Origin of the sequence: Psychrobacter sp. 1044, from assembly GCF_904846525.1 — a bacterium.
GTDB lineage: Bacteria > Pseudomonadota > Gammaproteobacteria > Pseudomonadales > Moraxellaceae > Psychrobacter.
In genome coordinates this window covers 1-57,671 of the sequence record NZ_CAJHAZ010000016.1, presented here as the reverse complement: position 1 = coordinate 57,671, position 57,671 = coordinate 1, and the positions used below count along the sequence as shown (strand labels likewise).

Below are 57,671 nucleotides of genomic sequence, written 5' to 3'. Positions count from 1 at the left end.
GCCCGCCAAAATACCATCCGTCAGTTATTTGCCAATCCTGTCCGCCTACTGGCACCAATGGAAGGCTTGACCGATCCGTTGATGCGGCAAATACTTACGCAGATTGCGGCAGATTTAGGTCGCCCCTATGACTGGTCGGTGAGTGAGTTTATTCGGGTGACTCAGCACGTTTTACCAGCGCATGTATTTTATAAATACGTGCCAGAATTACGTCATGAAGCTAAGACAGCCTGTGGCACACCGATACATTTGCAACTTTTGGGCAGCGAAGCGCAACTCATGGCAGACAATGCTGCTTATGCTGCCGAGCTTGGTGCACCTGCTATTGATATCAATTTTGGTTGCCCTGCCAAGACAGTAAATAGCCATCGTGGTGGTTCAGTATTGTTGGATGAACCCGAAACCCTGTATCAAATTATCAGTGCTGTGCGTCAAGCAGTACCTGCCGACATACCAGTCTCAGCCAAGATTCGTTTGGGCTATACCGATACCAGCCGCATGGATGATATTCGTGGTGCGATTAACGACAGTGGTACTGATTGGCTGACCATTCATGCACGGACCAAAACCCAAGGCTATAAGCCACCAGCCTATTGGGACAAGATTCAAAGTTTTAATGCGCTCGATATTCCAGTCATTGCCAACGGTGAAATATGGAATGCTGAGCACGCGCAAAACTGTATGACTCAAGCTGGTACAGAACATTTGATGTTAGGTCGCGGCGCGGTTACCCGTCCAGATTTGGTTGCTCGTGTGGATTGTGGTTCAGATGATGTCATGCTAAGTGCCGCGACGTTGTCGTGGGAAGCGATGGTCACCCATCAGATAAGGTTTTTGGAAGGTAAGGCCAAAACTGAGGTGATATTGGTGGGTCGCTATAAGCAATGGCTCGCAATGCTCATCAAAGGCTATAGCGAAGCAAAAGTTCTATGGGACAGTATCAAACGAGAAAAAAACAAAGCGGTGATTATCAATGCGCTACAATCTAGCATACAACAATAATCACCTGCTAATATTTGATTGATCTAGACGCTATGAAAGTTAACGCTCAAGAATTATACACTTACTCGAATCGCTAAATAGAACAGCATTAAAGAACAAGCCATCGATAACGCCCAAAGTATGGAGCGAAAAGCCGATAAATTAGTGATGTAAGCCACACAAAAACCAATACGAATCAGTACGTATAGCCAAGCCAATACATTAATAATCGCCTGCGGAACAAAGAATAACATCGCCGTTAAGACAGCTGCCAAAAATACTGGCAAGGTCTCATAGCTGTTTTGCTGCGCGGCATTGGCTCTTGCCGCCATTCCGGTGGCATGCTGAAAAAAATCACGAGGATGTGCGTTATTTCTGATTTTAAAACCGCCAGACGCTTTGGCAACGATTGATACCAACCATGGTAGTAAGCTTGCTACTACCATTGCCGAAATGGCAGATGCTGCGGTATTAGAGACCAACTCCAAAAGTGCATTCATTAATATATTCGCCCCTACCCTGCTATAACTTCAAAATCATGAGTGACGTTCACGCCGCCCTGTACCAACATTCTGCTGGCTGAGCAGTATTTTTCTGCTGATAAATGAATGGCTTTTTCGACTTGTTTTTCTTTGACATCTTGACCCGTCACTACGAAGTGCATATGAATATCGGTATATACCGCTGGTACGCTCTCAGCACGCTGAGCAATCAATTCACAACGCACATCTGTCACTGCTTGGCGCGATTTCTGTAAAATCTCTACCACATCATAGCTAGCGCAACCACCAAGCCCCAATAGAATCAGCTCCATTGGACTGGCGCCTTTTTCTTTATCAGCATCGATCTGTACATTATGCCCTGATGGTGACACGCCCATAAATGCTTTATTTTCTTGCCACGTTACACTTGCTTTTGACTCTGACATCTTGACCATTCCTTATTTTAATTAGCTCGTTGCCCGATTTTTATTTTCTGGCAATATGTTTTACTTGGCTAGTGTAGCATAAGCCAATGGCACATTTTATCGAGCCCTTATCATCCAAAATTATTATCATTATGAATAGTTCACCTATTTGTCTTTTGCAGCCTTATTTTCAATTAAACATTTTTACTAAAATTCTCTTAGTAGTGAATTAACATTCATACACCGCCTACTGTTTATTATTCAAACCTATCCTCTTATAGTTCGAACCTCTCTTTGCAGTAAGATTCCCCAAAAAACATTACAAAAGTTTAATTATAACTGGTTGATTTTAAACAGTTAAGCTCGTGAAACATTTTATAGCAAAATACTGTTACACATTTTGCTTGTTTCTTGGTTTAATAACGGTAATGAATCTTATTTTGACCTAATATCGACAACCATCACCTTATAATAATTATGATTGCTGTCACGGTTCTAGCTCAAAATAAGCTATTTTAAATAAATTAAAAAGGTTTAATCATGATAGATGCAGACGGCTTTCGCGCCAATGTCGGCATCATCTTGGCAAATACACAAGGGCAGGTTCTGTGGGCAAAACGTATTGGTCACAACGCTTGGCAGTTCCCACAAGGCGGTATCGACCGTGGGGAGACGCCGATGGATGCGATGTATCGCGAGCTCTGGGAAGAGGTCGGCCTGCATCCGCGTCATGTAGACTTATTGGCAGTGACGCAAGATTGGTTGCGTTATCGTCTGCCAAAACGCTATGTGCGGCATGGACAGCACCCTTTATGTATTGGGCAAAAACAGAAATGGTTTTTGCTACGCTTAGATGAGACGAACACTCAACATATCCGCTTTGATGAGGGCAAACCAGAATTTGATCATTGGCAATGGGTCAGTTACTGGTATCCACTTGGACAAGTGATTCATTTTAAACGAGGCGTTTATCGTCGTGCCTTGCAGGAGCTAGTGCCTGAGCTACCTCTAAGACAAGAGCTGATTATTCCTGAACAAGACAATCACTTGTTGATAGGATGAACTGACATTTTGATTAAAAGTAACACGTAATAGAAGAGCCTGTATCCTTTAGATGCAGGCTTTTTTATTATATAGCGATTATATCTTGCGGAATAATTATGGCTTGATAGCAATTTTTAGTACGCCGTCACGCTGATGCATGAACAAGTCATAGGCCTCTACAATATCATCCAAGGCATAGGTATGCGTCACCATCTCTGATAAATCCACTCGACCGGACTCGATGACATTCATCAATCGGCGCATACGCTCTTTACCTCCTGGGCAGAGAGCCGTTCTTATCGTATGATCGCCAAGACCAGAGGCGAAATGAGCCATTGGAATGACTAAATCTTCAGAATACACACCCAAGCTTGAGAGTGTACCGCCTGGTTTTAATATTTTGAGGCATTGCTCAAACGTAGACTGTAAACCTAACGCCTCGATACTGCTATCCACCCCACGACCACCAGTGATTTTCATGATCTCATCAACCACGTCAACTTCTGTGAAGTTTAGAGTAATATCTGCTCCCAGTTTCTTTGCCATGGCCAAACGGTCATTATTGCCATCGACAGCGATAATCAGTGACGCGCCTTTAATCCTTGCACCAGCTGTCGCGCACAAGCCAATCGGTCCTTGTGCAAATATAGCAACCACATCACCGATCTGAATATTGGCGTTTTCTGCGCCTTTGAAGCCTGTCGACATAATGTCAGGACACATCAACACTTGCTCATCCGTCAGTCCATCTGGCACTGGACATAGATTGGCCTGCGCATCTGGCACTAGCACATACTCTGCTTGCGTGCCATCAATGTGATTACCAAAACGCCAGCCGCCTGTGGCTTTATAACCGTGACAAGAACATCTACCATCTGCATCAAGATAACCACCGTCTTGTGACGGGAAACCATCTTGACTGGCATAGGAGGTAAACGTTGGGCAAATGGCGCCAGCAATGACTCGCTGCCCTTCTTCATAGCCCATGACTGCGCTACCAAGCTTTTCAATGATACCTACTGGCTCGTGACCAATGGTTAAGCCTTTTGCAACGGCATACTCACCTTTAAAGATGTGAATGTCAGTACCACAAATGGTCGTGGTCGTAATTTTTATCAAGGCATCATTAGGGCCGACATCAGGGATTTTTTTATCTACAATTTCGATTTTACCTGGTTCAATAAATATCAGTGACTTCATCATGCTCATTTCACACTCCTTGTTTTATAATCATTTACTCAGCTGGTATGAACTTTAGTGATATCTATATTTATCTTACGCCATATAAATAGTAATTTAAAGTGAAATCCATTCTTTAATAAAGGGATTGGTGATTCTCTATTGTTAGATATTAAAACTGTAGTATCAAACTTCTCATAGAAATTGTACGTGAGCCTCATTAAGAGTAGATGAAAAAGCTAATAGATTAGAAAGCTAATAGATGAAAAGCCTATAGGCTACTTATGACTATCATGCCGACATTCTTTATAATTGTCATGCTGACACTCTCGGCTTACTAATCTAGCAATCTCATCCACTGCTGAATCTGCCAACTGAGAATGACATTTCAGGGTTAAAATGCTTTGGGTACGTGTGGCATAAGTGGGCAAATTATTTTGCGTATGATTAAAAGCGACAGGCTCTATATAAATAGAAGACAGAATCTGCTCAATCTCAACAGCCACTCCAGTCTCCGGCAGCTTATCCACTGGGGCTTGCGTATTATCAGACAATACCGCAAAGGCAGCTTCTTGCCAGTACTCAGGTTCGCTATTCTCAGCGATTAGTGGCAATACTTCTTGGCGCAGCCTACCTCGCAGCTTTTCAGTTTTAAACCAGCTGTCCTCAGGCTGACCATTGGAAATGATATGCAGTCCTGCATATAGTGGCATAGGAGCATGACCACGATTATTGACAATAACGGCTTGTGTCATATCACCAATAATGAGATTGAACCCAGCATAGTTTTGCAAACTAATCTGCCGTGCAAACTCCATCGGACTTATATCACTGGTTAAGAAATCCGTGACTAGCGCCCCGCGTGAGCACTCATCAGAGCTTGCCTGCACGCCATCGCGAAAATTCAATACCGCAGCCCAACGTCCATTTTGCTGATAATATTCTTCAGGCGCTTGATGACTGTATTGATGACTGTATTGATGACTGTATTGATGACTGTATTGATGACTGTATTGATGATTGGCTTGATGATTGGCTTGATGGGGCTGTTGATGAATACCTAGCCAAGTACCGCCACTTTGTACATCGCGTCCTGCAAAAACAGGCTTATCTTCCCATTGATGTAGCAGTTCTGTCGGACGCTGCAAAAACTCATCGCGATTGGACAATAACACCAAAGGCAGCTCATCAAACAGTTGCCAAGCAATGGCGACAATACACATAAGACTCCTAATTTTGCTAAAAATATGCCTAGCAAACAGCCAAGCTTGATTTAAGTGTGAACTTAGTTCACTGACAAATTAGTTCACTGATAAGTTTTTGCTAGCAGGATAACTAATCTGAGAGGTCGACTGTATGACTTTCGATTGTTTACTTGGTAAATCGAACTCCCACGCAACCATACCTTTATTGTCATTCCAGTCACGCTCAGTCACTGGCGGTTTATGAGTGATGGTTACTTTAAGACTATCGTCACGGCTAATCGGCTCACTGCCCAATACTTGTAAATGCATAGATCGGTTGTGCTGATTGGTAAATTGATAAGCTTGTGTTTTAGTCAAGGTTTGCGTGCGATTAAATGCGCCTTTATCACCCTGCTTATCTTCATCAGCTATCTGCTTTACGATAGTATTAGGGTCAATACCAAAACCGATACCTTGCTCTTTGAGCGCTTGATAATTATAGCGCGCCTGCCCGACATAATTATCATCACGGTATAGCTGTAGCGAACCATCTACCCAAGCTGGTGTCAAGAACGGTGCGGATGCATACCAATAGCCAGCTGCCTCCACGCTCGGCGTACTACGAATCCATAGCTTGCTACTGCCCGACTGCTCATCAATGACCGTCCGTACGCGCCTGCCATCGCTTGGAATACTAATACGCTGCGGTAAGCGATATTCGGTAATGCCGTTTTTATTCTGACTGCTAACGGTAAAGCTTGGCAGCGGTGCCATGTTAGGTGTCGAGGCACCGCCATAGCTGTCTCTTGCAGATACCACAACAGGCATGTTTTCCGCCATAGGTGGTACAGATATAGTCCGATTTTCTCTATCTTCTTCATATAAAGAAAAGCGCTCAACTCGTGGTAATTGGCTGGTGGTGTTTTGATTGGGATTGACAGAGCTTAGCATCAAAGGGACATCGAGCCAGTTTTCTCCTGTCTGCTGGGCAATAACCGCAGAGGCAATGATATTTAATTGCTTGGTTTCAGTATTCAGCCTTGCTTGATACGTTGGCTCCCAACCCGCGCCGCGTACTTGATAGTGCAGTTTTACACTGCTTGGTACTCGACTGGCAGTACGTACACTCACTTGAGTTACACTATTTTGAGTGGAAGTCGCGCTGCCCGCCATTAGTTGGTTGAGCGCATCTTGTACACGGGCTTGGCGCTGCTGAATTTCTAGTATCCGTTTATTGATACTGACCGCTTGTGTTTCCAGATCGCGCGCATTATTGGCAAGCGTGCCATCTGTACTGATTTGCGTGACCTTGGTTAAATTCTGCAAGTAAGCTTTAGCTAAGCGTGCCGCTTCTAACTCAGCATTGATAACTGCCAAATTATCTTGCTGTGTCTGCACTCTCGCCTCACCTTGATACTGACACTGCGCTGCTTGCTCATCGCTTAAAGTCTCGATACTGACTTCACCAATATTGATGCCATTTGCTGCTTGTACGCTCACACTGTCTTTATCGATATAAGGGGACAAACAAGAAAAAACCAGTGTCTGCTCACCGCTACCATTGATTGGTAACGCACGAGTCACGCTCGCTAAGCCCTGATAAATGGTCACTTGCTCAATACTACTGTTCGCTGCCTGAGCAGGAGTCAAAGCTAAAGCCGCTAAGCCAAATAAACCCAGTGGCGTCAACTGTTTTTTAGAGGGTAAAAAATTAGGTAGTATTGCTACTTTTGATAACTTAGCTTGCATAATCATTCCTTAAAAATACGGTTAATCCATTAATACGGTGCATTAGCACAAGCGCGCAGTATCTAACGCTTCATTAAATATGATGATGCAATATTTATGATGGCATTTATTTTCAGCAGCTTTTTTATATCTTAGCGGTTTTCTGGCTTTCTTTCTAGATGTTACCCGTAGCAGATAAGTTGTTACCATGAGATGAGCCTCACCGTAATTTGGTATGCCTCACTGGCTATTTTTGCTATTATGAGCAGCATTCTATTACCAAATTTATGATGCCTTTATGATGATACATCCTCAGTACGATCCTGTAGCGCTGTCTTTGGGTCCAGTAGAAGTGCACTGGTATGGCCTAATGTATTTGTTGGCATTTGCCGCCGCCTTTGGTCTGGCTTGGTATCGCAGCACCAAACGTGAAAATTGGAACACTGACATGGTGTCCGACTTGGTCTTTTTTGGTGCACTTGGTGTCATTTTGGGCGGTCGTGTCGGCTATGTGTTGTTTTATCAATTCGGTGAATTTTTACAAAACCCCGCTTACCTTTTCAAAGTCTGGGAAGGTGGCATGTCTTTCCATGGCGGCATGATTGGTGTCTTACTGGGCATGTTATATTTTGCCCGCAAGTATAAAAAGACCCCGTTTCAGGTGCTGGACTTTATCGTTCCTTGCGTGCCAACGGGCTTGTTATTTGGTCGTATTGGCAATTACATCAATGGCGAGCTATGGGGCCGCGTCTCTAACGGTGGCTACAACTGGCTTACCTACTTCCCGCAAGCGGCTGCTACTGATATGCAGCAATTGCAAACCAACCCTGAGCTACAAGAGTTAATGCTTGAAGTAAATGGGCAGTATTTGCTACCTCGCCACCCCTCACAGCTGTATGAGGCACTTGCTGAAGGGTTATTATTATTCCTATTCCTATGGTGGTATTCATCAAAACCACGCCCACGTATGGCAGCATCGGCAGTATTTTTATTGGGCTATGGCATTAGCCGCTTCATCATTGAGTTTTTCCGCCAACCCGATGCTGACCAAGGATTTGTATTACTAGGTTGGATGACCAAAGGGCAAATACTCAGCGCTCCCATGATTATTATTGGTTTCATTATGCTGGTATACGCTTACAAACGCGGTATCTATGACTGGGGTAAGCAGTCGGCTTATTAAGCACTAATTCACATCCAGTAGCCTGTTAAAAAACAATACAACTATGCGTTTTAATAGCGTAGAAGAGCAATTTTATGACCATGAGCAACTCCATTATTAGTAACAACAAGCAGCGTAAAAATGAGCAAGCCTATCTAGATTTGCTGCATCTTGTCCTCACTGAAGGCACTGAAAAAGGCGATCGTACTGGCACTGGTACGCTGAGCCACTTTGGCGCGCAGCTCCGTTTTAATTTAGCCGACGGTTTCCCATTATTAACCACAAAAAAAGTCCACTTTAAATCTATCGTCTATGAGCTATTTTGGTTTTTAAGTGGCAGCACCCATGTTGATTATCTACAAGCCAATGGCGTACGCATTTGGAATGAGTGGTCAACGGCTGAACAGACGGCACGCTTTAATCGCCCTGCTGGTGATTTAGGCCCTGTCTATGGTCATCAGTGGCGCAATTATGGCGCAAGCCAGCGTGAAGATGGGAGCTACAATAATGATGGTGTCGATCAAATCACCCAAGTCATTGAGCAAATAAAAACCAATCCCAATTCAAGACGTTTGATTGTGTCTGGTTGGAATCCCGGTGAAGCAGATCAAGTTGCGCTGCCGCCTTGCCATACGCTATTTCAGTTCTTTGTGGCGGATAATAAACTGTCATGCCAGCTCTATCAGCGTTCAGCAGATTTATTCCTAGGCGTGCCATTTAATATTGCCAGTTATGCCTTGCTGACCCATATGGTCGCGCAAGTATGCGGATTAGAAGTGGGCGAATTTATCTGGACGGGTGGCGATTGTCATATTTATCAAAACCACCGCGAGCAAGTTGAGCTGCAACTGACGCGTGAGCTTTATAAGCTACCAACGCTGACGCTTAACTCTAATGTGAATGATATCTTTGCTTTCAAATACGAAGACATTAGCGTTGATGGTTACGAGTCGCATCCTGCGATTAAGGCAAAGGTTGCAGTCTAGCCTTTGTCTGATTGGAAGTTTCAAATAAATGCAGCAAATGAAAGTAGCATGTTAAAGACAATAAAAAGGATACGTTATGAGTTATGCCCACACCGAAGTTGCCCAAATCGCAGCTATCAGTAGCAACCGCTGTATCGGCAAAGATAATGAGCTACCGTGGCATATCTCAGCAGATTTGCAGCATTTTAAAAGCATGACGACCAAACAGAATGACGGTGCGATCCAAGGTATCGTCATTATGGGTCGTAAGACATTTGAATCCATGGGCAGCAAGCCTTTGCCAAAACGTGTGAGCTTCATCATCAGCAGCCAGCTAGATTATGCCGAACAAAAAGGTTTGGTCGGTAAAAGCAATGCTTATGTGGTGCACAATTTAGATGATGCATTAACACAAGCAGCAAGTCTCGCACATGGTGCACATCTTGATACGATTTGGGTGATTGGCGGTGAGCGCGTCTTTAGCGATGCCTTGATGTATACCGACCGTATTGAACTGACTCACGTAGATACCGAAATTACCGATGGTGATGCCTTTTATCCTGAGTTGCCAAGTGAATTTGAAGTGGCAGAAGAGTCTGAGCAAATACACGATGAAAAAAGTGAATTGGATTTTAGGTTTGTAACTTATAAAAGAAAAAGCGCTGAATAGTAGTAAGTTTTCGAACAAAATGTAAAAGAGGCTGTCCTAGATAATTCTAAGACAGCCTCTTTTTTCTTTTCAGGTGCTATTGCCAAAAAATAAATTTGGTACATATCGCCTAAATTATTCATGCAAAACCTTATAAACCGTTTTAGCCAAAATGGGACCAATCCCTTGCACGCCTGCCAATTCTTGCTGCGATGCACCGAGCAATTGTTGCAATCCGCCAAAATGATTGAGTAAATCACGGCGGCGCTTTTCACCGAGCCCCGGTATGACTTCTAACACTGACGATGAACGGCGCTTGTCACGTTTCTTACGGTGTGCTGTGATAGCAAATCGATGCGCCTCATCACGGATATGCATCAATAAATGCAGCGCTTTGCTATCCATGGGTAAATCAAGCGGCTCATGATCGATAAAATGCAGCACTTCAAGACCAGCCTTACGTCCTTCGCCTTTTGCCACGCTAATCAGCAAAGTATCACCAAGAATACCTAACTCAGTCAGCACTTCTTTAGCGATGCCAAGCTGCCCTTTACCACCATCAATCAGCAACAAATCAGGCAATGGCTGCTTTTTATAGCGCCGTGTCAGCACTTGTTTCATTGCGGCATAATCATCACCACCGACAATGTCATGAATCGCATATTGGCGATAATCACGGCGACGCGAACCACCTTGGTCAAAGACTACGCAGCTACCAATGGTCGCCTCGCCCATCGTATGGGAGATATCAAAACACTCTATGCGATCAATGGTCCTATCAGTGACGTCCGCTAAGACATCTTTTAAGGCACCAAAGCGCGCATGCAACTCTAAATAGTCGCCCAGCTTGGTTTTTAGGGCATTATTGGTATTGAGTTTGGCTAAATCTAACCATTCAGCACGGTGTTCACGGACACTGGTTTTGATCACGACTTTACTGCCAAAATGGCTCGCCAATGCTTCACTGACCGCCACCTGATCCGGCAACTCATGACTCAACATGATTTCTGCGGGCAAGTCATCCGTCACCTGAAAATAAAATGAGGTAATAAATGCTGATAAATTATCAGCAAGAGGCTCGCTACTATCAACGTCAGGGAAGTAATTCTTACCGCCAAGAACACGCCCGCCACGTACGGTCAAGACGTTGACACAAGTCATGCCTGCTTGACTGGCAATAGCAATCACATCCGCCTCACCTTGCACAGTATAAACAGCTTGCTTGGCTTGTACTTCGCGCAGCATAGACAGCTGATCGCGATAAAACACGGCCTTTTCAAAGTCTAATTCTTCAGCAGAAGCTTCCATTTTTTCAATCAAAGCGCTATGAATATCGCTAGAGTCGCCTTTTAGGAAACGAATGGTATTATTGACATCTTCTGCATATTCTTCGGCCGATACCAAGCCCACGCAGGGCGCACGGCAGCGCTTAATCTGATACTCAAGACAAGGACGCTTACGTTGCTTAAAAAAGGTATTGGTACATTGGCGCATCTGAAACATTTTTTGCATCAATACCAGTGTCTCTTTGGCGGCATGAGCAGAGGGGAAAGGACCGAAAAAGCGACCTTTTTGGTGATTGCCTTTACCGCGACCATAAGCCAATCGCGGGTAAGGCTTATCTGCTGAAATAAACACATAGAGATAGGATTTGTCATCGCGCAACAGTACGTTATAAGGCGGACGATATTCTTTAATCAAGTTTTGCTCGAGCAATAACGCTTCGGTCTCACTACGGGTAATAATGGTTTCAATATTATGTATCCGTGCCACCAGCGCCCGTGTTTTTGGATGGTCAATGGTTTTAGCAAAGTAGCTGTTCACACGGCTCTTGAGTGACTTGGCTTTACCGACATATAAGATATCGCCATTTTTACCCAGCATTTTATAGACCCCTGGCAAATTTGGCAGGCGCTGAATTAAATGCTTAAGACGGGCTTTTTTATCATCGATAGGGCTCGATTCTGAGACATTGACCATAGAATTCATTGCTCTTAAAAGTCTTATAATACTGCTAGTTATGGGGCGGGAGTCATTGTTTTACAAGCCAATTATTAGCCATAGCATCACCCATAAAAAAGCCAGCACTAAGGCTGACTTTTTATAGGTAAGCAAGATGCTATTAATGGCGGAAGTTTGCCATCAGTGCTGGAATACCCGGTAGCATACCAACAATAGCCATCACACCTGTCAACACCACAAACATAATACCCGGTATGATCCAGCGGCTCATTTTAGTCAAATTGGCACTGCGTTCTTTCGAGCCAATCAAGCCTAAGTTATCAAGCAACAACGTGAGTGACCAGCCAAAGGCAGGATTCACGAGTGCAGAAGCAAAGACTACAATCGCAGCAGACTGAGTGGTTTTTCCTTCGCGCGTCATTTCCATACCAGCTTCAAGCAGTGGAATAAACACACCAACGATCAATGCCACACACATCACTGGCTGCCAGATAGCCAAATCCATTGGATAGCCCCAAACCCCTGCGATAATGCAGAACAATGCCGTCAGTAAAGCACCGGCAGGAATCGGACGTTTGGCAATCGCTGCTGGGACAATATAGGTGCCCCACGATGACGCAAAGTTAGCACCACCCAATACAGAACCGACGACCTGGCGAAACGATGCGCTGGTCATTGTGTCATCGATATCCATGAGTACCTTTTCAGTACGTTTAGGATAGCTGATTTTTTGAAAGACCTGATGGCCTAAAAAATCTGGTGACCACATAGCAACGGCCAAAATAGCAAACGGCAGTACGACAATGAAGCTTTCAACCGTCGGTAATCCTAGCATCCAACCGGTATTTTCACCCCACCAATACATCGGGTTCATGTTTGGTAAGCCTGGTGCAGTTTTGAACTCAAAGGGTGCACCCAATGCAAATGCAAGTCCGCCACCTAGTACACAGCTTAGCGGAACCGCAAGCCAGCGTTTTTGCCAATGCTCAAGCAATGCATACAACAAAATCGTTGCCAAAATAATGAAAAAGGCAATATGCGACATGCCAATACCTTCTGCCCAAGCAAAGAGGTTTTTGACCTGTGAGGTGGTACCGATAAACCCTAAGTAAATCAAGAGGCCACCGCACACGCCTTTACTGGTCAAGTTTGCCAGCAGACTGCCCCCTTTACTGATTGCCAATAGCAAACCGAAGGCACCGATGAGCAGACCAAAGGCCATCGGGTGACCACCAGCAGCAACAACGATAGGAATAAGCGGAATAAGGGGGCCGTGAGTACCTGCAAGGTTGGCTGTCGGGAGTAGAAATCCTGAAAATAAGATGATAAAGAATGAAACGATTAATAGCTCATAACGAACGTTTTCTAAAACGAACGCATCACCCAAACCAAGTGGACCTGCAAATGTTGCAGCAATCGCACCCACCATAACCACTTTACCAATCGTTGCCGCCATTGCAGGAATAGTATCTTCATACTCAAAGCGATAATCACGAAATGGCAAATTGGGACGCCAGCGTTTTGGCTGCATGATTTGTAATTCATGATTTAGATAAGCGTCACGACTGTCAAAGTTTGCGCTTGGTTTGTGTAAATCAAGGTAGCTACCTGATGGCTCGCTGTCGTAATTAGATGGATTTGATGACTGCTGATTAGACCCTGAAGAAGGGATCTGAGTGTTACTCATCACATTTCCTTATGTCGACTGAGGCTTTATTTAACTGATAATTTGATAGTGAAATTTAATGTGACTAAAGCGTCCATTAAAAATTGCAAGCCATTGTATGACATAAGAACTCGAAATGCGAACTTAGAATCACTCAAAAAGTCCATACACTATTATAATATATAAATTAAAGTTTCCATTTAATGCAAAATTGAACTTAATAGAAAACCATGGGGAAAAAACATACTTAATATAAACTTTAAATTAGAATAAATGACCTTTTTCTTAATAATTATCTGTATATAGATATTTGTTATCACATAACTAAATATTAAAGATAGTTATAATAAATAGTTTATTATAGCTTTTAAGTAACTATAGAAAATCCATGTCAGTTACGCTTTAAGCCTAGCGGTTTTGATATTTTTTACTTATGATAAATGCCCTTTCGTGACTGCTCTTTGATAGAAGTACACTAAAAAATTTGACTCAAACGGTATCACTAAAAAATATAAAAGAAGCAATAGGACGAATTTATGAGTTTGCTACCTACCAATTTTGAGACGCTAAAACGCAGAGCCAAACAAAGTATCATGCCGTTATTGACACCTCACCTACTGAAGCTGCGTATCAATACTTATGCACCATACGTAGGCGCTGGTATCAGAATCGATCACCTCAATCTCGATCAAGGTTTGTGCGTGGTAAGTATGGGGCTGAATACGCTGAACAAAAACATCGTAGGCACTCAGTTTGGCGGCAGCCTGTATTCGATGGTGGATCCATTCTATATGATAATACTGATGCACCAACTGGGCAGCAGTTACGTGGTCTGGGACAAAAGCTCACATATTGAGTTTATTGCCCCTAGTAATAGCAAAGTCACTGCGCGCCTAAAAATTCCTAGCAATGAAATCACCACGATTCAGGAATTAGCAAAAGACGGCGAGCCAGTATTTCGGGAATACCAAGCAGATATCGTCGATGATCAACAAAAAATTATCGCTACCGTCACTAAGACGCTCTATATACGCTTGCGTAAGTACAGCAAATCTAAAGACCAAAATAGCCGTATCGAAAATCTCGATGGTTAGAACTTTAAAGGCAATTTTTAAAACGTTTCTCTAGATTTGTGATTTAAAGCATATTAATTAAAGCGCATTAATTAAAACGACAGAAACAAAAACCCCAATCTGGCATACGCACAGATTGGGGTTTTGTCTTTTTTGGTACTACCCGCTTATTTATATGATAAACCTATGAATAAGGGCTTGTATCTGGCTTTTCGCTATTGCCGAATCGCATAATAGACGGTTCAGCAATAAAGCGATATTAAGCACAATGCTTAAAAGCAGATACTGGATATAATCTAAGCGTTAGCTTTTGGCTTAACAGCTTTAGGTGCACGCGGAGCAAGCTTCTCGCGGATACGTGCTGATTTACCAGAGCGCTCACGTAAGTAGTATAGTTTCGCACGGCGAACAGCGCCACGGCGTTTCACTTCGATGCTATCGATGATTGGTGAATGCAATTGGAATGCACGCTCAACGCCAACACCGCTTGAGATTTTACGTACGGTAAACGCTGAGTTTAAACCGCGGTTACGTTTAGCAATTACAACGCCTTCAAAAGCCTGTAAACGCTCACGCTCACCTTCACGTACTTTTACTTGAACCACAACGGTATCGCCGGGTGCAAAGCTTGGGCGCTCAATCAATTGAGCATTTTCGATGACCTGAACCAATGGATGCTTGTTGCTCATGAGAGTTATCTCCTCACATTAGATAATAGAGGCTTGACGCATATCACCTGTTTGTAATAATGGATCGTATCTTTTTAATGAGACACAACGTAAGTGGGTTATGACAAACGGCCATCATGCTATGACTCGTTTTGTTGTTGCTCAAAATCCTGTTGCTTAACTGTTTATCTTTTTAGCCGCTATCAACGCTGTTTTTTATCTGCTTTTGCCAATGCTTTTAGCCACTTTGCTTGCTCTACCGTTGGCGTAAACGCTTGCCATAAGTCTGGACGACGCGCTTGCGTACGTTCGACTTGCTGGCTAAAGCGCCACTTCGCGATATTGGCATGGTGACCTGAAAGTAACACTTCAGGCACTGCCATACCCGCAAACTCATGCGGCTTAGTATAATGTGGACAATCAAGCAAGCCATCGACGAACGAGTCTTGCTCAGCTGATTTATCATCACCCATAATATCAGGCAGACGACGTATCACACTATCCATCAGCACCATTGCTGGTAGCTCACCACCAGTAAGTACGTAATCACCAAGCGATATTTCCATGTCAACATATTGCGACAGTAGGCGCTCATCAATGCCTTCGTAACGACCACATAATATAATCATGCCGTCATACTCAGTCATCTCGACCACGCTACTCTCACTCAGCGTCTGTCCTTGTGGCGACATATAAATCACCGGACAGTGCGCTTTGTCGACACGGCAGCCGTGCTGAATCGCTCGTAGGCGCGCATCCTCAATCGCTTGGGATAATGGCTCAGCCATCATAACCATGCCAGGACCGCCACCATACGGACGTTCATCAATACGGCGATAATTATCACTGGTAAAATCACGCGGATTAATGCATTCAATCGTCACTTGCTTCTGAGTGACTGCTCGACCCGTGATTCCAAACTCACGAATCGTGGCAAACATCTCAGGGAAAATACTAATAACGGCAAAATACATTAGGTATCTACTTGCGCAGTGGCTAATATTGGCTAAATAAATCGGTGTTATTACTGATAAAGCTTAACCGCAAAGTTAAAATTATTATCAATAATCACTCGGCCATGCCACCAGCACTGTTTTTTCAGTCAGACTGACCTGTACTACAGTTTGCTTGTGCCATGGAATCAGGCGCTCATCGGCATCTAAGCTGTCTGAGTTTGCCGCAACTCGCATAATAGCGTGAGCGCCAGTCTCAAACATCTCAGTAATGTCGCCTAGATACTCATCCTGCTCATTTACAACGCGCAAGCTGACCAAGTCCGACCAGTAATATTCATCTTCAGCGGGTTCTGGCAAGATGTCTTGCTCGACCCAAAGAGTTACCCCGTTCATAGTCTCAGCAACATTGCGATCAGGAATCTGCTCAAACTGAGCCACAATTCCTGTGCCTTGCTCACGCCAAGCCTTAACGGTTAAAGGTTTCATGCCGGTAGCGGTTTTCATCCACCAAGGTTTAATGTCAAATATCGCCGTACGATCATCTGTCTCACTAAATACCCAAAGCCAACCTTTGATGCCATAAGGCTTTTTGAGCTGACCAATTTTCATAAGGGCACTAGCGTTTGGAGCAGAAGACATAACGGCTAACCTAACAATGATGAACACAGCGAAGATAAATAAAAAGCAATTAAAAACGATAAACGCAGTTAAAAGCAATAAACAGTTAATGGCGTACCTAGTTAGACCAGTTACGCTATGTTTTTTACTAAAGTCTATCGAGACTGCTTATAGACGAGCTATCAGCGTCTCAGTGACCACAAAACTTAAGCAGTTGCTTCAGTTTGCGCGACAGACTTGTTGAAAGCTTTTACCAATGAAGCAACGCGATCTGAAGGTTGTGCACCTTTTGCGATCCACGCATTGTACGCTTCCATATTTAGGCGTACTGCTTCTTCAGACTCTTTAGCGAGTGGGTTAAAAAAGCCGATGTTTTCAATATAGCGACCGTCACGCGCGCGGCGTTGATCAGCAACAACTACTTGATAAAATGGGCGTTTCTTGGCACCGCCCCGTGCTAAACGAATAACAACCATGTGAATTCTCTCTTTCGCAGGTATACCAAAAAGGGCACAATTATATCACAGTCTTGATTTATTGAAAACATAAACTGCGCTTATTTAATTATTTATTAACAATAGCTTAAATGCCCGTCGATGTAAAATACAATTGATCATCACCACTAATTTTTAACTGAAGATACTGCCTCTACATCATGTCCAAGTGGCTCGTTGCTGTGTTATTCGGTGCTATATTACTCAGTACTATATTAGTGCAAATTTGAGTATTCAATTGTTGCCTACTGTTTTAAAGCCATCCGTGTCATTCATTGATTATGCTACTCTATGACATAGTCAGCGAGTGAATGATGCTATCGCCTAACGAATTGCTCAATTTCTCAAGAATCGCAACCATTATGCTATTCATAAGTATCGCACGTTATTCTTGAACGACATAAAAAAGCACCATTTTTACACTAAACTCAATAAAGCATCTTTTAATATGTTGGATCCATATGACCACACCAAAATCGCAACCACGTCGCAAAGGGCGGTTCACGCGCTCTTACTCCAACACTTGGCTGACAACCTTGATGGTCTCTTTCATTGTTCTTATCAGTGTCAGCTTGTCGATTCTGTTTTTTTGGCGCAGTCTATATTTACCCGAGCTTAAAAACCATGCGCGTTACTTGACGAGCGAGCTGCAGTTGATGAATAGTGTCAACAAAGACTGGAAAAATCGTCCTGAAGTACGCCAATGGATTTATCAACACTCGCATGTCGTGGTAGTGAATAACCCTAATGACTTTCCAGCAGTGTCTGATAAAGCCTTTGTCGGCGTCTTCACTGATGTATTACAACGCGAAATCGGTGCGCAATTGGGTCGACCTGTCGAGGTTTATTTTAAATTCAAACCGACACCGCAGCTTTGGGTGCAAGACAGCCGTGATGACAGCTTTTGGATTCGTGAACCCGTGGTTTATTATTCACAATATAGTCCAGCATTGTTGGTGCTGTTTCTCATTGGATTACCTATTTTATCGCTGCTGACCATTATTCTACTGGCGCGGCAATTAAATCGTCCGCTACGATATTTGCAGCGTGCCGCGACCAACTATATTCGCCTCGGTCATGCCACTACGTTGCCAACACAAAAAGGACCTACGGAGATACGTCAGGTCAACATGGCATTCAATCGTCTATTCACGACGTTAAATCAAGCACAAAAAGAGCGTACGATTATGCTTGCTGGTATCTCGCATGATCTGCGAACGCCCTTAACTCGTATGCGTTTGACTGCTGAGATGCTACCTGATGACTTTTTTCGAGAGGGATTAATTTATGATATTGAAGACATGGATGCCATTTTAGAGCAGTTTATCTCGTTTATGAAAGATGGCTCCGATGAGCCAGTCAGCCTAACCAATTTGGATACCATCTTTAATGAGATCATGGTGCAATTTGCACCAATGGAGTTCATCTATCAATCAGAGTGTCACAAAGTGGTTCCTGTGCGCCCCATGTCTATCAAACGCCTTGTGATCAATCTGGTCAATAATGCCAAGCGTTATGGCAAACCGCCCATTTACCTGTCAGCGACTGTTGTGCCAACTTTTATAGAAACCATTGAAGAGGAGGATAGCGATGTCGTCAGTGAAAATGTCGTCAATAGAGAAGCGCAAGAACAATTGCTGATATGTGTGCGTGACTGTGGTGATGGCGTTGCAGAAGATCAGTTAGAACGTATTATGCAGCCTTTTGAACGCGGAGAGACAGCACGTACCACACAAGGCAGTGGTTTAGGTCTAGCGATTGTCGATCGTATCGCCAGATTGCATCATGGGACGGTAGAAGCCATTAACCATCCCGACGGAGGTTTACAAGTGTGTGTGCGTATTCCCCTACTTTCCAAGGTTGCTGGAGATACGACCATGGCAGCCGATACAGAAAAAACGCCCGTCTCTAATCACAAGACATGGAACAAAGAAGACTGATAGCCGCTGAAATGTTCATCACTAAAGCTAATAAATGCTCAAAACGATTCGCTGCGACTATTTAGTTGTATAGGTATAGCATCTAGTCTTTGTTTCCAATGATAGGTGGAATATATTTGGCGCTATTCGTAAACGCTAATGGCTGAGTAATATTTTCTTGCGCTGCTGTTAACGTTTGCGTCGTCGATGGCTGCTGCAAAAATAAGTAGTAGCCCAACGTTATTGCATTTAATACCACCAAACCACCAAATAAATATGGCATCCTTTGCCCTCCTCTAATTTAAAGCTATCTTTAAACCGTTAATAATAAAAATTAACCGACAATTCTATCTAAGGTGTGTATTCATTCTAAACATGAAATTGAGAACACTCCTTAGAAATTGAGCCAGTTTATTTGTCACACACTGCTTAATTGATGCCGCTATTTTTATACTAAAAAATAATGACAATCTGGTGCAATGGCATTATTTATCTTCAAAACCACGCTCGCTTTTTTCTTGCGTCAGTTCATCAGCAGCCAAAATTTGTGTCAGTGGCTTGATAGGCCATGTCATGACAAATCGTGCACCGCCAAGCTCTCGGCTCTCATCTACTTTCATACTGCCATTAAACCAAAAGGCAATGCGCGATACAATAGACAAGCCTAAACCATAGCCGCCTGAAGCGCGTGTACGACTGTCATCTAAGCGTGAAAATGGAATAAAGACCTTTTCACGATCTGCTTCTGGAATACCATGACCATCATCCTCAACACTAACAAAAGCATTGCCCTTTCTGACGCCAGCACTAATGATAATCGTGGTCTCTGCATAACGTAAGGCATTGCCCGCCAAATTTTGAATCACACGGTGTAAATAACGCCTATCTGCGACAGCGGTTACTTTAGCATTCGGCAGCTTGGTTACTATTTTGATAGGCTTACCCAAGGCATTGGTTTCACGCTCAATCTGCTCCAATAACTCTCTAAGATTGACTGGTTCTAAATCCAGCTTTGGTGAGCCTTCTTCGAGCTTAGCATAAGTCAAAATCTCATCAATCAAGCCATTAAGCGCTTCGATATCTTCATCAATAAAATCACGCTGCATAAAACGCGAGTCTTCGTCATCCGTATCAGCCAGCATATCAACGGCAAAACGAATACGAGCTACCGGTGTACGCAGCTCATGTGATACCGCTCGCGTTAATTCTCGCTGCGACTCAATAAGGCGCTTGATATGCGAGGTCATGGCATTAAAAGTCGCAGCTAAACGGGCAATTTCATCCTGCCCAATGACTTGAACTTGACTTTCAAGATTACCTTTACTCACCTCATTGACGCCAACCTGAATCAACTGCAATTTGCGTTCAAGTGGAAAAATCAACGCATACACGCCTAAGCTGATTAAAAACATGCTGATAAGAATCATACTAATAATCAGATTAAGTGGGAACCAATTGAATAATGGAACCGGACCAATCAATATCGCCATATCATTGATTTCAGAAGGCACCACTACTCTAATAGCCGAATTACTTTTGCTGCTATTGGTATCTTGTAAGGAGATAACCACTTCATCTCGGCGTAATCGTGCAAGCTGATCGGTATCCAAATCCAGTGTATTGACGGCTTTAAACTCTAAAGGAAAGGAAAACTTTTTTTCCAGTTCAGCCAAACGGGCACGCTTGTCAGATAACGTCACATAGTAAGACAAATCATCCAATAAAAATACAGCGATTGCCCGTACTTGCTGCTCAGTCACTTGCGATATTCTAGCGGTTAAAACACTTTGATTGTCCGGTAGACGATAATACACATCGGCATAGACAGGTTGCTCGGTATAACGAACGACCGTATTGCCATTTTCAAAACGCCGCAGTTCACTGGCATTAAAGTCCACTTCATCAATAGGCAAAACTTTGAATTCTGAGCCAAATAAACTACTGGCATCAGACAACCAATATTCACGCTGCTCTTCACTTTCTTGATGAGCGATACCTTCACTCACCAGATGAAAAGCCCCTGTTGCCATGTTTTCACGGTAGGATTGGACGCGCTCTTTGTTGATGGTATCCATCAACAGTTGAGCAAACAATGCCACACACAAACAGACTATGAGTAGCCCAGCATAAATACGAACAAAGATACTGTGTTTTAAAGAAGAGACTAATGACATACGTGCCGTAACCAACTTAATGAATAAAAACTGTCGACATCATTCAGCAAACAAGCGCTGCGTGATAAATGATATCAAACACTGTTGAATAAGAAACCATTCTGGCTGCTGTATTTTAATTTATAACTGAGCATCACCTAAAATCCATTTACCTCATGTATATTTAGGCAGCACCCACAATAATTGCTTAATTAAACCACATAACGCTGTATTTAAGTTCAAAAATTAAAATTTAGCCACAAAAAAACCAGCCTAGTTGCTGGTTTCTTTGGTCACGCTAATGAGCAATAAGCCATTGCCGGAGCAAAATTAACTTAGTTGCCTTCTTTAACGAACAAATACCCTTTACTACGAACGGTTTTGATACGTTTTGGATTTTCTGGATCATCACCGATTTTTGGACGAATGCGTGAGATACGAACGTCAATTGAACGATCTTGACCGTCATATTCGATACCACGTAGACGCTCAAAGATATCTTCACGCGAAAGAATTCGACCCGCATTAGAAGCAAGCAACCATAATAAGTCATATTCAGCGCTGGTGAAATCAACCAACTCATCACCTAAATTCACTGAACGACCGCCATTGTCGATGACCAGTTCACCAAATTCTAGGCGCTGTGGTACATCTTCTGATGGGGCATTTTCTGAGCGACGTAATAACGCACGAATACGTGCTAGCAAGACACGTGGCTGAGCAGGCTTAGCGACATAATCATCCGCACCCATCTCAAGACCCAGTACCTGATCCATATCTTCAGTACGCGCAGTCAGCATCAAAATAGGATTCTGATAGTGCGGGCGTACTTCACGACATACCGTCAGTCCATCGCTACCAGGAAGCATGACATCAAGTACGACCAAATCTGGTTGTTCACTGACGATGCGACGAATAGCACGATTGCCATCGGTTTCGATAGCGACTTCTAAACCATTTTTGACCAAGTAATCTTGAGTCAACATGGCCAGACGCTCATCATCCTCAACAATCAAAATTCGGGGGGTGTTGTCTTCTTCATTCGTTGTCATTGTTATATCCTCTAATACATCTCATTTAAAAGCAGTAAAAGTAAGAGCGGTAAAATTAATAGCACCATTAAGTGGCACAATTGATGTTGGTATAGCTGTTACAAACTTGGTAGCACAGTATACTATTAAACATACAGCTTCCTATACTATAGCTTATAGTCGTTAACAAAACCTATAAACTACACCCATTAAAACTTTAGTTTACGTCCAAAAATTATGAGCTTTATACAAATAATAGCAAGTGAAATGTTTTTTTACGACCCTTTCCTCACCTGAATTTCTATAAGCAGCCAATCTTAATGCAGCGCACAGTGATAGGATACTTGATTGATACCGATACTTGTATTCCTGTTACGTCTAATATAGCGACATATCACCTTTGCTGCCAGTGACTTTTTCATCTACTATTCCCGTACTGCTTATTATCATTCGATACATAATTAGTAAATGAATAGTTCATATATGCATAGTTAGTTAACATTCATATTTAAAAAACTGGCTGTTGAGCTCAAAATTGCATCATAAATCGTATATTTATCCTCGATCAACAAGCATAGAATATTAAATAATAAACATAAAAAAACAGCCCATGATGGACTGTTTTTTTATATCTGTGGTAAGAGTCAAAAGGAAACTCTAAAATTTTCCACAAAAAATTAAGCGCGGTTTTTGTACTTACGGATAGTCTGTAGCTGTGCCACAGACTCTGCTAATGATGCTAAAGCTGCATTAGTTTGTACAGTATCCGATTGATTAACCAGCATCTGCTCAGCCTTTTTACGTGCTTCGACAATTTTGCTTTCATCAAGGTTATGTGCACGCATCGCTGTATCAGCCAATACGGTAACCATCTTCGGCTGTACTTCTAAAACACCGCCTGATACATAAATCACTTCTTCTTCACCGTTTGGTGTTTGCACTCGCATCGCACCCGGTTTTAACAAAGTAATAAGCGGTGTGTGACCTGGCAATACACCAATCTCGCCTTCGGTACCAGTAGCTATTAACATGCTAATTTCGCCTGAATACAACTCTTCACGAGCACTTACGACGCGACATTGTAACGTTGCCATACTTAACTCCTTACGATCAAAACACAATCAAAACTGCGAGGCGTTACTAACTGGCAAATAGACTTTTTATGGTCTATCTGCCCTTTAGCAAATGCTAACACAACTTACGCTGCAGTAGATTTCATTTTTTCTGCTTTAGCAACAACTTCGTCGATGCCACCAGCCATATAGAACGCTTGCTCTGGTAGGTCATCGTATTCACCAGCGATGATTGCTTTAAAGCTAGCAATGGTATCGCGTAGTGGTACATATTTACCAGGTGCGCCAGTAAAGACTTCAGCAACGTGGAATGGCTGTGACAAGAAGCGCTGAATCTTACGCGAACGATAAACGACTAGTTTATCTTCTTCTGACAACTCATCCATACCCAAGATAGCGATGATGTCTTTTAGCTCACGATAGCGCTGCAAAATCTCTTGCACGCCACGAGCAACGTTATAATGCTCTTCGCCAATGACTAATGGATCTAGCTGACGCGAGGTTGAATCTAGCGGATCAACCGCAGGATAGATACCTTGTGAAGCAATATCACGACTCAATACAACCGTTGCATCCAAATGCGCAAACGTCGTTGCTGGTGATGGATCCGTCAAATCATCCGCAGGGACATATACTGCTTGCACAGAAGTAATAGAACCTGACTGCGTTGAGGTAATACGCTCTTGCAGCATACCCATCTCTTCAGCAAGTGTTGGCTGATAACCAACCGCAGATGGCATACGACCAAGTAGTGCTGATACTTCAGTACCGGCTAGTGTATAACGGTAGATGTTATCAACAAACAGCAATACGTCACGACCTTTGCCAGTGGCAGGATCTTTCGTATCACGGAAGTATTCAGCCATGGTCAAACCAGACAACGCAACACGCAAGCGGTTACCCGGTGGCTCATTCATCTGACCGTATACCATCGCAACTTTAGATTTGCTAAAGTCTTCAGTGTTTACAACGCCGGCTTCTTGCATTTCGTGATAGAAATCGTTACCTTCACGAGTACGCTCACCAACACCAGCAAATACTGACAAACCTTCATGTTTTAGAGCGATGTTGTTGATCAGCTCCATCATGTTAACGGTTTTACCAACACCAGCACCACCAAACAGACCAACTTTACCACCTTTAGCAAACGGGCAAAGTAGATCGATAACTTTAATACCAGTTTCTAACAGCTCAGTGCTGTTTGACTGATCCGCGTAGCTTGGCGCTTCACGGTGGATAGACCATTTTTCATCAGCTTCTACAGGACCTTCTTCATCGATAGGACGACCAAGAACATCCATGATACGGCCAAGCGTACCAATACCAACAGGCACAGCAATAGGCGCACCAGTGTTAGTGACTGTTAAGTTACGCTTTAGGCCTTCAGTTGAACCCATTGCGATAGTACGGACGATGCCATCACCTAGTTGTTGCTGTACTTCTAGGGTGGTTTCGGTACCATCTACTTGCAAGGCATCATAAATCTGAGGAACTTCACTACGGTTGAACTCAACGTCAAGAACCGCGCCAATAATCTGTACAATACGACCGCTACTCATTGCGTTCTCCTTGAACTTCTGTATATAGTGGGTTTCATAAGGGGTTTCAATTATGAAACAGCAGCAGCACCGCCAACGATTTCCGAGATTTCTCGGGTAATCGCCGCTTGACGCAGCTTGTTATAAACCAACTGTAAATCGTTAATTAGGTCACCAGCATTATCTGTCGCCGCTTTCATTGCAACCATACGTGAGGACTGCTCAGAGGCAATGTTTTCCATTACCGCTTGATACACAATCGACTCAATATAGCGGCCAAGCAACTCATCAATCAATGTTTTGATATCAGGCTCGTAGATATAATCCCAGCTCAGTTCTGTTTGAATGCCGCTCTCTTCTTCACCAAACGCACTGTCTGGTAAAGGTACCAACTGATTGACAGTCGGCTTTTGGGTCATCGCATTAACAAACTTATTATAAACCACATAGATGCGGTCTATTTTACCGTTAGTATAATCGTCAAGCATCGCTTGAACCGGTGCGTTTATCTGCTCAAACGTTGGCTTATCACCATAATCGGTTACTGCCGAGGTCACTTTACCACCAAAGTTTTTGAAAAAACTCACACCTTTAGCGCCAATGACTGCAAACTCAGTTTGTACAGATTGATCTTGATACTGCTGGATACTTTTAGATAAAGCTTTGAATAAGTTAATATTCAAACCACCCGCCAGACCGCGATCAGAGGTAATGACAATATAGCCAACCTTATTGACTGGACGCGAGACCATATACGGATGTTTATAGTCTGATGAGGCATGCACCAAATGTGAAATAACCCGGCGCATACTATCAGCATACGGGCGACCCACTTCCATGCGCTCTTGGGCACGGCGCATTTTACTTGCCGCAACCATTTGCATAGCACGAGTAATTTTCTGGGTGCTTTTAATACTGGTGACTTTGGCACGTATCTCTTTTAAGCTTGCCATAATGATTCCAATATAAGAGGGTTAAAAAGCATTGGCGCATGCGACAATTATTTAGTATATAACATCAATCTAACAAATTAATGTTATATATTTTGTGCATGACGCGATCTAATACCGTCAATGGTTAGAACAGTGGCGCTACTGTCTTAATAAAAAAATACAAGACAATGCGCCACTTTATTAGCCATCAAAGACAGCCATAACCAATTCGGCTTAACCCGTTAAATTAATAACTGTGATTTTGTTTAAAGGTCTCTAAAGATGACTTCAAACGACCTGCGATATCATCATTATAATTCGCAGTATCATCAATCTCACGCATCAATTCACTTTGCTCATCATGCATATAGCGTAAGTAAGCTTCTTCAAAAGAACCGATTTTTTCGACAGGAACGTCCGCTAAAAAGCCTTCATTCGATGCATAGATAACTGCAGCTTGCTCAGAGATTGACATTGGCTGATACTGCTTCTGCTTCATCAATTCAGTCACACGCTCACCATGATCAAGCTGTTCGCGAGTCGCGTCATCAAGATCTGATGCAAACTGAGCAAAGGCGGCCAGTTCACGATACTGAGCCAGTGCAGTACGGATACCACCAGATAGCTTCTTGATGATCTTAGTCTGAGCTGCCCCGCCCACACGAGATACCGAGATACCAGCGTTAACTGCTGGACGGATACCTGAGTTGAATAGGCTTGATTCTAAGAAAATCTGACCATCGGTGATTGAAATCACGTTAGTCGGTACGAATGCAGATACGTCACCAGCTTGGGTTTCAATAATTGGCAGTGCGGTTAAAGAACCGGTTTTACCAACTACTTCACCATTAGTGAACTTTTCTACGTACGCCGCGTTTACGCGTGATGCACGCTCAAGTAAACGTGAATGTAAATAGAATACATCCCCAGGATACGCTTCACGACCTGGCGGACGACGTAGCAATAGTGAAATTTGACGATAAGCAACGGCTTGTTTTGATAAGTCATCAAATACAATCAGTGCATCTTCACCGCGGTCACGGAAGTATTCGCCCATCGTACAACCTGAATACGGTGCGATATACTGTAGTGCGGCAGGCTCTGATGCTGATGCAACCACAACCGTGGTATATGCTAATGCACCAGTTTGCTCAAGCTTGCGTACGACGTTTGCAATGGTAGAACGTTTCTGACCGATTGCGACGTATACACACTTGATACCAGATGATTTCTGCGCGATGATCGCATCGATAGCCATCGCGGTTTTACCCGTCTGACGGTCACCAATGATAAGCTCACGCTGACCACGACCAATTGGAATCATAGTATCAACGGCTTTATAACCCGTCATTACTGGTTGATCTACTGACTGACGATCAATAACGCCTGGGGCGATTTTTTCGACTTTATCAGTCATTTTGGCATCGATAGGACCTTTGCCATCAATAGGATTTCCCAAGGCGTCAACAACACGGCCTAGCAGCTCAGGACCTACTGGTACTTCAAGAATACGACCAGTACAATAGGCTTTTTGACCTTCTTGCAGCTTTAGGTAATCACCAAGTACTACCGCGCCGACAGAATCACGCTCTAAGTTAAGCGCCATTCCATAGATTTCGCCTTCAAACTCAATCATTTCGCCGTACATGGCATCTTCAAGACCATGAATCTGCACGATACCGTCAGATACTTTGACAATCGTGCCTTCATTCTTTGCAGTTGCACCCGCATCAAGGTCTTGAATACGCTGCTTAATCAGGTTACTGATTTCCGCTGGATTCAATTGTTGCATTGCCTTGTTTCCTTTAATTTATGATAACCCGCCCACTGACTTAAATGCTCTTACTTTCACGCAAATCATAGATGACTGCGCTGGTAAATGGCATTAGGCCGTTAGCTGTGTTTTTAACTGTTGTAACTTGCCGCGCATCGAATCATCAATGATTTTGTCACCGACTTTGATGGTAGCGCCTGCCAATAGACTTGGATCGACCGACTCATGAATCACCACACTAGCATTTAATGATGCAGCAAGGCGCGTTTGAAGCATTTCACGCTGAGCGTCAGTCAATGGATAGGCAGAGGTCACGTAAGCATCAAGCTGCTTTAAGCTTATTGCCTTGTGGCGGCGATAATGCTCATAAACTTCAGGAAGCAGCGCTAGACGCTCTTGCTGCGCCAACTGCTTAATAAAATTATTGAGCGCTGGTGACACTTTAGGATAGCTAATACTATTACCATAACGAGAGCCTTTGCTCTCGCCTAGTAGCTGTTTAAAAACAGAGTCGCTATCACCAGCCACTTGTGAGTCATAAAGATCAACCAAAGCAGCTGACTTATGCTCAGCCGTAACGGCTGGATTTTCTAGCCATGTACGGAACGCTTTGTCATTGACAATTGCACTGGCGACAAACAAGAAATTTTCCCACTCGTTTACGGCCCCGTTTTCGTTGGCATAGTCAAACGCGGCTTTAGCGTAGGGTCGTGCTAAGGTTGATAAGTCAGCCATTATATCCTCACAGTTACAGCTTTGCCGCCAGTTGGTCTAACATACTGGCATGTTTTTGCACATCGACTTTGTCTTGCAAAATCTTTTCTGCACCAAGTACAGCCAGTTCAGCAACTTGGGCACGTAATGATTCACGCGCTTGATTGATTTCTTGGTCGATAGACGCTTGCGCTTGTTGACGAATGCGCTCGCCTTCCACTTGGGCCTGCATTTTTGCATCTTCGACAAGCTGGTTGGCACTCTTGTTCGCTTGCTCGATTAAAGCAGCAGCTTTGGTCTTTGCAAGATCAAGCTCCTGCTGGACGTCTTGCTCAGCGGTCGCCAGATCTGCTTTTGCTTTTTCTGCGGCATTCAGGCCTTCAGCAATTTTACGCTGACGCTCATTGATGGCACCAATAAGTGGTGGCCACACGAATTTCATGCAGAACATCACAAAGATTGCAAAAGCAATGGCTTGACCGATGAGGGTAGAATTGATATTCACGTGATCACCTCTTTGTTAATGAAAAATCAGTTTCATTGATCATATTTGATAGCCAAACTTTGGCTATGGTTAAGATACAAACTTTGACTACCAAACATTTACAACTGAGCTTTCTGATTAACCTGCTAGAGGGTTAGCGAACAACAATAGCATAGCAATACCAACACCGATCATCGGAATAGCATCAAGAAGACCTGCTACGATGAACATACGAGTTTGCAGCTGTGAACCAAGTTCTGGCTGACGCGCAACGCCTTCTAGGAATTTACCACCTAGAATAGCAAAACCAATACCTGTACCTAGTGCACCTAAACCGATAAGTAGTGCTACTGCGATAACTGTGTAACCACCTAATACTGGATCCATGGATGTATCCTCATTTACCTATTGAATGTCTAATTAATGTTCAGTTGATGATGCAAGTGACATATAAACTATCGTCAGCATCATAAATACGAACGCTTGAAGTGTAATAATTAAGATGTGGAAAATAGCCCACGGTACTGATAACGCCCATTGAATCCAAAACGGCATTAGAGCAATCAGTATGAAAATCAACTCACCAGCATACATGTTACCGAATAGACGCAGACCTAAAGAGATAGGTTTCGCTATCAAAGTAACAAACTCTAAGATAAAGTTGATGGGTATTAAAATAATTTGTACGATAGGGTTTTTGGCACTAAACGGATGCAGTGTTAGCTCGCCAACAAAGCCGCCTAAACCTTTTTCTTTGATACTATAAAACAGAATCAGTATAAAGACAGAAAAAGACATGCCAAGCGTAATATTAGGATCCGTCGTTGGAACGATCTTAAAGAACACATGATGTGGATCATGTCCCATCATTGCGCCGATTTGGCCAGCAATCATAGGAATAAAATCGACGGGTAGTAAATCCATCAAGTTCATTAAGAATATCCATACAAAGATAGTCAACGCCAAAGGCGCAATCAGCTTTGAGGTACCACTATACGAATCACGAACGTTGTTATCAACGAACTCAACGATCATCTCAACCGCGGCCTGAGTTTTACCCGGCACGCCTGAAGTGACTTTTCTAGCGACCATCCAGAAGATGGCGCAGAAAACAATGCCTAGACCAATTGACCAAAGCATAGAATCAAGGTGGATGGCTTTAAAGCCCATTGCACTAGCTTCTTCAGCAGTATAGGCAACTTTCCAGCCTTCGCCCGGCAGATAGCCGTACGTCCAGTTCGTTAAGTGGTGAGAGATATAGTCTGTTGTTGTTTGCTCGCCTGCCATAATGTCAGCTTCTTATTAATCAACGATTTAATCAACTACCAAAAATATGGTTGTCATCTGATGAGGTTTTAATGATCCTATTTGACCTGCTAGCAAGCCGATGAACCATGCTAAAGCGCTCATGTAATCAATAACATCCAACCCATAGTTCTATTACTAGTGCGCAATTTGATAACTTAAGATAAATTTTAGCTATCAAAAAAGGGCTTATGATGATTCAGTAATAGCCCTTGTATATGTACGCGAAATTATTATATCTGTGTTTACTTACTGCCGCGTTTCCACGATCGACGCTTAATACAGCGTTCATAAGCAAAATATTTAGCTGCCTATATTAATGCAGCGTTGTATTCGTGTAAAGTCAATTATGACTTTTTTATGCACTGTATGAATAAGTTAGCTACTATTAACGTTTACTAACATAGCTTTGCGTGATTAATTAAATTGTAAGAATTTAATTAGAGGCAATACTGATAGCTAATAATTGGCTATCGACTCCATTATCACACGCTATACTCATTTAAACGCTCATATCACAGTCTTTATAATCATTGGCGCTGTCTTTAGACAGTTTTGTATGTTTTGACTTTCTTATGAAATCAGTCATAGAGAAGCTGGACGGCAGGGTGACTTGCCTAGCACTATTAAGCACTCAACTATTGATATAGTCATCGTCTATTAATGCTAGCGTATATGCCACAACATCCAACTGTGACTAATTTGCATTACCATAAAACCGATAAACAGCGCAGGCGCAGATAGGGGTTGTACGGTAATAAAAATTAGTGCGAAACCAAACACAGTCAATAGCCATTTGGCCATTTGACCTCGATATAGCTGGCTAACAATATGTTGGCGCGCGCGATATCCAGTGTACCAAAAGATAAAAAAAGCAAATACAGCTTGGGTTGCAAAACTGAGTAGCGCACCAATAGCGGCGCTTTTTGCGACAGTAAGCTCACTATGTAGCCAACTGGTATCTAAAGCCCAAGTAATAATAATAAGGATAAATAATATCCACGCTTGGCGTTTGATATAGATGCCAATTTTATCTTTTTGTGTGCGTTTGGCAGGCTTGGTCATCGGTAATGCAATCCTATAGCCTTACAGCATTGGGATAAGGTGGCAATATAACATCGTCGCGACACTTTTATCCGTGAACGGCTCACTCTACAGGTGTTACCTTTTAACCAAAATAAAACGCCACTTATTATAAGAGGCATACCACCGTTAAGCAAGAAAAATATACCTTTTATCAGTGACCTAGCTGAATCACTCATAGACGTCATAGTTACTGACCAATGGATAACACCCAAAGTATTACTACATAATGGCTTCTCAAGCGTTGCAAGCCACTATGGTTAATCAGTTATCCTACGATATACATTGATAGATTTGCTGTGCCATCGTCTGCCAACCACTCACAAAGTCTTTACTATTGCTCATATCTTCAGGTTGCACAGTGGTTTTTACAGGCTGTAACTTAGCGAGTAGACCTTTGGCTGGTTGACTTGGGCTAACCAGACACATTTGCTCGGCTGGACGCTTCTCATTTAGCCAGCGTATTTGGCTTGCTCGTGGTGCTAGATGGTGATCAGTGCTTAAACTGCCAACAAGCTTTAGGTTTGTGCTGGATTCGATGTATTGATAAGCATCATGATAGGCCCAATAAGGCTGGGTTTGCTGCTTGCCTTTAGCTTGTTTTACGAAAGATGCCACTCCCCTATCCATTCGCTGAGCAAATTTTTGTGCATTGGCGTGATAAAGTGCTTTATATTGCGGATTAGCATGGCTATGAATCACGGCAAGGGCACGAGTCATGGCTTTGGCATTTTCAGGATCTAACCATATATGTGGATCCAAGGTGCCAGCAATAGGCTTGCCTTGGACGTCACGTAGCGGATGACGATTAAAGGCATCAAATTCAAATAAGGCAATCGCATTGGGTGCGGTATTAAGGCTTGCCGCCAAGTTATTTTCTAATGGCTCACCAAACCACACGACAAATTTACTGTCCTGAATGGCTTTAATATCGCCTGGGCTGATACTGCCATGATGACCTACCTCCCCTGCTTGCAATAACTGCTTGGCAGGCGGTGAACCTTCAGTCACTGCTTGACTCAATAAAAACAGTGGGTAGTTACTCACGCTGACTGTTGCCGCTTGTGCACTCACAGTAAAGACGCCTAATGCAACTATGCCCGTAATGAGCCATCGCTGTAGTATAATAGTTGAGCTTAAAAAATATTTGAAAACTGAGTTCATAATAGATTCTTTAATGTATGAAAGATAAAATATAAGTGGAAACATTTAGACGTTATCGCCGTTGTATCTAAGTGATCATCAAGGTATCAATAAATAAGCCAAGATCACTTATCTGCTCTTATTTTTAGTATGTTATACTATAACATAGTAGATTACTATAATAACAGTGCCATTTTTTTTGTAGGAGCTTGCACCATGTCCACCAGTTTATCAGTCTGCGAACATTTACATGATGTGCAGGACTTTACGCCGCATGACGTGACCGAGCGCCTAATGGCAGCAAAAGAACAATGTCGCCTGAACGGTGCACGCTTTACCCCATTGCGCCAGCAAATATATCAATTGGTATTGGCAGCCAATAAACCTATCGGTGCATATGATTTGATCACGCAATTACAGCAAATGCGCTTATCAGAGCCTGATAACAATGATGACAGCAGCGAAGCGCTTAGCTCGCAACAGCACCCAACGAAAGCGGCATCTAAAGAAATTAGCTCTAAAAAACAAATGCCAAAAAATGTCGCGCCACCCACTGTCTATCGCAGTCTGGAGTTTCTATTGAGTGAAGGCTTGATACATCAATTGACCTCTATCAATGCTTATGTGCCCTGCTGTCACCCACGCGCCCAGCATACCGCAGCATTTTTGATCTGTGGTCAATGTCAGCGTGTACAAGAATGTAGCAGTGTACCCGTACAGGAAATGATGAGTTTTGCTGAGCAAGATGTTGGCTTTATCGTGGAACGCAGTGTGATTGAGCTGAGTGGTCGTTGCCAAGCGTGCCAGTAACACACCCTAACCACTGAAGCCTAAGTCATTGTCCTCCGTTTTTTATTTGTATTACTCATTCACTTATTGGTTGCCATACTATGAGCCTGTCTACCTCACCGTCTAATCAACCGAACTTTTCCACTGTTGATAGTAATACCATTAACACTGCGAGTAAACTGCTGAGCCTAAGCGATGTCAGCTACGACATTGGGCATCAACGCTTACTCTCACATATTGATATCGACATTGCGGTTAATGAAACAGTCAGTCTTATTGGACCCAATGGCGCTGGTAAGTCAACGTTGGTCAAACTTATTTTGGGATTGATTGAGCCAACCAAAGGGCACATTAACTCTCATCAGCAGTTACAGCTTGGCTATGTGCCGCAGCGCTTTGCTGTACCGCCGATATTGCCATTACGAGTCTGCGATTTATTGGCACAAGCGGATAAAAGGCGCTTAACGTCTGAGCAGCGTCAATTTATCTTTGATAACTTGTCATTGACGCACTTATTATCGCGACAAATGCTGCACCTGTCGGGTGGTGAGACACAAAGGGTCTTGCTCGCGCGAGCACTGTTAGACAAACCTAACTTATTGATTTTAGATGAGCCGATGCAAGGACTGGACCCTGATACTGAGGTTTGGCTCTATCAGTTTATTGATGAGCTGCCGGAGTTTTTGCGTTGTGCCATGCTGGTGGTATCGCATGATCTGCATTGGGTCATGAAAGGCAGTCGACGCGTGATTTGTCTTAATAAGCATATTTGCTGTGAGGGACAACCAAGCGAGCTTGCCATTAGTAGTGAGTTTCAAAAGCTATTTGGGCATCATTATGAGCAGCCTTATGTGCATCAACCACATGCCTGTGAGCATCACGCCCCAAGCGAACTATAATCATTAAGGCGCGTTGAACATTCACAAATATAAAATATATTGAAGCTTGATACATCAAACACATATCGAGCGTTGAGCTTTATAAAAACTTTTACGGATATTCATTATGACTGCTTGGTTAGCCATCATTGCCCCCGCTTGGATCGCTGGCAGTATTTTAGCGTTACTATCAGCGCCTTTAGGTTGCTTAGTCTTGTGGCGACGCATGGCTTTTTTTGCTGATGCTTTAGCACATGGTACCTTGCTTGGCGTGGCTTTAGCAGTATGGTGGCAATTACCTATGGGCATTGGCATTGCCTTGGTCAGCGTCATGGTAGTGCTAGGGCTGGTATTAATCGATGATGAGCGCCTGCCTGTCGATGCGGTTTTGGCCGTCGTGGCAGTGTCATTGTTATGCTTAGGCTTATTGGCTTTGACTCAGTTGACTGACCAACAAGCAAACGTACTGGGGTTTTTGTTTGGTAATTTGCTAGAGCTTGATTGGGCAGACTTACCCTTACTTGCTGGTAGTGTGCTGGTAGGGCTCGGTCTACTTATGTATATATGGCCTGCACAAATTAAGCTTGCCACTCATGAAGCACTGGCGCGTATTCAAGGTGTTAATCCGACACGCCAGCGGCTGTTCTTTATGGGCGTATTGGCGGGATTTTGTGCGATTGCCCTGCAAGCGGTTGGTAGTTTACTAATCAGCGGTTTATTGGTATTACCAGCATTGACGGCACGTTTATGGTCATCATCGCCAAAACAAATGGTCGTTATATCGCTACTGATCGCACAGCTTGGCGTGACGCTAGGCGTTTGGGGAAGCATCTGGCTAGATATTCAGACAGGACTTGCTATCGTATTAATATTAGCCATTTTATTTTTTATCGCGCTGATTTTCTCAAAGCTCAGCACTGCAAAAATTTGGTCAGCGCGCCGCTAGACACATTATAGTACACATAAAGTCGCTGGTTTTTTATCCTCTTATCCAACTTTATTTCATCAATATGATAGAGCTTTCATTTACTTTATGTTATAAACTTGCCCTAATACCATCGACATACTAGCGGCGTCAAGCCAAAAAACATATTGGTCAGACCAAAGTTTATTAGTCTACTCGATGCAGGACATCTATTTATCTATCATTCGTTTTAACAGCATCACTTATTTCGATTCGATGAGGGACTGACCTAATGCTAAGCTATCCTGTTAATAACATTAGCACACCAGATGAACAGGTAAACATACTACAAATCACAGATTTGCATTTATCAACGCCTGTTTCTTCTAGTGTTGATGGCGATACTAACAATAGCGAAGCCTCTGTCTGTCAGCAGTGCTTTGAAACAGTACTACAGCAAGCTTTGAGTAGCGACATTCGCTGCGATTTGATTATCGTGACTGGCGACTTAGTCAATGAAGTCAAACCCGCTATTTACGATCATATTTTTGAGGTATTGCAAGCGACCCATATTCCTTTTGCTTGTATCGCAGGCAATCATGATGTAACGGATGAGATAGGCAGTGACTTACCATTCTTTGAGCGCGAACTGATTGCTCAACCTGCCGACCCGCGCTTGCTAAGCCGGCATGTCATTGAGACTGAACGTTGGCAGCTGTTGTTATTAGACTCATCCATCACGGGTAAAGTCGCGGGCGAGATAACGCCTACCGATATTGACTGGTTGTGCGAGAGACTCGATGCTTGTGATAAGCCTGCGCTGATTGCTCTACATCATCATGTCATTCCCGTAGACTCTGACTGGATTGACAAGCATATGGCGGAGAATAGTGAAGCCTTTTGGCAGCATCTGTTAGGATTTGACCATCTCAAGGTCATTATCAGTGGTCATACGCACCAAGAGCAGGTTCGCCATCGTCAAGGAGTCACGGTCTATAGTACGCCATCTACTTGCTACCAGTTCAAGCCTTATGAGAATGATTTTTCCTATGATAAAAGCGTCACGCCCGGTTACCGTTGGTTGCAATTAGCCAACAATGGAAAGGTTGCAAGCTGGGTAGAAAGACTGGATACTTGACGCCCAGATTTATTGGCACCCATACTGATGTGAGCCTTTATATTTCAAGCTATTGACTGATATTTCTGAGTTCAGAATACAATGGCTGGCACGGTAAAAACGACATGATGATGAAAAATGACTTCATTATTGTCAGAAACAATGATACAACGTATAAAACGAAATGAGGACTGCCTAGTATCTGGTATTAGGTAGAATTATAATAGCTAGGATGGCTAAATCGATCACAGCTAAGTCTTCACAGTCAGTGATTTGTCGCATTATTAAGACAACGCTATTTAAATAAAAATATGCATAACCATATACCTGACCATTGATAGATTGCTTTAAGCATATCAAGATAACTGTACTATTAGATCCGCTGTGTTACTTGTGTTACCAAGTGGTAAAACGTTTTATAAAGGGACAAATTATAGCGTTTATGACATTGATAGCGTCTTGTCTTTTGATACGTCGTTTTATTGAATTAATTTGAAAAAAGTAGGATACCCATATGAGCACCCTGACCACGAATCCAAGTGAAGCTAAGTTTACTCCTTATGTGCCTGCCAAAGACGAAGAGTACATGTCTGATGCGCAGTTAGAGCACTTTAAGGCTATATTATTGGATTGGAAGAGCCAACTGATTGGCGAAGCGGATCGCACCAAGACTTATATCCAAGACGAGTCCAGTGCTATGCCAGATATCAATGATCGTGCCACCCAAGAAGAAGAGTTTGCCCTCGCATTGCGTACGCGTGACCGTGAACGTAAGCTCATTCGCAAAATTGATAAATCTATGTCAGAAATTGAAAATGATGATTATGGATTTTGTGAAACTTGTGGCGTAGAGATTGGTTTGCGTCGTCTCGAAGCACGCCCAACAGCTACCCAATGTATCGATTGTAAAACACTGTCTGAGATTAAAGAACGCCAAAATCAAGGCGCTTAAAAGAGTTACGACTCATCTCAATAGTAGAATGTAAGCATAAGCGACCAAAATATGGTCGCTTATTGCGTTTTAGCTGGCTGGTTTTTAGTCAATAAATCATGGCTGATACAGAGCTTTAAGCTTGCTTATATTGATTTGCTAACAAAACAGACTCATTTCACAAATATCTTTTTACGGATATATTTATTATTCTATCTTCTACCTTTTTTACCGATAATTTCCTACTTTGAAAACTAACCTTATTCCTATGCCCACTCCAATCATACCAGTACAGCCGATTGGTCGTTTTGCTCCCTCACCGACTGGTGAACTGCATCTTGGCTCATTGACGACCGCGCTTGCCAGCTTTTGCCATATAAAATCCATTGGTGGTAAATGGCTACTGCGTATTGAAGACACTGATACCGAACGCTGTGATCAGCAATTTACTGAGCAAATTTTGATTGATTTGGAAGCGCTTGGATTGTACTGGGACGGTGATATCATTTATCAATCTGAGCGTATTGATATTTATAATGATTATCTACACTCAGCCCTGCATCCGCTCACTTATGGCTGTCAGTGCTCGCGTAAAGATTTGGAGCAATACTGGGCGCAAGAAGAGCTGAGCCCATCTTATGATGCTAACCCATTGCAACCAAACAGGAAGCGCTATCCACGCTGCTGTGTCAGCGCTGACCTTGATAGAGAGCAACATAAGCTACGCATACAGCTACCGAATTATAAAGTTGGTTTTAACGACGGTATTCAAGGATTGCAGTGGGATAATCCTCAGCAGACATTGGGTGATATGGTGGTGCGTCGCCAAGATGGTATGATCAATTATATTTTGGCTGCCAGCCTTGATGATGGACTGCAACAGGTGACACATATTATGCGCGGTCTAGATATCCTACCCATGACGACAGCGCAAATCAGCATCATGGATGCCGCACGCTTACCTGCCATCGATCACTGGTATCACTTGCCACTGATATGTCATGCTGATGGACAAAAACTCTCCAAGCAAAACCTAGCACAACCCATTGATACAAAAGATCCAAGTAAACTTATCGCCGATGCTTTACAACTATTACAGCAACCAGCCGTCGATAGAGACACACCTACTCGTATGTTAAAGCAAGCCATTGCTCAATGGGACAGTACGCCGCTACAAGGCAAGCAACAGTTAAATATACCCAATGAATAAGAATCAGCTAGCAAAAAGCGCCACTAATTAGCGACGCTTCTTTGGATAATGCCAGTCATGATGCATTGAGCCTATAACTAATGCTCAATCTATCAATAATAACGGCATTGGCTTTTTTCGATTTCAGGGCTTTCTTTATAAATTTTTAGCAATAATGCAACCATCACCAAACTAATCAACATCGAAGAGCCGCCATAACTGAAGAATGGCATGGTCAATCCTTTGGTTGGAATCGCGCCCATATTCATCGCTGCATTGATAATTGTCTGCGCTATGAACACCACACCGATACCAAAGGCGGTATAACTCATACGCATCTGCCGACGTTTGAGCGCGTTATAACTGATACGCATCGCGCTACCGATAATCAGCGCTTCGAGCACCAGTACCATAGTAACCCCAACAAAGCCTAACTCTTCACCTGTAATGGCTAATAGAAAATCAGTATGTGCCTCAGGCAAATGCGACAGTTTTTGTACGCTCTCACCATAACCAACGCCTGTAAATTGTCCACGACCAAAGGCAATCAAACTGCGTGCCAGCTGATAATCCGTGTCTTGCACATCATCAAACGGATCCATAAATGACATCACACGTACCAATCGGTACTGCGCTGTCGTCACCATCAAGACCGCACCACCAATGGCTGCCGCGCCCAGTGCTAAAAAGTGCTTGTAAGGCGCACCAGCGATATAGAAAATCGCAAAGATGGTACCTAAAATAACGACAAAAGAACCAAAATCTGGCTGTGACAATAGCAGCATGGTGATGAGTGCCACCACCAACATAATCCGCAAAAAACCGTCTAAGCCGTTACGAACTTCAAAAGAGCGACGCACCACAAAATCAGAGACAAAGACAATCATCACCAACTTGGCTAACTCTGCCACCTGAAAATTAAATACCCCTAGGTTCAGCCAACGCTTGGAGCCGTTAATAGGCGTACTAAATAGGGTTGCCACTAGCAGCATGCCAGTGATACCCAATAAGATAAATTGGGTTTCAGTCTTATATAGTGTTCGCAAAGACACGCTGTAATAAGAAACCGTAGCGACCGTCAAACCGATCATCATATACAGCAGCTGGTTTTTGAAAAAGTGCAGCTCTGTCATGCCGCGACTGAGCGCAAAAGGAATAGAAGCAGAAGCCACCATCAATAAACTGAGCACCAACATACAGCCAACACTCGATAGGAGAATGGCGCGTGCTGACGGCATAGAAAGAATACCATCTGAGCCAGATACTTGCTTCGATTGGGACGAGGAACGAAAAAGAGAAGAGAGCGCCATAATTTTATATACACTAACGAACGAAAAAACACGGCGTCTATTAAACGCCACCGTTTAAAAAATAGAAAATAGACAGTACCAGACAGATTACTAAGCAAATAAGCTGACCATTCATGTTGCTGACTGGCTATGATTGACAGTAGCAGCAATCTATAAGCAAAACAATCATTTATACAGAAAATGCGCGCGCGTCGTAAAATTCAATTCAGGGCAATCCTATTGCATTGCCCTTATTCTTTATTAAATACTGAGTTCTTTATTAAATGCTGAGATTCGCTAAGCACTTATCATGCAAATGCTTAAATCATCAAACCTTTTATTCCGTAACCATCATATCTGACGACTCAGTTGCTAATTGACCAACCAACTGACTGAAATGCTCACCGCGAGCCGCGTAGCCACTATATTGATCAAAGCTGGCACAAGCAGGTGACAATAGCACCGCTTGCACTTGCGATAGACTGCTTGTCGTGACTTGTTGAATGGTTGTAAAGGCATTTTCTAAAGTTTGGCATTGATGTAACGCAACATCGGCGCTTATCTTAGCTGCGCGCAGATGCTGTTCAATCAGGGGCGCATCTTCACCAATAAACAGTACTTGGCTAACATACTGATTGATAAACGGCGTCAATTCACCAAACTGTTGACCCTTACCTTGTCCACCCAAAATCAATAGTAGTTTACCGTCCTTTGGTGCGTAGACTGCGCCCAGCCCTTCGATAGCTGCCATCGTTGAGCCTATATTGGTGCCTTTTGAATCATTGAAATAATCAATGTCTGCAGCATTTGCCACATACTGGCAACGATGCTCAAGTCCAGTAAATTGCTGTAAGGTATTCAACATACTGCCCAATGGCAAACCAGCAAGTTCGCCTAACGCCAAGGCTGCCTGTGCATTGAGCAGATTATGACGACCTTTAATCAACAGTTTATCTGCCGACAGTAGTTTTTCTGTACCGTGGGCAAGATAAATCTGACCTTCAGGAGTAGTAATAAGACCATATTGACCTTTATCAGGAGCATGTATACCGGTACTCACTCTGGGCAAATTATCAGCCACGAGCGGACGCGTCAATGCGTCTTCGCGATTGATTACCACGGATTTAGCACCCTGAAAGATACGATGCTTGGCTTGATGGTAGCCCAGCATATCACCGTGGCGATCTAGATGGTCAGGTGACATATTCAGAACCGTCGCCACTTGCGCGCCCAAATTGGTCACCGTCTCTAACTGAAAGCTCGACAGCTCAAGTACCGCCAGTTCCATATCAGTATTATCAAGCAAGGTCAGCGCTGGCACGCCAATATTACCGCCGACACCAACATCGACACCAGCATCCGCGGCCATTTGCCCGACCAAGGTGGTCACGGTGCTCTTGGCATTAGAGCCAGTAATTGCCACTATCGGTACGGTACAAGCCTCACAAAATAGCTGAATATCGCTGACCACTGGAATATTCGCTTTGCGAGCAGCGGCGACGGCTTCGGTAGCAAGAGAGATACCGGGGCTTATAACAATACGTGCCGCTTGCTGCAAGAGCTCGGCGTCAATCGCACCAAATTGGCGAATACTAATCTCAGCGGGTAGTTGATCTGCTAAGCTAGGTGTCACCTGAGCATCAGTGACAGCAACCTGATAGCCTTGATTGGCCAAATAGCGCGCAACTGATAATCCAGATTGTCCCAAACCGACCACGACTTGTAGACCACTGCCTTTGTGAAGTAAGGCATCTGTTGCAGTGTTGGTGGTCATATTTATTCCTTCTGTTGGACGAGCAAAATGGCATCAAACAAACCTATATATAAAGAAGCAAAATGATGCCGTCAAGATGAGACGCATCATAACGGTATCGTTCAGATTTCGGTACTGGTTTTTTATGACGATGTGCTATTATGCGCCTGTTTTTATATTAAGTGGCTAATGCTATAATAGTTGCCTTAATCTATAAGTGACTGGGTATTTACCCAAGCATTTTAGTTTAGCATGTTGTCACAGTTAGCACGCTATTGTCACTTCTGTTTGGCAAAGTTACTACTATAGATTGGTCATGTCGAGCGGCTATTTTTATTTGATAGATTATTTATTACCCTCTACCGCAGCATATCATTGCTGACGCTATTCGTTATTGTAGGTGCTCTTATAAACGCCCTGCTTTAAGCACCTTATTTTAACTATTTTTTTTAGGTAGTCTCACTGAATTTATCATCGTATCAATTATTGGTGAGCGTATTAGCGATACCAGTAAGTAAATCAGTAGACCTACTTATTACTGACCTTTAATAATTCAATACTGCAATATGACACAGCACATGTTGCCGTAAAAGAAAGATGAATAGCTACTTTTATAGCGATGCGATCATTTTATGAATGAGTAATGATTACTTTTTTTGCCTCTAACCCTATGCAGTTTACTTATGACATCTTTTATTGATAACTTACGTAACGAGTGGTTTTCCAATGTTCGCGGCGACGTTTTATCCGGTTTGGTTGTTGCACTAGCGCTGATTCCTGAAGCCATTGCCTTTTCTATTATCGCGGGTGTTGATCCAAAAGTCGGCTTGTATGCCTCATTTTGTATCGCGGTCGTGATCAGTTTCGTCGGTGGTCGTCCAGGCATGATTTCGGCAGCAACTGGGGCGATGGCACTGGTGATGGTTGACTTAGTCGCCGAGCATGGTTTGCAGTATTTGCTAGCTGCCACCTTATTGTGCGGTGGGATTCAGATTGTAATGGGTATCCTAAAGCTTGGCAATTTGATGCGCTTTGTGTCGCGCTCGGTAGTCATTGGCTTCGTCAATGCGCTCGCGATATTGATCTTTGCCGCCCAGCTGCCTGAGCTTAACCCAATGACTGAACGCGTTGGCATGACGGTTTATATCATGACAGCGGCGGGCTTAGCGATTATCTACTTGTTTCCGCTGATTCCTAAAATCGGTCGCGTGATTCCGTCACCGCTGATCTGTATCGTTGGTTTGACTGCTGTTGCCATGTATATGAATCTTGATATTCGTAATGTCGGCAGTATGGGCGATTTGCCTGACTCATTACCGATGTTCTTATTACCTGACATTCCATTGAACCTAAATACTTTACTGATCATCGCGCCTTACTCTATCGCACTTGCCATCGTTGGTTTATTAGAATCGATGATGACAGCGACTATCGTCGATGATTTGACAGATACGCCAAGCGATAAAAACCGCGAGTGTCGCGGTCAAGGGATTGCCAACGTCGTATCAGGTTTCTTCGGTGGCATGGCAGGCTGTGCCATGATTGGTCAATCTATGATCAACGTCAAATCTGGCGGACGTACGCGGCTGTCCACTTTGATGGCAGGTATCGTACTGCTCATTATGGTAGTGTTCTTAAGTGAATGGGTCAGTCAAATTCCAATGGCGGCACTGGTCGCTGTGATGATTATGGTCTCTATTGGTACTTTTAACTGGCAGTCTATTCGCGAATTTAAAACGCATCCGATGTCATTTAATATTGTCATGCTAGCGACTGTTTTGACCACAGTATTTACGCACAACCTAGCTTATGGCGTGGGCGTGGGTGTGCTGCTATCGGCGCTGGCGTTTGCCAATAAAATTGGTCAATTCTTAACGGTATTTAGTGAGTATGATGAGAGTACTAATACCCGTTATTATTATGTGCAAGGACAAGTATTCTTTGCTTCTACGACCCAGTTCTTAAACAGCTTCGATACCAAAGAAGCTTTGGACAGTATTCAAATTGATGTCAGTCAAGCGCATTTTTGGGATGTCAGTGCCGTAGACACCTTGGACAAACTGGTCATGCGCTTGCAACGTGAGGGCATTGATGTCAAAGTGGTGGGACTCAATAATGCGAGCCGAACCCTGATTGATCGCTTCTCTATCCACGATCGCCGAGATATTGGCTTATTGGATTAAACAAAGCCACGTCTATTTATTGAGCTAATATTGATTAACCGCTCATAAATAGACAGTTGAATAAACAGCTGCATTGGTGCAAAGGGTTGGGCATAAGCATTATCGCCCCACCCTTGAGCCAAGCAGCTGTCTTTTTATTCTGTCTTTTTAATATTGGAATAATGTGGTGGTCTTATGAGTAATTTGAAACCAGATAGTGTGATTGCCTGCTTGGACTGCCCAGACCACGTGCAAGCAGTGTTAGAAGCCAGCATGTGGGCCGCGACTCGTCTACAAGCACCTGTTGGACTGTTGCACTCAGTACCGAGCTTACAACAAAAAGCTGCTGTGAATTATTCAGGCTGTCTGAATATCGATGATGAAAACATGCTGCTTGAGCAATTCACCACAAAGGAGCACTTGAGTAATTGTGAGCTAAAAGCCCAAGGCAAGCTTTTGCTTCATCAAGCCACCACCTATTGCGAACAGCAGCGACAAAAACTAAAAACCTATACCCTGCATCGCCATGAACACCTCAATGAAAGTATCGATTACGTCGATGACAAAGCACAATTGATCGTTATAGGTCACAATGTCACCTGCAAATCGACATTGAGCCAGTTGATTAGAGTCAGTCACTGCCCCATTTTGGTGACTCATGCACCATTTTTGCCCCCTACGACCGCGTTATTTGCTTTTGACAACAGTCCAACATCTCATAAATTGCTCAATTGGCTCTGCAAAACCTCACTGGTTCGCGCATTAACCGTTCATATCGTGATGGTCGGTAAAGAAAACTCTGAAAATTGCGATGCGCTACGTGAAGCTTATGCGCGGCTCAAACAAGCAGGCATCAAGTCTAAAAAAGCATTGCTGGATTGCCGTGATGTCACTTCGGCTTTGAATTATTATCAAAATGAAAATGATATCGGTATGCTGATGACCGGTGCCTTTGGCCAATCTCGTCTGCGTGAACTTCTAAAAGGTAGCGACACAAAAAAGCTGCTCGGTAGCACCAAAACCCCCTACCTACTCTTCCCAAAGGTATAGGCTTTAGCCGATCTACACAGCCACTCCTCTCTCTTTGAGCGCAGAGCCTATACATCCATGTTAAGCTCTGCCGCTTACCGTATCACACAATTTTCCCTACTTTCTCCTCAAGTGATTCGTTTCATATACCAAACTAGGTTAGCAAATCATCACAGGAAATAGATGGATGGTCTCCCCAAGCACCTAAAAAGTTGGTTATAATAAAGTTTTCGTCAGTTCAACGCTAAAGGTTAATTCGCATTCTCTATGCTCATAACGGTGGTTTATACCATTGCAGCATAACCAGTATTTTTTGCCATAACTATGGCTGTTTTTGAACAAACAAATCCAATCTTACCTATCCCCCTTGAGTAAATTGGCACAGTTCTTGAATGACTAATAGTAAGCATGGCAGCGATACGATGCACCACAATGCTTCGATCAACCTGCGGCATCACACAAATAAGGAATATTTTATGAAGCTAATCACTGCGATCTTAAAACCGTTTAAGCTCGATGATGTACGTGAAGCGCTTTCTGACATCGGTGTTAAAGGTGTCACTGTTACTGAAGTCAAAGGTTTCGGTCGCCAAAAAGGTCACACAGAACTCTATCGCGGCGCAGAATACGTGGTGGACTTCTTACCTAAAGTAAAAGTCGAAGTGGCTGTTATTGATGAGATGGTCGAACCTGCTATCGAAGCCATCACTCGCATCGCTAGCACAGGCAAGATTGGTGACGGCAAAATCTTTGTCACTGCACTTGAGCAAGTTATTCGTATTCGTACGGGCGAGACAGGCCCTGACGCTATCTAACGCGCAAGGCCATATAGACACAGATTTATAGATCATACCGATAGCTGTATTGCATCAATTCAAGGGGGAATTAACATGCAAAATCAAATCTTCGAGCTCCAGTACGCACTTGACACGTTTTACTTTTTAATGTGCGGGGCGCTCGTCATGTGGATGGCAGCAGGCTTCACCATGTTAGAAGCTGGACTCGTCCGCTCAAAAAACACCGTTGAGATTTTAACCAAAAATATCGCACTTTTTGCCACCGCTTGTACCATGTACATGATATGCGGCTATGCCATTATGTATGGTGGCAACCTATTCTTGAGCGGTATCGCGGGTAATGAAACGCTGGTAGCAGATGCCTTAGCAGCCTCCGCTGAAAACGGCTTTGACGGTGATTCTGTTTATTCCGCTGCATCTGATTTTTTCTTCCAAGTGGTGTTTGTTGCAACCTGTATGTCGATCGTTTCAGGAGCGGTGGCTGAGCGCATGAAGCTGTGGTCGTTCTTATTATTTGCTGTGGTGATGACTGGTGTCATTTATCCATTAGAGGGTAGCTGGACGTGGGGTGGCAATGATGTATTTGGTATGTTCAATTTAGGCGACATGGGTTTTTCTGATTTTGCAGGTTCTGGTATCGTCCATATGGCGGGTGCTGCGGCTGCATTAGCAGGGGTATTACTATTAGGTGCACGTAAAGGCAAGTATGGCCCTAATGGTGAAATACGCGCCATTCCAGGTGCTAACTTACCACTGGCAGCGCTTGGAACACTTATTCTCTGGATGGGTTGGTTCGGTTTTAATGGCGGCTCGGTGCTAAAACTGGGTGATATTGCCAGTGCTAACTCGGTTGCTATGGTGTTTTTGAATACCAATGCAGCAGCGGCAGGCGGTGCAATTGGTGCTTTAATAATAGCACGCATCATCTTTGGCAAAGCTGACTTAACCATGCTCTTAAATGGTGCACTCGCAGGATTAGTCGCTATCACAGCAGAACCCTCAACCCCATCTGCATTGCAAGCAACACTGTTTGGTTTGATCGCTGGCGTTATCGTTGTGCTATCTATCTTAGCATTGGATAAAATAAAAATAGATGATCCAGTGGGTGCTATCTCAGTTCATGGTGTAGTCGGTCTGTTCGGTCTACTTATCGTACCAATTACCAACCCAGCAGCATCGTTCGTAGGTCAGATTGCTGGTGCAGCCACTATCTTTACTTGGGTATTCATCGCCAGCTTAATCACTTGGGCAGTTATCAAATTAGTGATTGGTCTGCGTATCTCTGAAGAAGATGAGTATGAAGGTGCGGATATAGCAGAGTGTGGTATGGAAGCATATCCAGAATTTGTGAGATAAGCTCTGAAGCCAATATTAAAATATATGTACTAAAAATCCCGCATTACCAAAAGGTATTGCGGGATTTTTATTTATAAATATTAGGTCTAATGTTAAAAATAAACGATAGGTTTATTTCTTTTTCCACGTTTGACTGCGTGAGAATGGACCGATATAACCTTTTAGATTTAAGGTGTTGCCACTCAAGTTTGCGGTCATACGATAGTCTTTGCCTTTTTCAGGATCAGTGATCGTACCACCACTATATTTGCCACCACCATCAGACTTTAAACCTTTAATAATGGTCGTACCAACGTGCTTTTTGCCTTTGGCTGAGTTAGTAGCGATAAGCGTACCTGTTAGTACACCGTTTGACTCAGTAATCTTTACGGTACCTTTTGGCTTACCCTCATCAAATGTCTGCCACGTGGTATTGGCCAAAGGATCAGCGGCGAATGCCATGCTTGCTAAACTGATACCTGCAACAGCTAGAGTGGTTTTGGTAAATAATTTCATAGACTGATTCCCTTCATACAATGATTACTCGAAACGTTATGTTTCTGATCTCCTAGGCTTATCCTTCGCTAAAATCCCTATTAACAGCTATGCGACTTTCTACTCTTTGGAAGTGATTAGCGCATCTAAAAAAACTGCTCATCAAAATTTTATACGACATAAGCGATGTCTTGACTCATTATAAGCAATTTTAAGCTTTTGCCTAGTAATTTTTTTATAGTTTATTATTTCTATAAAAATTGAACTATATCAAATAGTTACAAAAAAGGATTGTCAATATTTTTATCCAACCGGTCATCTTTTTCTTTTGACTTATGCTGACTATTATTGTAAATAGCATCATTTACAAATGCCTGAAGAATCTTGCTTGTTAGTTCATGTAACTGTTGCGCTTGCTCATATCCAGTAGCATCAAGAGTCAAATCAATATCGCCATAGATAATAATTTTATCTGTTTGGTTTTCGATGATAAGCTCACCGATTTGCATACTTTGGTGGTCATTGGCAAATGGATCAATCATTTGATTCTCCTTTTTATTAACAATATCTTGCGTAATTTTTGGATTTTTTGTACCTTTTATTATATATAGACTCGTGTCATAAAGGCATTATGCTTGCAATTGGGCGATTACCCACTCAAGAATCGCCCAAACAAACAGCATCCAAGCCGGCTCTTCTGTTGGCTCATCGGGCAACTCGGAGCTTTCACCCGCCTTTAATGGCAGATCAAATGCCTGTGTTTTGGTTTTGGCATCCAAGACGGGCAGCACATCGATACCAATTCTGGTCGAGAGTTCATCAACACTAATAACCTCTATGCGTTCTGACTCATCATTGGGTGCATAATAGACCCCTGCTTGATTAATCGCTGGTATGTAGACGGCTTTAAAAAAATGGCTGGGCACCAGTACACGATCTGCCAATTGCTTGGTTGTTTTGCCAGTAAATGCTACCCCTGTAATGCTATAAACCTCTCCATATTGCTGGGTCAAATAGCGAGTGGCTGATTCAATATTACGCCAGATATAGCGATTGTTGCGCGGTGACTGCGGGGCGATATTGGCAAGGCTAAAGCTATCATATTGTTGACTGCGATTCGCCATATCGGCATTGGGTGCTAAGTGCCCGCGATCATAGCCAGAGCCTGAATAGTCGGACAATGAGGCGCGTGCGGATTTTGGTAACCTACTTTCTTCATGAAAGCTGTCTTCACGATCGATTTCTTTTGCTTGTTGTAAACGCTTGCGATCCAAATATTCTGCCGACCAAAGCGGTGTACGCGATACGCCAGAATACATAACGGCAAAACCATCCATGCATAAAGCTTGGGTTTTGTTGCTTAGCTTGGTATTAATAAACTCAGGATAGACACCGCCATAAAAAGACTCGCTACACTGAGTAAAGTCATCAGCATGCGCTGAAGTTATACTTATGATCACCGCCATCACGGTCATTGTAATACTGTTTTTCAAACGGGCATTGAGCCTACCGAAACTTATCATTTAACTTTCAACCATCTATGCTTGTCATTACGTATACGCTATCGTAGCAGGCGTTTGTAAATAAAGAAAGATAAGGTGCAAGTCGTGACATTCTAGACAGTATCCGCTATACTAAGCCGTCTAAAAACGGTGAAGTGGGTGAGTGGCTGAAACCGCACGCCTGGAAAGTGTGTATGCGTTAATAGCGTATCGAGGGTTCGAATCCCTCCTTCACCGCCAATCTTATTCTGCTTAATCAAAGCCTCTAGCTTTTCCCATCTATTCAAACAACTCCGAAATACCTTTTAATTCAAAACACTTTCTGAAATTTTTAATTATAAGCCTCTTTTTGGCTTCATCTATTTGCCTATGTCATTTTGTAACCTTTTATTTATTACATTCCTCTCGCTTACGCTCCTCCCGCACCTTTACTTGATGTTTCGCTATTTTCTACCAACATCGCCGCAGCCATTTTTTTGAGTATCGCCCACTGCTCATCGTCGACATAGATACCTTCTTTCCATGCGCGCTGATGGGTTTCAAATAGCTCATCTGTCGATATTTTATGATTGAAATGCTGTATGTCCTGTTCAATATCAAAATTTTGAGTCGCAATTTCAATAATCATATCATTGGTATTATAATTGGCTTGTGCTTGGTCAAAAAAGTATAAATCAGGATACACAAAACCTTGATTTAACGTAAATAATGTATGCTTGGGCACAGAGCCATTGTCCCATTTAGCCAGACAAGCAAAGCCTTTGGCAGCCAGCTCCACCAGCTCACTATAAGCCAACCAGCGGTTATGACAGTTCTGTAAATAAATATGAAAATGCGCCAAATCACCCATTTTTTCCAGAGCATAGTCAATGATAGTCGGCAAGTGACAAGCCAAGCTGCTACCATGCAAATCTAAACGAATAGCGCCGTCTTCTTGATAGACGATATCGATTGGCGTATCGTGCTCGGTTAAAATATACGGACTGGCATTATTAAAGTGTCTGATACCGTCCAAGCCCGCCATCTGTAGCTCAGCGACCATAGTAGCAATCACATCCGCTTCGCCTACTTCACGGTGCATCCCAGTAAAGGCTTTGTGTACTATCGTCACGATTTCATTATGCGATACGATCATGAGTCAAACCTCCCTGCTCTTTTGATAAATCGGGTAATAAAGGAAACAGCCATTCATCACTATGCACTTCTGTAAACAAAGGCGCACCTTGAAACAAGGTGATCCGCACCCAGCGATCTGATCTGGGATCGAACTTGGTTGCCCCAAACATCGATAACTTACACCGTAACAGGTGCATGGGTAATGCATTTTTATGCAAGACATTCATCTGAATATCGCCCAGTGGCTTATGTCCCATCGTCCAAACGCGGCGCGCAATCGAGCGATATTTTGGCTGATTTAAGATGAACTCTGAAATGAGCTGCTTTGGATCGGTGGGTTTCAACGCGAGATACAGCTTATTTGCTTGCCGTGCGATGTCTAATGCAAGCTCACGATCAGCACCCGGTTCTTGCCCGCGCACACCCATCCTTGGCTCTTCTTTATCCACCGAACGATACCAAAACCAATGGCTATTATCGGGCTGGCTAAAATCAATATTAATCGCCCACTGATAATGTAGCTCTAATACATCGATTAAATCTTGGATCACCTTGCCTTTCGGTAGCGACAGCGTTTCATCGGCATTTATTTTTTCTTGAAACGCATCGACACGCTCAGGATAAAGCTCCATCAAGCAAGAGATAATCACTTCTTGGCTCTCAAGGCTTAGATGATGGTGAGCTTGTAAGAACTCCGCCCATGTACTGTAGTGATTAATGGTTGCCATCAAATTATTTTGTAATACGGCTAATTCTGCAACGACCGCTTCATTGAGTTTGATTTGCGACTCATTGATGGTAACAATCTCGCTAAAATGCTGAATAGCACGTTTGATTAAACTGGCAAAATATGCAGTTTTTTTGGGTTCAATCTGGCAGATCAGTGTCACTTGCAACGCTTCTTCACGGGTAGTTAGCCATTGATCGACGACACAAGGATGGTTGATTAGATACGGTGCCATGCCCAGACCGGTGGCGTTACCAACTCCCAAGTAACGCTTAATCTCTGGATGCAGTGCAGCGGCGTTGCTACCGCCTTTTTGCTTTGCCAAATAATCGACCCAATCTAAGCTAAACTCACGCAGCAAATACACGGCACACATCTGCGCTCGAAAGGATTGATCAAAATCTGCACTGTGATCTAACGGTTTAAAGTCATAAATACCAAACTTACCATTGCCATAGACCGCCGTGGTACGCAATATATAACCCACTTGCGCGAGTATATCCAATTCTGGTTGCTGACCAATGGCGAGTGAGCTAACGATATGATCAAAGACCCGTACGCTCTTATTTGCTCGTGCCAGCACCATCACCATATTAGAGTTGCGACCTGCTTCTTGCAGCGGTACGTTGGCTTGTAGATTACCCAGTAATTCCTCACTTATCTCACCAAAGACCAGACCAAAGGTCACATCCCATTTTTGGGCAATCACCCTATCATTACGCTCTTCATCAGCCAGCTCATTACAAAATACCACCAGATGATACAGATGCTCTGGGGTATTGAGGCGATAAATAACCGTGCCATAGCCTTGCTCATCCAAATCCCACAAATGGGTACTGAGCGTCCATTGCTCTCTATCAATCTTACGCAGTAACGTGCGCACAAAGCTAATGCGAGTTTGGTGCATCGCGCCCAACCTTTCTGCATTCATAATCACGTCACGAGTACGAAATTTAGTGCTAAGTTGAGGCGACTTGACATTAATTCTTTCATTATTTGCATGAATCATATTCATAATTTCACTACCTTACCTAATATATTGAGCCAGCAGCTTTGTTAATAATGCCAATGATGATATCTATTGGTAAATAAGTATTCAGCCGTTTTTAGGATCGTTGTTTTGACCTTGACCGTTTGGTAGTCAATCAGTTTTTTGAGTAAGCTTTTCCTTAGCGAGCTTTTCTTCGCTAATTTTATGTCTTACCTCTACCTGATTAGGTCGATACAAGTCTTGCTCTCGCGCCATTTGCTGGGCAATTTGTGGCCCGTTCCATAGCGATGGCAGCAGGATAAAAGAGACTGGCACAGCGGTAATCACGATAAAAGACTGCAACGCTGTCACGCCACCTGAACCAAGCGAGATTAAAACAATCGCTGTCACCCCCATCATGATGCCCCAAAAGGTACGAATCATGGCATTTGGCTCACGCTCGCCACTGATGACCACACTGATGGTATAGGTCATCGAATCACCTGTCGTGACGATAAAAACGGTGGTTAAAATTAGAAATAATATCGAGGTAATTAAAGGAAAGGGTAATTGCTGGGTAACGGCTAATAGTGCACCAGGTAAGTTAAAGCCTTCAAACGCGCTACTAACACTGCCCGGATTGGCAATCTCAAACGCCAGACCTGAACCACCAACGACGGTGAACCAAAAGCACGTCACGAGCGGCGCAATAATACATACGGTGGTAATCAATTGACGAATCGTACGACCACGTGAGATACGAGCGATAAAGATGGCCATCATCGGGCCATAACCCAAGAACCAACCCCAAAAGAACACGGTCCAACCGCCAAGCCAGCCTTCATCACCGCGAAAAGTGGCCATCGGAATAAAGTTATCGACCATCGTGCCGACACCTTGAATATAACCATTGACGATAAAATTGGTCGGTCCAAATATCAAAATAAAGACCATCAGCGCAACTGCCAAGATGACATTAAAGCGGCTGAGCAATTGCATGCCTCGAGCAAGACCACTGATCGCTGATAAGGTATAAAGCGCAATCGCGAATATGATAATGATAAGCTGGGTGGCAAAAGTATCAGGAATACCAAACAATTTATTCAGTGCATAGCTGGTTTGCAAGCCCAAGAAACCAATAGGACCGATAGTGCCAGCAGCAACTGCCACGATACAGCAAGCATCGATAATCGCGCCCGTTTGACCCGTGAGTACGCGCTCACCAAACATAGGATAAAGAAGTGTGCGAGGTTTCAGCGGCAAGCCTTTGTCATAATGCAAATGCATGACCACAATCGCAGTCAAACTGCCGACAATCGACCACGCCAAAAATCCCCAATGCATAAAAGATTGTGATAAGGCGTTAAATGCTTGTTGTTGCAAGTCTGGTGACTCACCGTATAAAGGAGGCGCTGACACGAAATGAGCAATAGGTTCTGCCGCCGCCCAAAAAACCCCACCGCCAGCCAACAATGTACAAAACAGGATGGCCATCCACTTGAAATTGTCCATTTCAGGCTTTGGTAAGTTGCCCAAAATTACACGACCCGTGCGACCTGCACCAACCGCTAAAGCGATGACGAAAGTAGCGAGAAGCAAAATTTGCCAAAAAGGACCAAAGATATTGGCCGACCATTTAAAACCAACATCCACGATCGTTGCTAACTGTGCTTCTGCAAAAATCGCCATGAGCACAAAAATCGTAATAAACCCACCACTATACCAAAAGGCAGGATTTTTTAGCCCCAACGCATCAATATCGACAGCAGCTGGTACAGCGCTGACCTTATCCGCTGTGCTATTGGCAGCGTTTGAGCGTCCTTGCTCACCTTGGTTAAGTCCCTTTAAATCGGCCATGATGTGGCTCCATATTCTAACGTTTCGTTATTTAGATCAGACGTATAACAATGAGGATATAACCAGATAACCTCACTATATTATTTATTTCAAAGCTACTTACTTCAAAGCTATGTATTTCAAAACTGTCTATTTCAAATAGCTGTGCGCTATAAAACGATTGTCGTCTTATAGCGATTTTTAGCGATGACTTGCTAGAATTATCCTTTAGGCTAAAGGCCTTATGCCATTTCCAAGGAAATCAAACCAGTTTTGACCGATGACTTTTCCAGCGTCAATCTCATTAAAGCCATGTTTTAGCAAACCGTTATAGATGTTTTCCATACCGTCCTTGCCAGCGAACCACGGCAAGGTATCTGGCCAACCTGAATTATTGGCATTGCCTTCACCATAATCCATCGCTTTTGACCAACGACCATTACGCATCCACTCAAGCACGGCTTGCGGCTGATTGAGACACAAGTCACTACCAATAGATAAATGCTCTACGCCATATTTATCAGCGCAATTGGCAATCATGGTACAGAAGTCATCAAGCGTACAGTCGCTGCCATTTGGCAAATGAAACGGATATAAACTGAAACCTAGCAACCCGCCCGCTTTGGTTAATGCACTAATAACCGTATCCGATTTATTACGCAGGGCATCGTGTGCTGTGGTTGGGTTGGCATGGCTGATACATATCGGGCGACTAGAGTGCTCAATCGCTTCAAGCGTTGAACGCTCAGCGCTGTGTGACATATCGATAATCATACCGACACGGTTCATCTCAGCGATGGCCTGCTGACCAAAGCGTGTGATGCCGCTGTCATTCTGCTCATAACAACCTGTCGCCAGTAAGCTCTGATTGTTATAAGTCAGCTGCATAATCAATAGACCTAGGCGGCGCATCACGCTAATCAGGCCGATTTCGTCATCAATTGGCGAGCAGTTTTGTGCGCCAAAGAAGATGCCCACTTTACCCTGCTCTTTTGCCATGTTGATATCAGCCACTGAGTACACGGGTAATATAAGATCTGAATTTTGCTCAAAGCGTGTGTGCCACTCGCTAAAGCGGCTCATGGTCTGACGGGCATCTTCGTGATAGACCAAGGTGGCATGTACCGCATTGATACCACTGGCTTGTAGCATCTTAAAGTAGTCACGATCCCAATAGCTATACTGTAATCCGTCAATGACGATATGGTCTTGGTACATATCAATTCCCTTTAATACTTTTATCAGTAGCCGCTATCATTGGCTATTAAGTGCTTTTTCACACCGTGTCGCTTCGATAGCGGCGAGCAGTCTTGTTAAGATAGTTCTAGTACGCTTTTTGATAAGCGGTCTTCACGATGGTATAGAACTCTTTAGCATATTGACCTTGCTCACGCGGACCAAAGCTTGACTGTTTACGGCCACCAAATGGTACGTGGTAGTCGGTTCCTGCAGTCGCTAGATTGACCATCACGCAACCTGCTTGTACCTGCTCTTTGAACATCGCACTACTACGCAAGCTTTGGGTGATGATGCCGCCCGTCAGACCAAAGCGCGTATCATTGGTCATCGCAATCGCTTCGTCCAAATCCTTGACACGCATGACACAAGCCAGCGGAGCAAAAACCTCTTCTTGGTTGATATCCCAGCTGTTGTCCGTCTCGGTAAATAACGTCGGTGACATATAGTAGCCGTCATGCGGCATCTCTAAACGCTCACCACCAAAGGCTAAATTTGCACCAGACTGTTTGGCCTTTTCGATCCAGTCCATGTTTGACGCCAGCTGCTTGTCATCGACAACAGGACCCATAAAGATACCGTCATCAAGCGCATGACCGACTTTTAAGGTTTTCATTTTGGCAATCACACCTTCGACAAAGGCATCATGAATACTGTCCATTACGATGAGGCGTGAAGAAGCCGTACATTTCTGCCCTGAACCACCAAACGAACCAGCAACCGCCGCATCGATAGCGACTTGCAAATCGGCATCGTCAGCGATGACCAAGGCGTTTTTGCTGCCCATCTCAAGCTGGCAACGAATAAAGTTCGGTGCCGTCGCAGCAGCAACTTTGCGACCTGTTGGCACAGAACCGGTAAAGCTAACGGCATCGATATCTGTAGAATTGATGAGTGCATCACCGACTGACGAGCCGCCACCCAGTAACAGGTTGAATGTGCCTTCTGGCATGCCTTGACGGTGGATAATTTCGGCCAATGCCACTGCGCTGGCAGGTGTTAAGTTCGCAGGCTTCCAAATGACCGTATTACCAAAGGCTAGCGCTGGCGCGATCTTCCACACAGCGGTGGCAGTTGGAAAGTTCCAAGGTGAGATAATGGCGACCACACCGACTGCTTCGCGGGTAACTTCAACCTTGACACCAGGACGTACTGAGGCGGCGGTATCACCGATTTGGCGCAATACCTCAGCGGCATAGTAATGAAAAAACTGACCTGCGCGGTAAATCTCGCCGCGACCTTCCGCAAACGGCTTGCCTTCTTCAAGAGACAACAGCGTACCTAGCTCATCACAGCGAGCAATCATTTCATCGCCAATCGCTTGTAGGATAGACTGCTTTTTTTCTAAAGGAGTCGCTTCCCATTTTGGCTGAGCGTGACGGGCAGCAGCAATAGCGTCTTTGACTTGATCGCCACTGGCCTGTGCGAACTCACCGATAGTGTCAGTGATATCAGATGGGTTAATATTGGCTACGGTATTTACGCCTGACTGCCATTCACCGTTAATATAAAGTGATTTGGTTGGGTCTTGCTGCAATATCTGTTGGGCGGTGTGAGCTGACATAAGAGCTTCCTTGATAAAGTACTAAAAGATGGAATATTAAAATTAGTTTTAAGGCAAAGCGGCATATACAACCAGCTCAACCAACATTTCTTCACGAGCCAGTCCTGCTATCACGAGCGCTGCCCGATTTGGATAGGGTGCGTCAAAGTATTCGGCGTAGACTTGATTGACCGTTTTTAGATAGTCGCGATCGGTCACATAGATCATGACCTGTAACACCGAATCCATGCCAACATTGGCACATTCTAGTGTGTGCTTTAGATTGTCTAGCGTTTGGCGGGTTTGCGCTTCGATACCACCTACAACCACGTCACCATTTTCATCGATAGGAATCTGCGCGGTGTACAACGTACCATTGTTAGTGATCGCCCATTCTAAAGGGGATTTAGACGCATAAAGTGAGGTTTTGATGGCTTGTTTGGTTGAGTGAGTCGTCATGTCGTCATATCCTTTGATCAATGATTGGGCAGCGATTGCTATAGAGGTATCCTACCCAAGTGCTAATGATAAATCTAACTAATTAAATTTAGAATATGATAGATTTAATCTATCATAAACGATATCTTATATATTAATAGTGGTGAGGAATAAGCGTATGAAATTACAGCAATTACGTCACTTTTTATGCGTGGTAGAGGAAGGCGGCTTTCGGGCGGCGGCAGATCGCGCCAACCGTTCGCAAGCGGCATTGTCTGCCTCGATAAAGGAATTGGAAAAAATACTAGGTCAGCGCTTATTTGAAGGAGGAAATAAAGCAACACTCACGCCTTTTGGAGAGACTTGTTTACCCAAAATCGAGCAGTTTATGACGGTTTATCAAGCGCTAGAGGATGATTTAAAAGGAGCAGCCGCTGGCGATAAAGGCAAAATAAGGATTGCAAGCGTGCCATCACTGGTGACAAAACTCTTGCCTAGCGTGTTGGTTGAATACTCCAAGAGATATCCTGATGTCGAGATTGTACTAATAGATGATAACTCTGTCGGTGTTGCCAATCGTTTATTGGCAGGTGAAATAGATTTAGCATTGGGCAACTGCACCAGTATCGATCAATCAAATATAGATTTCACCTTGCTCATATCTGACCCGATTGGCGTAGTCTGCTTAAAAAGCAACTCGTTAAATCAACCAGTAAAACCGTCAAAAAACCATCAAAAAACAGGGCTTAAATGGCAACAACTCATGACCCAGCCTTTTATTTATAATGGCACTTGTCGACTGCTCGAAAACACACCCGCCGAGGTGCTCAACCGTAATGCGCGTTACACGGTCGAGAATATTACTTCCTTATTTTCATTATTACGCAATGATCTTGGCATCACCACCCTACCCAAGCTCGCCTTTCCGTCGAATGAGCCAGAATTGGTATGGCTCGACTTACTTGAACCTGCCTTAAACAGACAAATTGGTATTTTTAAATTGGCAAATAAAACGATTTCACCGCCAGCACAAGCGTTTCATGAATTGTGCATTCAGTATGTCCAGAATCACTATATTTTATAAAGACAGGTTAAAAAAAGGTTGAAAATGGGTTAAGACATACCTCACTACCGCTTACTTTTATAAGCCACTATCAGAAACTCCATTCACTTCCTAGATTAACACACCAAGTGCAACGCTAAGTAATGAAATAAAACACCTGGCTTGGCGTTTTAAACCCCAAACGCTT

At 43.5% G+C, this 57,671-nt stretch carries 53 protein-coding genes and 1 tRNA gene (1 of these 54 running past the window's edge); 19 read left to right on the top strand and 35 right to left on the bottom strand.

Annotated elements, in window-relative coordinates:
- A protein-coding gene (locus tag JMX82_RS11495) for a tRNA dihydrouridine synthase (RefSeq protein WP_201540637.1) crosses the window boundary here: on the top strand, nucleotides 1-1,002 show its 3' portion. 24 nt of this gene lie to the left of the window's left edge; the window shows 1,002 of its 1,026 coding nt (coding positions 25-1,026); its start codon lies beyond the left edge, outside the window; its stop codon occupies nucleotides 1,000-1,002.
- A gap of 53 nt (nucleotides 1,003-1,055) precedes the next feature.
- Here JMX82_RS11495 and JMX82_RS11490 read toward each other — a convergent pair whose 3' ends face one another.
- Both JMX82_RS11490 and JMX82_RS11485 read right to left on the bottom strand, forming a co-directional pair.
- Entirely contained in the window at nucleotides 1,056-1,481 is a 426-nt protein-coding gene (locus JMX82_RS11490) for an MAPEG family protein (protein WP_201540636.1), read from the bottom strand.
- Nucleotides 1,482-1,495: 14 nt separating this feature from the next.
- Nucleotides 1,496-1,909 (bottom strand): OsmC family protein, encoded by a 414-nt coding sequence (locus tag JMX82_RS11485; RefSeq protein ID WP_201540635.1) that lies wholly within the window; start codon nucleotides 1,907-1,909, stop codon nucleotides 1,496-1,498.
- A gap of 519 nt (nucleotides 1,910-2,428) precedes the next feature.
- Between JMX82_RS11485 and JMX82_RS11480 the strand changes: the two genes are divergently transcribed.
- Nucleotides 2,429-2,950, top strand: coding sequence for an RNA pyrophosphohydrolase (locus JMX82_RS11480; RefSeq protein ID WP_045452438.1), 522 nt, complete (start codon nucleotides 2,429-2,431; stop codon nucleotides 2,948-2,950).
- A 96-nt stretch (nucleotides 2,951-3,046) separates the two neighbouring features.
- Here the strand turns inward: JMX82_RS11480 and JMX82_RS11475 are convergent, their stop codons facing one another.
- The 3 genes from JMX82_RS11475 to JMX82_RS11465 all read right to left on the bottom strand — a co-directional run bounded on the left by JMX82_RS11475 (nucleotide 3,047) and on the right by JMX82_RS11465 (nucleotide 7,044).
- Nucleotides 3,047-4,141 (bottom strand): NAD(P)-dependent alcohol dehydrogenase, encoded by a 1,095-nt coding sequence (locus tag JMX82_RS11475; RefSeq protein WP_201540634.1) that lies wholly within the window; start codon nucleotides 4,139-4,141, stop codon nucleotides 3,047-3,049.
- A gap of 248 nt (nucleotides 4,142-4,389) precedes the next feature.
- Nucleotides 4,390-5,334, bottom strand: coding sequence for an NRDE family protein (locus JMX82_RS11470; RefSeq protein ID WP_201540633.1), 945 nt, complete (start codon nucleotides 5,332-5,334; stop codon nucleotides 4,390-4,392).
- Nucleotides 5,335-5,412: 78 nt separating this feature from the next.
- The gene (locus tag JMX82_RS11465) at nucleotides 5,413-7,044 is read right to left on the bottom strand and encodes a DUF4139 domain-containing protein (protein WP_227676698.1); all 1,632 of its coding nucleotides are present in this window, start codon (nucleotides 7,042-7,044) and stop codon (nucleotides 5,413-5,415) included.
- Nucleotides 7,045-7,321: 277 nt separating this feature from the next.
- On the opposite strand from JMX82_RS11465, the gene lgt reads away from it, so the two are divergent.
- The 3 genes from lgt (at nucleotide 7,322) to JMX82_RS11450 (ending at nucleotide 9,820) form a co-directional block, all read left to right on the top strand.
- A complete protein-coding gene (gene lgt / locus JMX82_RS11460; protein WP_201540631.1) occupies nucleotides 7,322-8,206 on the top strand; it encodes a prolipoprotein diacylglyceryl transferase in 885 nt (294 codons plus the stop codon).
- A gap of 74 nt (nucleotides 8,207-8,280) precedes the next feature.
- Nucleotides 8,281-9,171, top strand: coding sequence for a thymidylate synthase (locus JMX82_RS11455; protein ID WP_201540630.1), 891 nt, complete (start codon nucleotides 8,281-8,283; stop codon nucleotides 9,169-9,171).
- A 76-nt stretch (nucleotides 9,172-9,247) separates the two neighbouring features.
- Nucleotides 9,248-9,820, top strand: a complete 573-nt coding sequence (locus tag JMX82_RS11450; protein ID WP_201540629.1) for a dihydrofolate reductase — start codon at nucleotides 9,248-9,250, stop codon at nucleotides 9,818-9,820.
- 114 nt (nucleotides 9,821-9,934) lie between these two features.
- Here JMX82_RS11450 and uvrC read toward each other — a convergent pair whose 3' ends face one another.
- Nucleotides 9,935-11,779, bottom strand: coding sequence for an excinuclease ABC subunit UvrC (uvrC, locus tag JMX82_RS11445; protein ID WP_201540645.1), 1,845 nt, complete (start codon nucleotides 11,777-11,779; stop codon nucleotides 9,935-9,937).
- A gap of 142 nt (nucleotides 11,780-11,921) precedes the next feature.
- The gene (locus tag JMX82_RS11440; RefSeq protein ID WP_201540628.1) at nucleotides 11,922-13,448 is read right to left on the bottom strand and encodes a DUF3360 family protein; all 1,527 of its coding nucleotides are present in this window, start codon (nucleotides 13,446-13,448) and stop codon (nucleotides 11,922-11,924) included.
- Between the two features lie 515 nt (nucleotides 13,449-13,963).
- Here JMX82_RS11440 and JMX82_RS11435 point away from each other — a divergent pair.
- Nucleotides 13,964-14,521: a DUF4442 domain-containing protein gene (locus JMX82_RS11435; protein ID WP_201540627.1), complete on the top strand. Its 558-nt coding sequence runs from the start codon at nucleotides 13,964-13,966 to the stop codon at nucleotides 14,519-14,521.
- A 275-nt stretch (nucleotides 14,522-14,796) separates the two neighbouring features.
- Here JMX82_RS11435 and rplS read toward each other — a convergent pair whose 3' ends face one another.
- From rplS to rpsP, 4 genes are all read right to left on the bottom strand, one after another.
- Complete coding sequence (gene rplS, locus JMX82_RS11430; RefSeq protein WP_045445905.1) at nucleotides 14,797-15,189, bottom strand: 50S ribosomal protein L19; 393 nt, start codon at nucleotides 15,187-15,189, stop codon at nucleotides 14,797-14,799.
- Between the two features lie 182 nt (nucleotides 15,190-15,371).
- A complete protein-coding gene (gene trmD, locus JMX82_RS11425; protein ID WP_201540626.1) occupies nucleotides 15,372-16,142 on the bottom strand; it encodes a tRNA (guanosine(37)-N1)-methyltransferase TrmD in 771 nt (256 codons plus the stop codon).
- A gap of 87 nt (nucleotides 16,143-16,229) precedes the next feature.
- Nucleotides 16,230-16,763 carry a ribosome maturation factor RimM gene (gene rimM / locus JMX82_RS11420; RefSeq protein ID WP_045445903.1) on the bottom strand — a complete coding sequence of 178 codons (534 nt, stop codon included), beginning with the start codon at nucleotides 16,761-16,763 and terminating at the stop codon, nucleotides 16,230-16,232.
- A 185-nt stretch (nucleotides 16,764-16,948) separates the two neighbouring features.
- Nucleotides 16,949-17,218, bottom strand: a complete 270-nt coding sequence (gene rpsP, locus JMX82_RS11415; RefSeq protein WP_045452431.1) for a 30S ribosomal protein S16 — start codon at nucleotides 17,216-17,218, stop codon at nucleotides 16,949-16,951.
- 479 nt (nucleotides 17,219-17,697) lie between these two features.
- Between rpsP and JMX82_RS11410 the strand changes: the two genes are divergently transcribed.
- The gene (locus JMX82_RS11410) at nucleotides 17,698-19,176 is read left to right on the top strand and encodes an ATP-binding protein (RefSeq protein ID WP_201540625.1); all 1,479 of its coding nucleotides are present in this window, start codon (nucleotides 17,698-17,700) and stop codon (nucleotides 19,174-19,176) included.
- 82 nt (nucleotides 19,177-19,258) lie between these two features.
- On the opposite strand, the gene JMX82_RS11405 is transcribed toward JMX82_RS11410, so the two are convergent.
- From JMX82_RS11405 to JMX82_RS11345, 13 genes are all read right to left on the bottom strand, one after another.
- Complete coding sequence (locus tag JMX82_RS11405; protein ID WP_045445897.1) at nucleotides 19,259-19,438, bottom strand: hypothetical protein; 180 nt, start codon at nucleotides 19,436-19,438, stop codon at nucleotides 19,259-19,261.
- A gap of 202 nt (nucleotides 19,439-19,640) precedes the next feature.
- Complete coding sequence (locus tag JMX82_RS11400) at nucleotides 19,641-21,329, bottom strand: ATP-binding protein (RefSeq protein WP_045445985.1); 1,689 nt, start codon at nucleotides 21,327-21,329, stop codon at nucleotides 19,641-19,643.
- 314 nt (nucleotides 21,330-21,643) lie between these two features.
- A complete protein-coding gene (locus tag JMX82_RS11395) occupies nucleotides 21,644-22,360 on the bottom strand; it encodes a response regulator (protein WP_045445894.1) in 717 nt (238 codons plus the stop codon).
- A 656-nt stretch (nucleotides 22,361-23,016) separates the two neighbouring features.
- Complete coding sequence (locus JMX82_RS11390; RefSeq protein ID WP_021812807.1) at nucleotides 23,017-23,433, bottom strand: F0F1 ATP synthase subunit epsilon; 417 nt, start codon at nucleotides 23,431-23,433, stop codon at nucleotides 23,017-23,019.
- Between the two features lie 104 nt (nucleotides 23,434-23,537).
- A complete protein-coding gene (gene atpD / locus JMX82_RS11385) occupies nucleotides 23,538-24,971 on the bottom strand; it encodes a F0F1 ATP synthase subunit beta (RefSeq protein WP_045452427.1) in 1,434 nt (477 codons plus the stop codon).
- 50 nt (nucleotides 24,972-25,021) lie between these two features.
- Nucleotides 25,022-25,903, bottom strand: a complete 882-nt coding sequence (atpG, locus tag JMX82_RS11380; protein ID WP_045445883.1) for a F0F1 ATP synthase subunit gamma — start codon at nucleotides 25,901-25,903, stop codon at nucleotides 25,022-25,024.
- A 226-nt stretch (nucleotides 25,904-26,129) separates the two neighbouring features.
- The gene (gene atpA, locus JMX82_RS11375; RefSeq protein ID WP_055125356.1) at nucleotides 26,130-27,674 is read right to left on the bottom strand and encodes a F0F1 ATP synthase subunit alpha; all 1,545 of its coding nucleotides are present in this window, start codon (nucleotides 27,672-27,674) and stop codon (nucleotides 26,130-26,132) included.
- Between the two features lie 93 nt (nucleotides 27,675-27,767).
- On the bottom strand, nucleotides 27,768-28,391 hold the full coding sequence (locus JMX82_RS11370; RefSeq protein WP_201540624.1) for a F0F1 ATP synthase subunit delta: 624 nt from the start codon (nucleotides 28,389-28,391) through the stop codon (nucleotides 27,768-27,770).
- A 13-nt stretch (nucleotides 28,392-28,404) separates the two neighbouring features.
- Nucleotides 28,405-28,875: a F0F1 ATP synthase subunit B gene (locus JMX82_RS11365; protein WP_045452424.1), complete on the bottom strand. Its 471-nt coding sequence runs from the start codon at nucleotides 28,873-28,875 to the stop codon at nucleotides 28,405-28,407.
- 117 nt (nucleotides 28,876-28,992) lie between these two features.
- Nucleotides 28,993-29,241, bottom strand: coding sequence for a F0F1 ATP synthase subunit C (gene atpE / locus JMX82_RS11360; RefSeq protein ID WP_010197960.1), 249 nt, complete (start codon nucleotides 29,239-29,241; stop codon nucleotides 28,993-28,995).
- Between the two features lie 33 nt (nucleotides 29,242-29,274).
- Nucleotides 29,275-30,141 (bottom strand): F0F1 ATP synthase subunit A, encoded by an 867-nt coding sequence (gene atpB / locus JMX82_RS11355; RefSeq protein ID WP_055125357.1) that lies wholly within the window; start codon nucleotides 30,139-30,141, stop codon nucleotides 29,275-29,277.
- A gap of 684 nt (nucleotides 30,142-30,825) precedes the next feature.
- Nucleotides 30,826-31,224: an ATP synthase subunit I gene (locus tag JMX82_RS11350; protein ID WP_201540623.1), complete on the bottom strand. Its 399-nt coding sequence runs from the start codon at nucleotides 31,222-31,224 to the stop codon at nucleotides 30,826-30,828.
- A gap of 291 nt (nucleotides 31,225-31,515) precedes the next feature.
- Nucleotides 31,516-32,316: a metal ABC transporter solute-binding protein, Zn/Mn family gene (locus tag JMX82_RS11345; RefSeq protein ID WP_227676692.1), complete on the bottom strand. Its 801-nt coding sequence runs from the start codon at nucleotides 32,314-32,316 to the stop codon at nucleotides 31,516-31,518.
- A 285-nt stretch (nucleotides 32,317-32,601) separates the two neighbouring features.
- Between JMX82_RS11345 and JMX82_RS11340 the strand changes: the two genes are divergently transcribed.
- The 6 genes from JMX82_RS11340 (at nucleotide 32,602) to gluQRS (ending at nucleotide 38,214) form a co-directional block, all read left to right on the top strand.
- Nucleotides 32,602-33,195 carry a Fur family transcriptional regulator gene (locus JMX82_RS11340; protein WP_201540621.1) on the top strand — a complete coding sequence of 198 codons (594 nt, stop codon included), beginning with the start codon at nucleotides 32,602-32,604 and terminating at the stop codon, nucleotides 33,193-33,195.
- 80 nt (nucleotides 33,196-33,275) lie between these two features.
- Complete coding sequence (locus tag JMX82_RS11335; RefSeq protein WP_060491976.1) at nucleotides 33,276-34,073, top strand: metal ABC transporter ATP-binding protein; 798 nt, start codon at nucleotides 33,276-33,278, stop codon at nucleotides 34,071-34,073.
- Between the two features lie 106 nt (nucleotides 34,074-34,179).
- A complete protein-coding gene (locus tag JMX82_RS11330; protein WP_055125361.1) occupies nucleotides 34,180-34,998 on the top strand; it encodes a metal ABC transporter permease in 819 nt (272 codons plus the stop codon).
- Nucleotides 34,999-35,248: 250 nt separating this feature from the next.
- Nucleotides 35,249-36,094, top strand: a complete 846-nt coding sequence (locus JMX82_RS11325; protein WP_201540620.1) for a metallophosphoesterase — start codon at nucleotides 35,249-35,251, stop codon at nucleotides 36,092-36,094.
- 493 nt (nucleotides 36,095-36,587) lie between these two features.
- Nucleotides 36,588-37,025 carry an RNA polymerase-binding protein DksA gene (gene dksA / locus JMX82_RS11320; protein ID WP_045445865.1) on the top strand — a complete coding sequence of 146 codons (438 nt, stop codon included), beginning with the start codon at nucleotides 36,588-36,590 and terminating at the stop codon, nucleotides 37,023-37,025.
- A 247-nt stretch (nucleotides 37,026-37,272) separates the two neighbouring features.
- Nucleotides 37,273-38,214: a tRNA glutamyl-Q(34) synthetase GluQRS gene (gene gluQRS, locus JMX82_RS11315; protein ID WP_201540619.1), complete on the top strand. Its 942-nt coding sequence runs from the start codon at nucleotides 37,273-37,275 to the stop codon at nucleotides 38,212-38,214.
- 92 nt (nucleotides 38,215-38,306) lie between these two features.
- On the opposite strand, the gene ftsW is transcribed toward gluQRS, so the two are convergent.
- Together ftsW and murD are read right to left on the bottom strand one after the other, a co-directional pair.
- Entirely contained in the window at nucleotides 38,307-39,503 is a 1,197-nt protein-coding gene (ftsW, locus tag JMX82_RS11310; protein ID WP_227676688.1) for a putative lipid II flippase FtsW, read from the bottom strand.
- Between the two features lie 316 nt (nucleotides 39,504-39,819).
- Nucleotides 39,820-41,256 (bottom strand): UDP-N-acetylmuramoyl-L-alanine--D-glutamate ligase, encoded by a 1,437-nt coding sequence (gene murD, locus JMX82_RS11305; RefSeq protein ID WP_201540618.1) that lies wholly within the window; start codon nucleotides 41,254-41,256, stop codon nucleotides 39,820-39,822.
- 662 nt (nucleotides 41,257-41,918) lie between these two features.
- On the opposite strand from murD, the gene JMX82_RS11300 reads away from it, so the two are divergent.
- The 4 genes from JMX82_RS11300 (at nucleotide 41,919) to JMX82_RS11285 (ending at nucleotide 46,579) form a co-directional block, all read left to right on the top strand.
- Complete coding sequence (locus tag JMX82_RS11300) at nucleotides 41,919-43,418, top strand: SulP family inorganic anion transporter (protein WP_201540617.1); 1,500 nt, start codon at nucleotides 41,919-41,921, stop codon at nucleotides 43,416-43,418.
- A 174-nt stretch (nucleotides 43,419-43,592) separates the two neighbouring features.
- Nucleotides 43,593-44,447, top strand: coding sequence for a universal stress protein (locus JMX82_RS11295; RefSeq protein ID WP_045445851.1), 855 nt, complete (start codon nucleotides 43,593-43,595; stop codon nucleotides 44,445-44,447).
- 455 nt (nucleotides 44,448-44,902) lie between these two features.
- Nucleotides 44,903-45,241, top strand: a complete 339-nt coding sequence (locus JMX82_RS11290) for a P-II family nitrogen regulator (protein ID WP_010197981.1) — start codon at nucleotides 44,903-44,905, stop codon at nucleotides 45,239-45,241.
- Between the two features lie 75 nt (nucleotides 45,242-45,316).
- The gene (locus tag JMX82_RS11285; protein WP_045452414.1) at nucleotides 45,317-46,579 is read left to right on the top strand and encodes an ammonium transporter; all 1,263 of its coding nucleotides are present in this window, start codon (nucleotides 45,317-45,319) and stop codon (nucleotides 46,577-46,579) included.
- Between the two features lie 111 nt (nucleotides 46,580-46,690).
- Here JMX82_RS11285 and JMX82_RS11280 read toward each other — a convergent pair whose 3' ends face one another.
- From JMX82_RS11280 to JMX82_RS11270, 3 genes are all read right to left on the bottom strand, one after another.
- The gene (locus JMX82_RS11280; protein WP_045445845.1) at nucleotides 46,691-47,074 is read right to left on the bottom strand and encodes a DUF2147 domain-containing protein; all 384 of its coding nucleotides are present in this window, start codon (nucleotides 47,072-47,074) and stop codon (nucleotides 46,691-46,693) included.
- 257 nt (nucleotides 47,075-47,331) lie between these two features.
- Nucleotides 47,332-47,595 carry a hypothetical protein gene (locus JMX82_RS11275; protein ID WP_201540616.1) on the bottom strand — a complete coding sequence of 88 codons (264 nt, stop codon included), beginning with the start codon at nucleotides 47,593-47,595 and terminating at the stop codon, nucleotides 47,332-47,334.
- Nucleotides 47,596-47,682: 87 nt separating this feature from the next.
- Nucleotides 47,683-48,576, bottom strand: coding sequence for a DNA/RNA non-specific endonuclease (locus JMX82_RS11270; RefSeq protein ID WP_227676682.1), 894 nt, complete (start codon nucleotides 48,574-48,576; stop codon nucleotides 47,683-47,685).
- 128 nt (nucleotides 48,577-48,704) lie between these two features.
- Here JMX82_RS11270 and JMX82_RS11265 point away from each other — a divergent pair.
- Nucleotides 48,705-48,795: transfer RNA gene (locus JMX82_RS11265), tRNA-Ser, on the top strand.
- Nucleotides 48,796-48,964: 169 nt separating this feature from the next.
- Here JMX82_RS11265 and JMX82_RS11260 read toward each other — a convergent pair.
- The 6 genes from JMX82_RS11260 to JMX82_RS11235 all read right to left on the bottom strand — a co-directional run bounded on the left by JMX82_RS11260 (nucleotide 48,965) and on the right by JMX82_RS11235 (nucleotide 56,442).
- Nucleotides 48,965-49,690, bottom strand: coding sequence for a DUF3726 domain-containing protein (locus JMX82_RS11260; RefSeq protein ID WP_201540615.1), 726 nt, complete (start codon nucleotides 49,688-49,690; stop codon nucleotides 48,965-48,967).
- Nucleotides 49,674-51,413, bottom strand: a complete 1,740-nt coding sequence (locus JMX82_RS11255; protein ID WP_265089322.1) for a hypothetical protein — start codon at nucleotides 51,411-51,413, stop codon at nucleotides 49,674-49,676. Before JMX82_RS11255 ends, JMX82_RS11260 begins: the two co-directional genes overlap by 17 nt.
- Nucleotides 51,414-51,539: 126 nt before the next feature.
- Nucleotides 51,540-53,225, bottom strand: a complete 1,686-nt coding sequence (locus tag JMX82_RS11250) for a BCCT family transporter (RefSeq protein WP_201540614.1) — start codon at nucleotides 53,223-53,225, stop codon at nucleotides 51,540-51,542.
- A 207-nt stretch (nucleotides 53,226-53,432) separates the two neighbouring features.
- Nucleotides 53,433-54,422: a membrane dipeptidase gene (locus JMX82_RS11245; protein ID WP_055125371.1), complete on the bottom strand. Its 990-nt coding sequence runs from the start codon at nucleotides 54,420-54,422 to the stop codon at nucleotides 53,433-53,435.
- A 106-nt stretch (nucleotides 54,423-54,528) separates the two neighbouring features.
- On the bottom strand, nucleotides 54,529-56,004 hold the full coding sequence (locus JMX82_RS11240) for an aldehyde dehydrogenase family protein (protein ID WP_201540613.1): 1,476 nt from the start codon (nucleotides 56,002-56,004) through the stop codon (nucleotides 54,529-54,531).
- Between the two features lie 48 nt (nucleotides 56,005-56,052).
- Nucleotides 56,053-56,442, bottom strand: a complete 390-nt coding sequence (locus tag JMX82_RS11235; protein WP_201540612.1) for a RidA family protein — start codon at nucleotides 56,440-56,442, stop codon at nucleotides 56,053-56,055.
- A 157-nt stretch (nucleotides 56,443-56,599) separates the two neighbouring features.
- Between JMX82_RS11235 and JMX82_RS11230 the strand changes: the two genes are divergently transcribed.
- Nucleotides 56,600-57,505: a LysR family transcriptional regulator gene (locus JMX82_RS11230; RefSeq protein ID WP_201540611.1), complete on the top strand. Its 906-nt coding sequence runs from the start codon at nucleotides 56,600-56,602 to the stop codon at nucleotides 57,503-57,505.
- Nucleotides 57,506-57,671: the final 166 nt, after the last annotated feature.

Coding starts and splice junctions, on each gene's coding strand:
- JMX82_RS11490 (WP_201540636.1), bottom strand. CDS start 1,481: ATGAATGCACTTTTGGAGTTGGTCTCTAATACCGCAGCATCTGCCATT.
- JMX82_RS11485 (WP_201540635.1), bottom strand. CDS start 1,909: ATGTCAGAGTCAAAAGCAAGTGTAACGTGGCAAGAAAATAAAGCATTT.
- JMX82_RS11480 (WP_045452438.1), top strand. CDS start 2,429: ATGATAGATGCAGACGGCTTTCGCGCCAATGTCGGCATCATCTTGGCA.
- JMX82_RS11475 (WP_201540634.1), bottom strand. CDS start 4,141: ATGAGCATGATGAAGTCACTGATATTTATTGAACCAGGTAAAATCGAA.
- JMX82_RS11470 (WP_201540633.1), bottom strand. CDS start 5,334: ATGTGTATTGTCGCCATTGCTTGGCAACTGTTTGATGAGCTGCCTTTG.
- JMX82_RS11465 (WP_227676698.1), bottom strand. CDS start 7,044: ATGCAAGCTAAGTTATCAAAAGTAGCAATACTACCTAATTTTTTACCC.
- lgt (WP_201540631.1), top strand. CDS start 7,322: ATGATGATACATCCTCAGTACGATCCTGTAGCGCTGTCTTTGGGTCCA.
- JMX82_RS11455 (WP_201540630.1), top strand. CDS start 8,281: ATGACCATGAGCAACTCCATTATTAGTAACAACAAGCAGCGTAAAAAT.
- JMX82_RS11450 (WP_201540629.1), top strand. CDS start 9,248: ATGAGTTATGCCCACACCGAAGTTGCCCAAATCGCAGCTATCAGTAGC.
- uvrC (WP_201540645.1), bottom strand. CDS start 11,779: ATGGTCAATGTCTCAGAATCGAGCCCTATCGATGATAAAAAAGCCCGT.
- JMX82_RS11440 (WP_201540628.1), bottom strand. CDS start 13,448: ATGAGTAACACTCAGATCCCTTCTTCAGGGTCTAATCAGCAGTCATCA.
- JMX82_RS11435 (WP_201540627.1), top strand. CDS start 13,964: ATGAGTTTGCTACCTACCAATTTTGAGACGCTAAAACGCAGAGCCAAA.
- rplS (WP_045445905.1), bottom strand. CDS start 15,189: ATGAGCAACAAGCATCCATTGGTTCAGGTCATCGAAAATGCTCAATTG.
- trmD (WP_201540626.1), bottom strand. CDS start 16,142: ATGTATTTTGCCGTTATTAGTATTTTCCCTGAGATGTTTGCCACGATT.
- rimM (WP_045445903.1), bottom strand. CDS start 16,763: ATGTCTTCTGCTCCAAACGCTAGTGCCCTTATGAAAATTGGTCAGCTC.
- rpsP (WP_045452431.1), bottom strand. CDS start 17,218: ATGGTTGTTATTCGTTTAGCACGGGGCGGTGCCAAGAAACGCCCATTT.
- JMX82_RS11410 (WP_201540625.1), top strand. CDS start 17,698: ATGACCACACCAAAATCGCAACCACGTCGCAAAGGGCGGTTCACGCGC.
- JMX82_RS11405 (WP_045445897.1), bottom strand. CDS start 19,438: ATGCCATATTTATTTGGTGGTTTGGTGGTATTAAATGCAATAACGTTG.
- JMX82_RS11400 (WP_045445985.1), bottom strand. CDS start 21,329: ATGTCATTAGTCTCTTCTTTAAAACACAGTATCTTTGTTCGTATTTAT.
- JMX82_RS11395 (WP_045445894.1), bottom strand. CDS start 22,360: ATGACAACGAATGAAGAAGACAACACCCCCCGAATTTTGATTGTTGAG.
- JMX82_RS11390 (WP_021812807.1), bottom strand. CDS start 23,433: ATGGCAACGTTACAATGTCGCGTCGTAAGTGCTCGTGAAGAGTTGTAT.
- atpD (WP_045452427.1), bottom strand. CDS start 24,971: ATGAGTAGCGGTCGTATTGTACAGATTATTGGCGCGGTTCTTGACGTT.
- atpG (WP_045445883.1), bottom strand. CDS start 25,903: ATGGCAAGCTTAAAAGAGATACGTGCCAAAGTCACCAGTATTAAAAGC.
- atpA (WP_055125356.1), bottom strand. CDS start 27,674: ATGCAACAATTGAATCCAGCGGAAATCAGTAACCTGATTAAGCAGCGT.
- JMX82_RS11370 (WP_201540624.1), bottom strand. CDS start 28,391: ATGGCTGACTTATCAACCTTAGCACGACCCTACGCTAAAGCCGCGTTT.
- atpE (WP_010197960.1), bottom strand. CDS start 29,241: ATGGATCCAGTATTAGGTGGTTACACAGTTATCGCAGTAGCACTACTT.
- atpB (WP_055125357.1), bottom strand. CDS start 30,141: ATGGCAGGCGAGCAAACAACAACAGACTATATCTCTCACCACTTAACG.
- JMX82_RS11350 (WP_201540623.1), bottom strand. CDS start 31,224: ATGACCAAGCCTGCCAAACGCACACAAAAAGATAAAATTGGCATCTAT.
- JMX82_RS11340 (WP_201540621.1), top strand. CDS start 32,602: ATGTCCACCAGTTTATCAGTCTGCGAACATTTACATGATGTGCAGGAC.
- JMX82_RS11335 (WP_060491976.1), top strand. CDS start 33,276: ATGAGCCTGTCTACCTCACCGTCTAATCAACCGAACTTTTCCACTGTT.
- JMX82_RS11330 (WP_055125361.1), top strand. CDS start 34,180: ATGACTGCTTGGTTAGCCATCATTGCCCCCGCTTGGATCGCTGGCAGT.
- JMX82_RS11325 (WP_201540620.1), top strand. CDS start 35,249: ATGCTAAGCTATCCTGTTAATAACATTAGCACACCAGATGAACAGGTA.
- dksA (WP_045445865.1), top strand. CDS start 36,588: ATGAGCACCCTGACCACGAATCCAAGTGAAGCTAAGTTTACTCCTTAT.
- gluQRS (WP_201540619.1), top strand. CDS start 37,273: ATGCCCACTCCAATCATACCAGTACAGCCGATTGGTCGTTTTGCTCCC.
- ftsW (WP_227676688.1), bottom strand. CDS start 39,503: ATGGCGCTCTCTTCTCTTTTTCGTTCCTCGTCCCAATCGAAGCAAGTA.
- murD (WP_201540618.1), bottom strand. CDS start 41,256: ATGACCACCAACACTGCAACAGATGCCTTACTTCACAAAGGCAGTGGT.
- JMX82_RS11300 (WP_201540617.1), top strand. CDS start 41,919: ATGACATCTTTTATTGATAACTTACGTAACGAGTGGTTTTCCAATGTT.
- JMX82_RS11295 (WP_045445851.1), top strand. CDS start 43,593: ATGAGTAATTTGAAACCAGATAGTGTGATTGCCTGCTTGGACTGCCCA.
- JMX82_RS11290 (WP_010197981.1), top strand. CDS start 44,903: ATGAAGCTAATCACTGCGATCTTAAAACCGTTTAAGCTCGATGATGTA.
- JMX82_RS11285 (WP_045452414.1), top strand. CDS start 45,317: ATGCAAAATCAAATCTTCGAGCTCCAGTACGCACTTGACACGTTTTAC.
- JMX82_RS11280 (WP_045445845.1), bottom strand. CDS start 47,074: ATGAAATTATTTACCAAAACCACTCTAGCTGTTGCAGGTATCAGTTTA.
- JMX82_RS11275 (WP_201540616.1), bottom strand. CDS start 47,595: ATGATTGATCCATTTGCCAATGACCACCAAAGTATGCAAATCGGTGAG.
- JMX82_RS11270 (WP_227676682.1), bottom strand. CDS start 48,576: ATGATAAGTTTCGGTAGGCTCAATGCCCGTTTGAAAAACAGTATTACA.
- JMX82_RS11260 (WP_201540615.1), bottom strand. CDS start 49,690: ATGATCGTATCGCATAATGAAATCGTGACGATAGTACACAAAGCCTTT.
- JMX82_RS11255 (WP_265089322.1), bottom strand. CDS start 51,413: ATGAATATGATTCATGCAAATAATGAAAGAATTAATGTCAAGTCGCCT.
- JMX82_RS11250 (WP_201540614.1), bottom strand. CDS start 53,225: ATGGCCGATTTAAAGGGACTTAACCAAGGTGAGCAAGGACGCTCAAAC.
- JMX82_RS11245 (WP_055125371.1), bottom strand. CDS start 54,422: ATGTACCAAGACCATATCGTCATTGACGGATTACAGTATAGCTATTGG.
- JMX82_RS11240 (WP_201540613.1), bottom strand. CDS start 56,004: ATGTCAGCTCACACCGCCCAACAGATATTGCAGCAAGACCCAACCAAA.
- JMX82_RS11235 (WP_201540612.1), bottom strand. CDS start 56,442: ATGACGACTCACTCAACCAAACAAGCCATCAAAACCTCACTTTATGCG.
- JMX82_RS11230 (WP_201540611.1), top strand. CDS start 56,600: ATGAAATTACAGCAATTACGTCACTTTTTATGCGTGGTAGAGGAAGGC.